The organism is Acinetobacter sp. AM (genome assembly GCF_003105055.1).
Classification (GTDB): domain Bacteria; phylum Pseudomonadota; class Gammaproteobacteria; order Pseudomonadales; family Moraxellaceae; genus Acinetobacter; species Acinetobacter tibetensis.
Genome location: NZ_QETG01000028.1, coordinates 1 through 47,779, shown reverse-complemented (window position 1 = coordinate 47,779; position 47,779 = coordinate 1). Strand labels below are relative to the sequence as shown.

37 protein-coding genes, 1 tRNA gene and 1 pseudogene are annotated in these 47,779 nt (G+C 39.5%); 32 read left to right on the top strand and 7 right to left on the bottom strand.

Annotation, left to right across the window (positions count from 1 at the left end; translation table 11 throughout):
• Positions 1 to 365: 365 nt before the first annotated feature.
• The 8 genes from DCO44_RS13915 (at position 366) to murI (ending at position 11,972) form a co-directional block, all read left to right on the top strand.
• Positions 366 to 2,570, top strand: coding sequence for a TonB-dependent siderophore receptor (locus DCO44_RS13915; RefSeq protein WP_116762894.1), 2,205 nt, complete (start codon positions 366 to 368; stop codon positions 2,568 to 2,570).
• Between the two features lie 336 nt (positions 2,571 to 2,906).
• Positions 2,907 to 3,662 (top strand): histidine utilization repressor, encoded by a 756-nt coding sequence (hutC, locus tag DCO44_RS13910; protein ID WP_116762892.1) that lies wholly within the window; start codon positions 2,907 to 2,909, stop codon positions 3,660 to 3,662.
• A 417-nt stretch (positions 3,663 to 4,079) separates the two neighbouring features.
• Positions 4,080 to 5,759, top strand: coding sequence for a urocanate hydratase (hutU, locus tag DCO44_RS13905; RefSeq protein WP_116762890.1), 1,680 nt, complete (start codon positions 4,080 to 4,082; stop codon positions 5,757 to 5,759).
• A gap of 87 nt (positions 5,760 to 5,846) precedes the next feature.
• Positions 5,847 to 7,385: a histidine ammonia-lyase gene (gene hutH / locus DCO44_RS13900; protein WP_003654215.1), complete on the top strand. Its 1,539-nt coding sequence runs from the start codon at positions 5,847 to 5,849 to the stop codon at positions 7,383 to 7,385.
• A gap of 64 nt (positions 7,386 to 7,449) precedes the next feature.
• Positions 7,450 to 8,862, top strand: a complete 1,413-nt coding sequence (locus DCO44_RS13895; RefSeq protein ID WP_116762888.1) for an amino acid permease — start codon at positions 7,450 to 7,452, stop codon at positions 8,860 to 8,862.
• Positions 8,863 to 8,913: 51 nt separating this feature from the next.
• Positions 8,914 to 10,119, top strand: coding sequence for an imidazolonepropionase (hutI, locus tag DCO44_RS13890; RefSeq protein WP_116762886.1), 1,206 nt, complete (start codon positions 8,914 to 8,916; stop codon positions 10,117 to 10,119).
• Positions 10,120 to 10,129: 10 nt separating this feature from the next.
• Positions 10,130 to 11,053 (top strand): formimidoylglutamase, encoded by a 924-nt coding sequence (gene hutG, locus DCO44_RS13885; protein WP_116762898.1) that lies wholly within the window; start codon positions 10,130 to 10,132, stop codon positions 11,051 to 11,053.
• Positions 11,054 to 11,171: 118 nt separating this feature from the next.
• Entirely contained in the window at positions 11,172 to 11,972 is an 801-nt protein-coding gene (gene murI / locus DCO44_RS13880; protein WP_116762884.1) for a glutamate racemase, read from the top strand.
• Here the strand turns inward: murI and DCO44_RS13875 are convergent.
• Positions 11,959 to 12,083: pseudogene (locus DCO44_RS13875) on the bottom strand (LysE family translocator); the annotation flags it as partial. The gene murI and the pseudogene DCO44_RS13875 overlap by 14 nt on opposite strands.
• A gap of 343 nt (positions 12,084 to 12,426) precedes the next feature.
• On the opposite strand from DCO44_RS13875, the gene DCO44_RS13870 reads away from it, so the two are divergent.
• The 15 genes from DCO44_RS13870 to DCO44_RS13800 all read left to right on the top strand — a co-directional run bounded on the left by DCO44_RS13870 (position 12,427) and on the right by DCO44_RS13800 (position 35,467).
• On the top strand, positions 12,427 to 13,824 hold the full coding sequence (locus DCO44_RS13870; protein ID WP_116762882.1) for a glutamine synthetase family protein: 1,398 nt from the start codon (positions 12,427 to 12,429) through the stop codon (positions 13,822 to 13,824).
• A 348-nt stretch (positions 13,825 to 14,172) separates the two neighbouring features.
• On the top strand, positions 14,173 to 14,574 hold the full coding sequence (locus DCO44_RS13865) for a DUF2946 domain-containing protein (protein ID WP_323581843.1): 402 nt from the start codon (positions 14,173 to 14,175) through the stop codon (positions 14,572 to 14,574).
• A 78-nt stretch (positions 14,575 to 14,652) separates the two neighbouring features.
• On the top strand, positions 14,653 to 16,845 hold the full coding sequence (locus tag DCO44_RS13860) for a TonB-dependent receptor (protein WP_116762878.1): 2,193 nt from the start codon (positions 14,653 to 14,655) through the stop codon (positions 16,843 to 16,845).
• The gene (locus DCO44_RS13855) at positions 16,846 to 17,301 is read left to right on the top strand and encodes a copper resistance protein NlpE N-terminal domain-containing protein (protein WP_116762876.1); all 456 of its coding nucleotides are present in this window, start codon (positions 16,846 to 16,848) and stop codon (positions 17,299 to 17,301) included.
• A 428-nt stretch (positions 17,302 to 17,729) separates the two neighbouring features.
• Positions 17,730 to 19,949: an OsmC domain/YcaO domain-containing protein gene (locus DCO44_RS13850; protein WP_116762874.1), complete on the top strand. Its 2,220-nt coding sequence runs from the start codon at positions 17,730 to 17,732 to the stop codon at positions 19,947 to 19,949.
• Between the two features lie 645 nt (positions 19,950 to 20,594).
• Positions 20,595 to 21,911: an NAD(P)/FAD-dependent oxidoreductase gene (locus DCO44_RS13845; protein WP_116762872.1), complete on the top strand. Its 1,317-nt coding sequence runs from the start codon at positions 20,595 to 20,597 to the stop codon at positions 21,909 to 21,911.
• A 649-nt stretch (positions 21,912 to 22,560) separates the two neighbouring features.
• On the top strand, positions 22,561 to 24,351 hold the full coding sequence (locus tag DCO44_RS13840; protein WP_116762870.1) for an IucA/IucC family protein: 1,791 nt from the start codon (positions 22,561 to 22,563) through the stop codon (positions 24,349 to 24,351).
• Positions 24,344 to 25,750, top strand: a complete 1,407-nt coding sequence (locus DCO44_RS13835) for a lysine N(6)-hydroxylase/L-ornithine N(5)-oxygenase family protein (protein WP_116762868.1) — start codon at positions 24,344 to 24,346, stop codon at positions 25,748 to 25,750. Before DCO44_RS13840 ends, DCO44_RS13835 begins: the two co-directional genes overlap by 8 nt.
• Before the next feature lie 14 nt (positions 25,751 to 25,764).
• Entirely contained in the window at positions 25,765 to 27,201 is a 1,437-nt protein-coding gene (locus DCO44_RS13830; RefSeq protein WP_116762866.1) for a DHA2 family efflux MFS transporter permease subunit, read from the top strand.
• Positions 27,202 to 27,224: 23 nt separating this feature from the next.
• On the top strand, positions 27,225 to 29,075 hold the full coding sequence (locus tag DCO44_RS13825; protein ID WP_116762864.1) for an IucA/IucC family protein: 1,851 nt from the start codon (positions 27,225 to 27,227) through the stop codon (positions 29,073 to 29,075).
• 2 nt (positions 29,076 to 29,077) lie between these two features.
• Positions 29,078 to 31,006, top strand: a complete 1,929-nt coding sequence (locus tag DCO44_RS13820) for an IucA/IucC family protein (protein ID WP_116762862.1) — start codon at positions 29,078 to 29,080, stop codon at positions 31,004 to 31,006.
• A 15-nt stretch (positions 31,007 to 31,021) separates the two neighbouring features.
• Positions 31,022 to 31,843 (top strand): (2Fe-2S)-binding protein, encoded by an 822-nt coding sequence (locus DCO44_RS13815; RefSeq protein WP_228157559.1) that lies wholly within the window; start codon positions 31,022 to 31,024, stop codon positions 31,841 to 31,843.
• Positions 31,828 to 32,445 carry an RraA family protein gene (locus tag DCO44_RS13810; protein ID WP_116762860.1) on the top strand — a complete coding sequence of 206 codons (618 nt, stop codon included), beginning with the start codon at positions 31,828 to 31,830 and terminating at the stop codon, positions 32,443 to 32,445. The genes DCO44_RS13815 and DCO44_RS13810 overlap by 16 nt, the downstream gene beginning before the upstream one ends.
• Positions 32,446 to 32,477: 32 nt before the next feature.
• Complete coding sequence (locus DCO44_RS13805; protein ID WP_116762858.1) at positions 32,478 to 33,068, top strand: GNAT family N-acetyltransferase; 591 nt, start codon at positions 32,478 to 32,480, stop codon at positions 33,066 to 33,068.
• Between the two features lie 209 nt (positions 33,069 to 33,277).
• Entirely contained in the window at positions 33,278 to 35,467 is a 2,190-nt protein-coding gene (locus tag DCO44_RS13800; RefSeq protein WP_116762856.1) for a TonB-dependent receptor, read from the top strand.
• A 191-nt stretch (positions 35,468 to 35,658) separates the two neighbouring features.
• Here DCO44_RS13800 and DCO44_RS13795 read toward each other — a convergent pair whose 3' ends face one another.
• Positions 35,659 to 36,729: an SDR family oxidoreductase gene (locus tag DCO44_RS13795; protein WP_116762854.1), complete on the bottom strand. Its 1,071-nt coding sequence runs from the start codon at positions 36,727 to 36,729 to the stop codon at positions 35,659 to 35,661.
• Between the two features lie 93 nt (positions 36,730 to 36,822).
• Here DCO44_RS13795 and DCO44_RS13790 point away from each other — a divergent pair, with 93 nt between their 5' ends.
• Positions 36,823 to 37,200 (top strand): MerR family transcriptional regulator, encoded by a 378-nt coding sequence (locus DCO44_RS13790; RefSeq protein WP_116762852.1) that lies wholly within the window; start codon positions 36,823 to 36,825, stop codon positions 37,198 to 37,200.
• A 252-nt stretch (positions 37,201 to 37,452) separates the two neighbouring features.
• On the opposite strand, the gene DCO44_RS13785 is transcribed toward DCO44_RS13790, so the two are convergent.
• Both DCO44_RS13785 and cysS read right to left on the bottom strand, forming a co-directional pair.
• Positions 37,453 to 37,528 (bottom strand) — tRNA-Gly (locus DCO44_RS13785).
• 64 nt (positions 37,529 to 37,592) lie between these two features.
• Complete coding sequence (gene cysS / locus DCO44_RS13780) at positions 37,593 to 39,014, bottom strand: cysteine--tRNA ligase (protein ID WP_116762850.1); 1,422 nt, start codon at positions 39,012 to 39,014, stop codon at positions 37,593 to 37,595.
• Positions 39,015 to 39,269: 255 nt separating this feature from the next.
• Here cysS and DCO44_RS13775 point away from each other — a divergent pair, with 255 nt between their 5' ends.
• From DCO44_RS13775 to DCO44_RS13740, 8 genes are all read left to right on the top strand, one after another.
• Positions 39,270 to 40,247, top strand: coding sequence for a KpsF/GutQ family sugar-phosphate isomerase (locus DCO44_RS13775; RefSeq protein ID WP_116762848.1), 978 nt, complete (start codon positions 39,270 to 39,272; stop codon positions 40,245 to 40,247).
• Between the two features lie 3 nt (positions 40,248 to 40,250).
• Positions 40,251 to 40,790 (top strand): KdsC family phosphatase, encoded by a 540-nt coding sequence (locus DCO44_RS13770; protein ID WP_044737935.1) that lies wholly within the window; start codon positions 40,251 to 40,253, stop codon positions 40,788 to 40,790.
• A 44-nt stretch (positions 40,791 to 40,834) separates the two neighbouring features.
• Complete coding sequence (lptC, locus tag DCO44_RS13765) at positions 40,835 to 41,389, top strand: LPS export ABC transporter periplasmic protein LptC (protein ID WP_116762846.1); 555 nt, start codon at positions 40,835 to 40,837, stop codon at positions 41,387 to 41,389.
• On the top strand, positions 41,373 to 41,939 hold the full coding sequence (lptA, locus tag DCO44_RS13760; protein WP_116762844.1) for a lipopolysaccharide transport periplasmic protein LptA: 567 nt from the start codon (positions 41,373 to 41,375) through the stop codon (positions 41,937 to 41,939). The genes lptC and lptA overlap by 17 nt, the downstream gene beginning before the upstream one ends.
• Positions 41,939 to 42,685: an LPS export ABC transporter ATP-binding protein gene (gene lptB, locus DCO44_RS13755; protein ID WP_116762842.1), complete on the top strand. Its 747-nt coding sequence runs from the start codon at positions 41,939 to 41,941 to the stop codon at positions 42,683 to 42,685. Before lptA ends, lptB begins: the two co-directional genes overlap by 1 nt.
• Before the next feature lie 134 nt (positions 42,686 to 42,819).
• A complete protein-coding gene (locus DCO44_RS13750; RefSeq protein ID WP_116762840.1) occupies positions 42,820 to 43,416 on the top strand; it encodes an IMPACT family protein in 597 nt (198 codons plus the stop codon).
• Entirely contained in the window at positions 43,409 to 44,026 is a 618-nt protein-coding gene (locus tag DCO44_RS13745; protein WP_116762838.1) for a DapH/DapD/GlmU-related protein, read from the top strand. The genes DCO44_RS13750 and DCO44_RS13745 overlap by 8 nt, the downstream gene beginning before the upstream one ends.
• Before the next feature lie 122 nt (positions 44,027 to 44,148).
• Positions 44,149 to 44,991: a universal stress protein gene (locus DCO44_RS13740; RefSeq protein ID WP_116762836.1), complete on the top strand. Its 843-nt coding sequence runs from the start codon at positions 44,149 to 44,151 to the stop codon at positions 44,989 to 44,991.
• A gap of 128 nt (positions 44,992 to 45,119) precedes the next feature.
• Here DCO44_RS13740 and DCO44_RS13735 read toward each other — a convergent pair whose 3' ends face one another.
• From DCO44_RS13735 to fdxA, 3 genes are all read right to left on the bottom strand, one after another.
• A complete protein-coding gene (locus DCO44_RS13735; RefSeq protein WP_116762834.1) occupies positions 45,120 to 45,785 on the bottom strand; it encodes an O-methyltransferase in 666 nt (221 codons plus the stop codon).
• Positions 45,786 to 45,912: 127 nt separating this feature from the next.
• Positions 45,913 to 46,629 carry a D-Ala-D-Ala carboxypeptidase family metallohydrolase gene (locus DCO44_RS13730; RefSeq protein ID WP_116762832.1) on the bottom strand — a complete coding sequence of 239 codons (717 nt, stop codon included), beginning with the start codon at positions 46,627 to 46,629 and terminating at the stop codon, positions 45,913 to 45,915.
• A gap of 136 nt (positions 46,630 to 46,765) precedes the next feature.
• Complete coding sequence (gene fdxA / locus DCO44_RS13725) at positions 46,766 to 47,089, bottom strand: ferredoxin FdxA (RefSeq protein ID WP_004938070.1); 324 nt, start codon at positions 47,087 to 47,089, stop codon at positions 46,766 to 46,768.
• Positions 47,090 to 47,779: the final 690 nt, after the last annotated feature.

The window sequence follows — 47,779 nt, the reverse complement described above, 5'->3', positions numbered from 1 at the left end:
CAATATATTTCATGCATAAATTATGCATGAAATATCAAAAAATGTCGGTGCAGAATTACAGCAAATGATTGTTCGGTTTATGAGTTATGCAAGTTGTCTAATATAAACAAAATAATAAGACTTATTTAGTGCTTTTTCACTTTATTCGCTCGAAAGCTTTGACATTTCTCCTGTATTCAAGTCTTTAAAATGCATCTTCAGATGAATAGTTTTAGGTTTTTATTCGCTCGAGTACTTCAATAAGATTATTTCGTATAAAACCAGAAATAAGTCTGAGAAAAGCATTGTTCTATACGTGAAAATTGTGAATACTCATGCCCGAAAATTCATGCTGTAAGATTATCTTTTGGGGTTAGGCAACGACTGTGAATACGTATCCATTTTCATTTTCTCATTTACAAAAAGCATTACTGGCGGTTGGTTCATTTTCATATCTAGGACTGAGTTCAGGAATGGCTTATGCAGCAGATGAAAATGAAACCGCACAACTTGCGACAATCACCGTGACGGCAGAACACGCGCAGGCTGCGTATTACCAACCTCAGGTGAATTTGACGGGGTTTACACAGCAAACACAGGCAGAAATTCCGGCTTCACTGACGACCATCACCGCGCAACTTATTGCAGATCAACATGCTAAAACACTGACTGATGTGGTGAAAAATGATGCAGCAGTCGGGGATGGCTACGCCCCGATTGGTTACTACTCAAATTTTATGATGCGTGGCTTTATGCTCAATGCGGGATCAAGCTATTTACTGAATGGTAATCTACTTCGTGGCCAACAAAATGTAGCCCTTGAAAATAAAGCACAAGTTGAGATTTTAAAGGGCATTAGCGCTATTCAAAGTGGTATGTCAACGCCTGGTGGTGTAATCAACTATGTCACGAAACGTCCTGAAAATGTCCGTTCTTTAACGATTGAAGGGGACAGTCATGGCGGTAATCGTGTCGCAACAGATCTAGGTGGCTTATTTGGCGAGAAGCAGCAGTTTGGCTATCGAATTAATCTTGCAAAAGAAGAAATCCACCCTTATGTGGATCATGCTGATGGTCAGCGTGTATTCGGTTCTTTGGCTTTGGACTGGAAAGTGTCAGATCGTTCAAAATTGGAATTCGATCTTGAGTCACAACGTCAGCGCCAACGTTCAGTACCGGGCTATCAGTTACTTGATGGCACAACTGTACCGACTGGGGTGGAATGGGATCGGTTACTTGGTTATCAAAGCTGGGGCAAACCTGTTACCAGTGAAAGTTTAAATGCTGGCTTAAAATATACTTACCAGTTCAATGACAATTGGACAGGGAATTTGGCCGCTTCACAAAGTCGTGTAGTGGTCGATGATTACTCGGCATTTCCATATGGCTGCTATAGTACTGTGTGTCAGTATACGGGGTTAGGTAATACCTTTGATCAAAATGGTAATTACGATATTTATGATTTTCGTAGTCCAAATGACAGTTACCTCACCAATCAGTTTAAAACGGGTCTAAACGGAAAGTTCCAGACAGGTACATGGCAACATAAGCTAAGTTTAGAATTATCACAGACCTATAAGCGTCATGCTCAGTATGATGCAGTCAATGTGCAAGTTGGTTCAGGAAATATTTATACTGATAGTGAAACCTATAGCCCTTCAAATGTTGCTTTGGGTAATCACTATAAATCGCTTGATAGTCAGCAGACAGCCTTAAACGTACTAGATCAGATTAAGTTGAATACAGCATGGTCTGTTCTACTGGGCGGTAAGTTGTTACATTTAGATGAAAATGCTTATGCCGCAGATGGAAGTAACATTCGAGAAACCAATTTAAATCGCTTCTTGCCACAATTCGCAGTCATGTATCAACCGTGGGAGCAAACGCATGTGTATGCCTCTTATGCCAAAGGCTTAAGTGACGGTGGACAGGCACCGTGGATGGCGTTTGGTAATCCTGATAAAGGCATCGAAGGCAATGCTTATGAAACTTTAGCGCCTGTGCATTCAACTCAATATGAACTGGGAATTAAGCAGCAGTGGCAGGCATTTTTATTCACCGCAGCCTTGTTCGATCTCAAACAGGACAATCAATATACGAACTTAGACAATGTGTATGTCACGGATGGTGAACAGCATAATCTGGGTCTGGAACTGGGTGTACAAGGGCGTTTAAGTCAGAACCTTGATATTTCATCGACCATGGCTTTTATTCATTCACGACTTAAAGGTATTGATGCGGCTGAATATACTGGGCATCAAACACAAAATGTGCCGAAATTACGTTTTGCGAGCCATATTTCATATGCAGTGCCACAAGTAGATGGGCTGAGAATGTTGGCAGGTATGCAATATAGTAGTGACAAATATGCCAACAAAGCAGGTACGGTCAAAGTTCCAAGTTTTACTGTGTTCGATATTGGTTCAGCTTATAACTTCCGCGCTTATGGTTATGACAATACGCTGCGTTTAAATATTGATAACGTGTTTAACAAGAAATATTGGCGTGATGCAGGGAGTTTCTTTGGGGATGATTACTTATTCTTAGGCGTACCACGTTCAGCTCAATTTTCATGGACAGTGAATTTCTAATTTTACATTTTAGATGTTGAAGAAGTTACTTGAGGGACATTTGTCAGATGATGAATGTCCCTTATTTATTTTAAAGTTGAAGCACACTTTTATAAACCTATTTACTTTTTTCAGTTCTATAAATTTCGAACAGCCATATTGAAACTTTGAAGTGAAGCTAGGCTCTTGATATTGGATTTCAGTAATAAAAGAATATTTTTAAAGTTAGCTTCATCAAATTCTGCTGACATGGAGTTGTTAGAGGACTTATAAATAACTTGACTATATCTGTATATACCTTTTGAGGGGTACAGGGTAAACTGCGAAGAATTAAGTTAATCTGTATCGAGTAATTACATGGCAATAAAAAAAGAGCCTAAACAAGACCTAAATTTGACCATTGATGCAGATAGTCCAATCCCGATTTACATGCGTGTTAAGCAATTAATTACCACTAAAATTAATCAAGGATTATGGTCGACCAATCAAAAAATTCCGTCTGAAAGTGAATTGGTCAACCAGTTGGGTTGTAGTCGCATGACCATTAATCGTGCACTACGGGAGCTAACGGCAGAAGGGGTATTGGTTCGAGTTCAAGGGGTTGGTTCTTTTGTCGCAGAGGGGCAAGGACAAACTTCGTTGTTTCAAATCAATAATATTGCTGATGAAATTCAAGCGCGAAAGCATGAGCATCGTGCCGAAGTCATTGTTCTGGAAAGTCTTCAGGCAAATGCATTACAAAGCCTGCAAATGGAGGTACAAGAAGGTCAGCTACTTTATCATTCGATTATTATTCATTATGAAAATGATATTCCTGTGCAAATTGAAGATAGATTGGTCAATTCATATTTGGTGCCGAATTATTTAAAACAAGATTTTTCTCAAATAACTCCGAATGCTTACTTAATGCAAAATTCACCAGTGACTGAGGGAGAGCATATTGTAAAAGCAGTTTTGGCATCTGCCCAAGAGTGTAAATGGCTCAAAATCAATAAGGCAGAACCTTGTTTATTTATTCAACGTAGAACATGGTCAAATAAAAACCTCATTTCTAGTGCGCGTTTGATTTATCCAGGCAATCGATATCATTTGGAAGGTAAGTTTAATCCGTAAAGCAACGGATGGATGAAAATACGTATTTAAAGTTGCTTATATCTCAGTACGCAGCTTTATCTAAACAAGATAAAAATTCCAACTTTCAGGAGTGACTCATTCAATTTTGAGTGCTCATCTAGCATAGCCTGCAACTTTTTTACTCTAGTTCGTTAATCATGCAAGATGATTAAACAGCGTAAAGCTATACAAGTTTTAAACTTTATGATTGAAATTTTAAGCATATTTTGGAAATGCATAAGTCATCTTATGCATTTTTTTTGTATTTAAATTAATGGGTTGATGGAAAATTAAAAAAATTATTGTATAAAAGAAAAAATCTATAGTATATATATGTATATACAAGTATGAACATGTGATTTTCCATAAGAAATTTCTTGTGGATATTAATTTTTTGAAAAGGAAAGGAGTCCGCCTGTGACAACAACAACGACAACAAAATTTCGTGATGTAGAAATTCGCGCACCTCGTGGTACAAAGCTCAATGCAAAAAGTTGGTTAACTGAAGCGCCATTACGTATGTTGATGAATAACCTTGATCCGGACGTTGCAGAAAACCCGAAAGAGTTGGTTGTATACGGTGGTATTGGCCGTGCAGCACGAAACTGGGAATGTTTCGACAAAATTGTAGATACTTTAAAAAATCTTGAAACTGATGAAACTTTATTAGTTCAATCAGGCAAACCAGTAGGTGTGTTTAAAACTCATAAAGATGCACCACGCGTTTTAATTGCAAACTCAAACCTTGTGCCGCACTGGGCAAACTGGGAACACTTTAACGAGCTAGATGCAAAAGCACTCGCAATGTACGGTCAAATGACAGCAGGTTCATGGATCTACATTGGTAGCCAAGGCATTGTACAAGGTACTTACGAAACTTTCGTTGAAGCAGGTCGCCAACATTACAATGGTGATTTAAACGGTCGTTGGGTTCTTACTGCTGGTTTAGGCGGTATGGGTGGTGCTCAGCCTTTAGCTGCAACACTTGCAGGTGCTTGTTCTTTAAATATCGAATGCCAACAAGCAAGTATCGATTTCCGTTTACGTACGCGTTATGTAGATGAACAAGCAACTGATTTAGATGATGCTTTAGCTCGTATTGACCGTTACACGAAAGAAGGCAAGGTTATTTCAATTGCACTTCATGGTAACGCTGCTGAAATTTTACCTGAGCTTGTGCGCCGTGGTGTACGTCCAGACATGGTAACCGACCAAACAAGTGCACACGATCCACTGAATGGCTATTTACCAGTAGGCTGGACTTGGGATGAATACCGTGAACGTGCGAAAACAGAACCAGAAGCTGTTGTAAAAGCTGCAAAACAGTCGATGGCGAAGCATGTACAAGCGATGCTAGATTTCCAAAAAATGGGTGTTCCAACATTTGACTATGGTAATAACATCCGTCAAATGGCGAAAGATGAAGGCGTAGCAAACGCTTTTGATTTCCCTGGCTTCGTACCTGCATATATCCGTCCATTGTTCTGTCGTGGTATTGGTCCATTCCGTTGGGCAGCGCTTTCTGGTGACCCAGAAGACATTTATAAAACAGATGCCAAAGTGAAAGAGTTAATTCCGGATGATGAACATTTACATCATTGGTTAGACATGGCACGTGAACGCATTAGCTTCCAAGGCTTACCAGCGCGTATTTGCTGGGTGGGTTTAGGCTTACGTGCAAAACTTGGCTTAGCTTTTAACGAAATGGTTCGTAGTGGTGAATTATCAGCACCAGTTGTGATTGGACGTGACCACTTAGACTCAGGCTCAGTTGCGAGTCCAAACCGTGAAACTGAAGCAATGCAAGATGGATCAGACGCAGTATCAGACTGGCCTTTATTAAATGCATTGTTAAATACAGCAGGCGGCGCAACTTGGGTGTCTCTACACCATGGTGGTGGTGTAGGTATGGGCTTCTCTCAACATTCAGGCGTTGTGATTGTGTGTGATGGTACAGATGACGCTGCTGCACGTATTGCTCGCGTACTGACCAATGACCCTGCAACAGGTGTTATGCGTCATGCCGATGCAGGTTATGAAATTGCGATTAACTGTGCGAAAGAGCAAGGCTTAAACTTGCCAATGATCACTCAATAAAAACACATGGAAAAACTAGCGGTGCTTTTTGCAATTGTGAAAAGCACCGTCTCAGCAGAATATAGTGCCAAAAATTAGGAAGCCAACATGGAATTATTGATCCAACCGGGAAAATTAACCTTAGCTGATTTACGTCAAGCTTACCTCAACCCGATTAAAGTTAAATTAGATGACAGTGCTTCAGCTGCAATCAACGCAAGCGTGGCTTGTGTAGAACAGATTGTAAATGAAGGACGTACAGCTTACGGCATTAACACAGGTTTTGGTTTACTTGCTTCAACCAAGATTGCTCCTGAAGATTTAGAACAATTACAGCGTTCATTGGTTCTTTCACATGCAGCAGGTGTAGGTGAGCCACTTGATGATGCAATGGTTCGTTTAATTATTCTATTGAAAGCAAATAGCTTGGCACGTGGTTTCTCAGGTATTCGCCGTAAAGTCATTGATGCGTTGTTGGCTTTAATTAATGCCGAAGTTTATCCGCACATTCCTCTTAAAGGCTCAGTAGGTGCTTCGGGTGACTTGGCACCACTTGCGCATATGTCATTGATTTTGTTGGGTGAAAGTAAGGCGCGTTATAAAGGTGAATGGATACCAGCAGTTGAAGCTTTAAAAATTGCAGGCTTAGAGCCAATTTCTTTAGCAGCTAAAGAAGGCTTGGCACTTCTAAACGGTACACAAGTTTCGACCGCTTATGCTTTACGTGGTTTGTTTGAAGCTGAAGATTTATTTGCTGCTGCAACTGTATGCGGTGGTTTAAGTGTTGAAGCAATGCTTGGTTCACGTTCACCGTTCGATGCACGTATTCATGAAGTACGTGGTCAACGTGGTCAAATTGATGTGGCTGCGGCTTATCGTGACCTCTTAACAGAATCAAGTGAAATTGCGCATTCACACGAAGACTGTAGCAAAGTTCAAGACCCGTATTCATTGCGTTGTCAGCCACAGGTGATGGGTGCATGTCTAACTCAAATCCGTCAGGCTGCTGAAGTTTTAGCAATTGAAGCAAACGCAGTGTCTGATAACCCACTTGTTTTTGCAGCAGAAGGTGATGTGATTTCTGGTGGTAACTTCCATGCAGAACCTGTAGCAATGGCGGCAGATAATCTGGCATTGGCAATTGCAGAAATTGGTTCACTTTCAGAACGTCGTATTTCCATGATGATGGACCGCCACATGTCACAGCTTCCACCGTTCTTGGTCGCAAATGGTGGCGTTAACTCAGGTTTCATGATTGCTCAAGTTACAGCAGCAGCGCTTGCGAGTGATAACAAAGCGCTTGCACATCCGGCGAGTGTTGATAGTTTACCGACTTCAGCGAATCAGGAAGACCATGTTTCAATGGCACCTAACGCAGGTAAACGACTTTGGCCAATGGCCGATAACGTTCGCGGCATTCTAGCTGTTGAATGGTTAGGCGCTTGTCAGGGTTTAGACTTCCGTGAAGGGTTAAAAAGCTCGCCTAAACTTGAACAAGCCCGTAAAATCTTGCGCGCTCAAGTGCCGTACTACAGTGAAGACCGTTTCTTTGCTCCTGATATTGAACAGGCAAGTGAATTACTTTCGAGTGGTTGTCTAAACGAGTTAATTATTCCAAACCTACTCCCTAGTTTATCTGAAGTGTGATTAATAAAACGGTCACATGGAGTGGCCGAATCTAACTAAATATCCTCAAGGATTGGAGATTATAATGTCACAAAACTCCACACTACAGCGGGGGTTGAACACCCGTCACATTCGTTTCTTGGCATTGGGCTCAGCAATTGGAACTGGGCTTTTCTATGGTTCGGCAACTGCCATTAAAATGGCTGGGCCTTCAGTATTACTAGCGTATATCGTTGCAGGGATTGCAATTTATATTGTTATGCGCGCACTGGGTGAAATGGCTGTCCATAACCCTGTATCTGGTTCATTTAGCCACTATGCATCACAGTACATTAGTCCACTGGCAGGTTTCACCACAGGTTGGACTTATGTTTTTGAAATGGTGATTGTTGCACTTGCCGATGTCACTGCTTTTGGTATTTATATGGGATTCTGGTATCCCGATGTACCACGGTGGATCTGGATTTTATCGTTAATTATGTTTTTAGGCGCTATTAACTTAATTCACGTTAAAGTTTTTGGTGAACTCGAATTCTGGTTATCCATTATCAAAGTTACTGCCATTGTTGCCATGATTCTAGGTGGTTTAGGGCTTATGTTCTATGGCTTCCAGGCTGATCATAGCAATTTCGTACCGGGTATTTCAAACCTATGGATTTATGACGGTTTTATGCCGCATGGTATTGCAGGTTTGGTGGCATGTTTATCTGTAGTTGTATTTGCCTTTGGTGGTATTGAGATTATTGGCATTACAGCGGGTGAGTCTCAAGATCCGAAAACGACTTTGCCAAAAGCAATTAATGCTGTTCCGGTTCGTATTTTACTTTTTTATGTGCTCACGATTTTTGTTCTGATGTCGATTTTCCCATGGAACCAAATTGGTAGCCAAGGTAGTCCATTTGTCCAGATTTTTGAAAATTTAGGCATTAAATCAGCAGCAAATATTTTAAATATTGTCGTGATTACAGCGGCTGTTTCAGCAATTAACAGTGATGTATTTGGCGCAGGCCGTATGCTTTATGGCATGGCAAACCGTGGTCAAGCACCTCGAGTTTTCCAAAAATTGTCACGTAATGGTGTGCCATGGATGACTGTTGTGGTGATGGCTGGTGTGCTATTGACGGGTGTGGTACTGAACTACCTTATTCCTGAAAATGTATTCATGATCATTGCATCAATTGCGACTTTTGCAACCGTCTGGGTTTGGCTCATGATTTTGCTTTCGCAAGTGGCAATGCGCCGTAAATTATCTATGGCTGAAATTAAAGCACTTGATTTCCCTGTATGGGGTTGGCCATATGCACCTGCGTTCGCAATTGGTTTTATGGTGTTCATTTTAGTCATGATGGGTTATTTCCCTGATTCGCGTCCTGCAATTTATGTAGGTATAACATGGCTTGTACTCTTAACTATTGCTTATCGCATATGGGTAAAACCAGACCAGAACTTGGGCAAGAAAAGTAATCCTATCCATCAAAATGTTGAGATAGAAAGCTAACAAATGAACTGCCCAATGGTTTAACTGTTAGGCAGTTTTGAGGAAAGGCTAATGAAAAAACTTTGGCAAAATTGCCACATTGCGACCATGCAAAATGGGCAATACTCCTACATTGAAGATGCTGCAATTGTCACAGAAGGGCATCTCATTCAGTGGATTGGAAAACAACAACAACTTCCTACCGACACATATTCCGAAACAGTTGATTTAAAAGGCGCTTGGGTTACCCCAGGGTTCATCGACTGTCATACGCATAGTGTATTTGGTGGCAACCGTAGTGTTGAGTTTGAAAAACGCTTGCAAGGTGTGAGCTATGCTGAAATTGCAGCAAGCGGTGGTGGCATTGCAAGTACAGTGCGTGCAACCCGAGAAGCCAGCGAAGAACAATTATTAAATTCAGCACTTAAACGTATTCGCTGTATGCAACAAGACGGTGTAACAACCATCGAGATCAAATCTGGCTATGGGCTCAATTACGAAAATGAGCGCAAAATGCTGCGTGTGATTCGTCAAATTGGTGAAGCTTTACCGATGACGGTAAAAAGCACCTGTTTAGCTGCACATGCTTTACCGTCAGAGTACAAAGACCAAAGCGATGCTTATATCGAGCATATCTGTACAGAAATGTTGCCTAAACTGCATGCTGAAGGTTTAGTCGATGCAGTTGATGCATTCTGTGAGCATTTAGCATTTTCACCTGCTCAGGTTGAACGTGTTTTTAAAACAGCACAGTCTTTAAATTTACCCGTTAAGCTTCACGCGGAACAGCTTTCATCGCTAGGTGGTTCAAGCTTGGCAGCACGTTATCATGCTTTGTCAGCCGACCATTTAGAGTACATGACCGAAGACGATGTCAAAGCAATGGCAGAGTCGGGTACGGTTGCTGTTCTGTTGCCGGGTGCTTTTTATTTGCTGCGTGAAACACAATATCCACCAGTTGAAAGTCTAATTAAACATGGTGTGCGTATTGCGCTATCGAGTGATTTAAACCCGGGTACATCTCCAGCACTTTCTTTACGTTTAATGCTCAATATGGGAAGCACGCTTTTCCGCTTAACTCCAGAGCAAGCATTGGCTGGTGTCACCATTCATGCTGCACAAGCACTCGGTTTAGAGCAAACGCACGGCAGTCTGGAGCAGGGTAAAGTCGCTGACTTTGTGGCTTGGGATATTGAGCATCCATCTGAAATTGTTTACTGGCTTGGTGGAGATTTACCTAAGCGAGTAATTCAGCATGGACAAGAAGTTATTTTTTAAACGGTGTCACATGAATCACACATTTAAATGGCAAGGTCGCCATGATGGCGAAGGTGAAGCACACCAACGTATTCACCATATTATGAATAAAACCCAACATGCCGAATTTGCGCTGATTGGTTTTAGCTCTGATGAAGGCGTGAAACGTAATAAAGGTCGAGTCGGTGCTGCCGATGCGCCAGATGCAATCCGTAACCAGCTTGCCAATTTACCTATTCATCGTCCAGTCAGTATTGTCGATTTGGGCACAGTGACCTGTGAATATGACAATTTAGAGCAAGCCCAAACAGAGTTGGCGGAGCAAGTCGCAACTAGCCTACAAAATGGTTTAAAGCCGATTGTATTGGGCGGTGGACATGAAGTTGCATTTGGTAGCTTTAGCGGTTTATTCCAATATGTACAAGCCCACGCGCCAGATAAAAAAATAGGCATTATTAACTTCGATGCCCATTTTGATTTGCGTGAAGCAGATCATGCCACCTCTGGTACACCTTTCTTACAGGCAGCTCGACTTTCAGAACAACATCAAAAACAGTTTAATTATTTATGTATTGGGGTCGCCAACCATGCCAATACTAAAGTTTTGTTTGATACAGCCGATGCTCTAAATTGCTCATATTTACGTGATCATGAGGTTAATATTTTTAACCTGAACAACGTACTTGCAGCGGTTGATGCTTTTATTGAAAAAGTAGACTGCTTGTACGTTACGATTGATTTAGATGTATTTGCTGCTGCGGTAGCACCTGGGGTGAGCGCACCTGCTGTAAAAGGAATTGATTTAGCCACTTTTGAAGCAATTTTTAAGCATATTCAAGAGACTGGAAAAATCAAACTTCTAGATATTGCCGAGTGCAATCCAAAATTTGATTTAGACAATAGAACAGCAAAACTGGCTGCTTATATTGTTTATCAATATTTGTTTAATCAATAAGTTAATGAATATATTTTTAAATCAGGTCTTCAGTTAAGGCCTGATTTAAAAGGGCACTAAAAATATAATATAATAATGAAAAATATAGTTTCTTTTAGAATTTTAAATTGGAAAAATAATGAATCAGAAGAATAGCCCGATTGGAATGATTGATTCTGGTTTAGGTGGACTGTCTCTCTTTAAGCATATTCGGCAGGCCCTTCCGAATGAAGATATTATCTATTTCGCTGACTCAAAATATGTCCCTTATGGAGACAAAGAAAGTGACTGGATTGTTTCAAGGACTACGCACTTAATTGCAAATCTAGTGGATCATGGCAAATGTAAAGCGATAGTGATTGCGTGTAACACCATGACGGCTGTAGCGATTGAAACAATCAGAGCGCAAATGAATGTGCCGCTTATTGCAATAGAACCAGCGGTAAAACCGGCAGTGACAATAACACAAAGCAAGCATATTGCTGTCTTGGCAACCGCAACTACGGTTAAGGGAAAAAATCTCAAGAATTTAATCGAAACTTACGCACAAAATATCAAAGTGTCTTTAGTGCCTTGTATTGGTCTGGCCGAAAAAATAGAAAATGGCAAAGCACACACGGCGGAAGTTAAAGACTATTTAAACAATATTTTAGCGCCGCTAGTCGAGCAAAAAGTTGATACGATTATTTTAGGTTGTACACACTATCCATTTGTATCAAATACTATTCAGGATATTGTGGGTCATGATATTCAAATTATTGAGCCTTCCGAAGCTGTAACAGCACAATTAATTCGGCAGCTCAATCAATACAATTTAAGCTCTGAACGTCCAAATGAGGGGAATCATATTATCTGGACCAGTTCAGACCCGTTGAAAGTCGCTGATGTTACTTTTTCGTTATTAGGTACGCATTTACCTGTAGAAACTACTGGATTTTAAAGCCAAGAAAAACGCCTAATCCTGTAAAAATGAGTCCACCCTTAATGGATATAGATTTTTTGATTTCGTAAATTTTTGACTGCTGTCATTGGCTAAAACACAAACAACATCAGTAGATTCGGCTGAGATTTTTACGATATTACAGACAATATTTCGTTATTAGGTGTGAACCTGTTATATGAAATGCTTTGTGTTTTATTCAATGTGAAACTCAAAAGCAGTCAATAAATTTAGTTTGATTTTAAAAAAAGCTCGAAATGATTTCGGGCTTTTTTTATTTAATGTCATGCAGTCATAAGCCTGAAATAAGCATCCTTAAACAAATAAAATAAAGGTTAAGTAAATTTTAATATTTTGTTTTATATGGTTATTTTAAAAATTTACGCAACATTTACGTTACTTCATGGCATGCCTCATTTATCTTGAGTTCATTCAAATGAATAGGGTTTAGATAATGAGTAGCTTACTCACGATACAAGATAAACAACACAGTTCAAGAATAAATATCCCCCTTGATCCTTCAACTTTGGATTTAGATGAAATATTGTTTTTAGATGAAGTAGAGAACTATTTCACTCGATATCCCAATACCAAGCACATTGATATTTGTCTGCATGACATTAATGGCCATATGCGCGGTAAACGTATCGATGTCAGCAGTCTTAGAAAACTGAGTAAAGGGTGTTATTTTCCGCTCTCAATTTATGCGATGAGCCTAGATGGGGAGGTGATAGAAGAAACTGGATTGGGAAAACAAATTGGTGAGCCAGATTATTTTTGTAAACCAGTATTAGGAAGTTTACAGCCTTGTCCGTTAGAGCCTGAATTGAATGCTCAATTATTATTAAGTATGAAAGAAGGGGACGCCGATTGCGAATATGAGCCACGAAATATTTTAAAGAACATATTGGCACAACTCGAAAAGCAGCATTTATATCCATGTATGGCTGCGGAATTAGAATTTTACCTATCCGATCTGAATGCAAATGCAAGGACTATGGTATCTAGCCAATGTTTTGATGTTCAGGCACCTAATAGCTATCAACAAGTTCTCGATGAAGTTGAATATATTGCTGCTTTGCAAGGCATAAACATTACGGGCATTGTGGCGGAATCATCTGCTGGGCAATATGAAATTAATATTCAGCATATGGATGATATTCTTAAATTATGCGACCAAATTATGCTTTTAAAGCGCACGATCAAACAAGTGGCTTTAAAAAATGGATTAAGGGCCAGTTTCTTAGCAAAACCTGATCTTCATAAAGCAGGGAGTGGTATGCACTTTCATATGAGCCTTTTAGATCGAGCTAAACGGAATGTGTTTCGTATGCAGCCAAATGAATCGGTATCTTCTGAATTATTAAAAGTGATTAGCGGGCTGATTCTACTTTTACCACCAAGCATGGCGATACTTGCACCCAATATCAATTCTTTTCGACGCTTCCAGAAAGGAAACCATGTGCCTTTAGAGGCAAACTGGGGACTGAATAACCGCAATGTCGCGATTCGGATTCCATGTTCAGATGCTGAAAATAGCCGATTAGAATATCGTGTGGCAGGCGCAGACTGTAATCCATATTTGACCACTGCCATGATGTTGATTGGCACATTACATGGTTTGACCCATCGTTTAGCGCTCCCTACAGCAACGAATCAAATGAGTGATCCTGCTGAACGTGTCTTTTTAGCTACAAATCAGTTGGATGCTTTAGCTTTGTTTAAAGAAAACCATATTTTACAGACGTATTTGGGTAAGCGTTTTATGGAACTTTGGTGTGCGGTCAAACGTGCAGAACATCAGCATGTGTATAGTCAAATTACCGCGATAGAACAAATGTGGAATATTTAAAACTGCAATATAGCCGCATCAATAAAGTCGAATCGTCTGATAGGGAATTGACTCGCATGATTCTCAACTGTCCCTGAAATATAATTTTCAAAATGTCGATGCAGAATTATGAATGCGTAAATATCGTGCATTCTCTAAGTATAAAAAACGATTGATATGGTGATAAAAGAACAAGGTATTCCAAAAATGAACTGAATAGCACTTTGATTCAATATTAGATATGGTTGATTAAGGAATAGTTTTTAACAGTATTTCGAATTTTAGGCAGGGTAATTGATTCAAGTATTACATCTATGTTAGTTTTCCGCGTTCATCATTTTAGACGGAATAGGGTTGAGAGCATCTTTCGTGCTCGCTTTAATAGCGATGTGGATACATGTTGCAGTTTTTTTGCAGCCCCTGTTACCTGAGAAGTTTCAAATTGCTCAGGTCTGTATCACTATTGCTGAATTAGCAGTTCAGACGAAAGAAACTCAGCAGACCAGTCATCATTCACATGCTGAATCTGTGCATGATCTGCAAAACATGCAGCACTCAGATTCTCAGCACAAACATTCTGTTGATCATCACTGTATTTTCTGTACGGTGTATGGGCATTTAGTGGCTCATTTGAATCTTGGTATCCAAGAAGTCTTTACGCGTATGCAAGTTCGCATGCTTGCATTCCAAAAAGCATTTAAGCATGTCTTTTTTGTTTTACAGCGACTATTTCTCACGCCTCAAGGGCGAGCCCCACCTTTATTTGCCTAAATTTCACAACATTTTAGTCAGAGAACTTTTCTAAGCATGGAAAGTTCTTAGGGAATTTTACGCATTAAAGGAATTGAAATGTCTCAATTCAAGTTAAATCCGTTCCTTAAAGGGAATGGCGTGATGGTTTCGTCACATGTTCAAACACAGATTAACCCTCGAATTTTTAAAGTTTTATGTAGTGTAATGCTCGGTGTGATATCTGGGTTGAATGCTCAAACCAGTCATGCAGCAGAAGTTGAAGCAAAAACAGAAGCAACCCAGTTGTCGACCATTACTTTAACGGCTGAAAAGCAGGATGAAAGACACACCTCATCTCAGGCGATGACCCAGTTTAATCATGACTTATTAGACGTTCCATTTACAAAGTCCCATGTTTCCAATGAGGATATTCAAAATCATCATGTTCAGCGGATCAGTGATGCCTTGTCATTGGTCAATGGTGTGGTTTATCAAGACAGTTATGGCGGTGGTTTTTGGGATAATTATTCTTTTCGAGGATTTAGCACAGACCCGAATATGGGCACCATCTACATGCGCAATGGTTTAAGTTCGGTGAGCGGTATTCATACACCTCGAGATATGGTGAATATCCAAGCGATTGATTTCCTAAAAGGCCCGATGGCAGCGATGTATGGGCAAGGCGCAATTGGTGGGATTATGAATATCACCACCAAACAGCCCGAATGGGAATCTATAAATAGCCTAAGTCTAAGTGGTAGTACCTTTGAAGAATATCGTGCTGCATTGGATACCACAGGTGCAATGAATCAGGATGTGGCTTATCGACTGGGATTGGCTTATGAAAATAATCAGAGCTTTCGAGATCAGGTGGATAATCAACATTATTATATTGCGCCGCAACTGGCTTGGAAGCTTTCAGCGCAAACCCAGTTGAATTTGGATACCGAGTTTGCTCAATCGAAAGGGGTATTCGACCGAGGTATTCCAATGGTTAATGGGCAATTGAAGCTGAACAAAAAAACATTTTTAGGCGAACCCAGCGACGGCGATATTGAAATTCAAGATCAAATGGTTCAACTGCGTTTGAATCATGCATTTAATGATGATTGGAACAACACGACAGCTCTTACTTATAGTCATGGTGAGCGAGCGGGTACGTCGACTGAAATTGCATCATTTAAGAAGGATGATCCTGCTATAGTAGAGCGTTTCCGTCGTTCACGCCAATTTGAAACAGACACTACTCAATTTCAGTCCATATTACGTGGTAAAGTAGACACAGGTACTATAAGTCATGAACTGGTTGCAAATTTCGAAGCAAGCCATTACACGATTGATCAACTTCAAAGAAGAAGTACTAAAGGTGATTTAAGTGAGATTAATATTTATGTTCCAGTATATGGTCAAAATATTCTGCCTTTAACTCGTGTTACTAAAGAAACTTTTGAGACTCAAAATATTATTGGAGTCAATTTACAAGATCAAATCTTCTTAAACGATCAATGGAATATTCTGGTTGGTGGTCGATACAATTATTTGGATCAAAAAATTGATGACTATACCGATCCAAAAACATCTAAATCAGCTCAACAAAATTTCACACCATTTACTCCGCGTGCAGGAATCAATTATCAGCCAACTGAGAAACTGTCTTTCTATACGAATTGGGGTAAAGCATTTGAATTGAATACAGGATTAAATAAAAACAATGACTTGTATGATCCTGAGAAAACTGAAAGTTGGGAAGTCGGTGCAAAATATCAATTTCGAGCAAAAAGCTGGTTGGGACTCACTTATTTTGATCTAGATAAACAGCATCTTTTAACCGAAGGGATTAGTGATAGTTACGTCGATAGTGGACGCGTGCAAAGCCACGGGGTTGAATTTGAATTACAACACCAGTTCACAGATCATCTGCGTTTAAATGCAAATTATACGTTTACGGATGCATCTATAGTTGAGAGTGAGGTTGAGGCAAAAGGGGCAAGATTAAAGAATATCCCGAAGCATACGGCAAATTTGAGTGCAAATTACCAATTCAACCTTGCAGGATATGAGGCAGGTTTGATTGGTCATGTGAATTATTATGGCAAGCGCAGCGCAAACTATATTGATAACGGTACGAGCTTACCTGATTTTACGGTTGTAAACGTGGGTGCGTATGCACAACTTCGTCCTGATTTACGCGTGCAATTGAATATCGATAACCTCTTCGATCAAGATTATTACGTTGCAAGCTATACCAATAATTGGGTTCAACCTGGTGAACCACTTAAGGCAACCGCTACCTTGAACTGGACATTCTAAATGAAAAAAACATTACTGTGTTCATTCGTTTTTGCCAGTGTATGTTTGGGCTGTAGCCAGTCAAAACAAGCTGAACATTCAACCAGTGAAACTGAAAAATCGATAAAAGTTGTAGATCCGCAATTGCAACTGTGGGTGGGGCAATACCGAGGCATTACGCCATGCGTGACTTGTCCTACATTCTGTGATGGCTGTGAAGGATCCACAATTGACCTGAAATTAAATCAGGATCAAAGCTTTGAATTGGTGCGGACAGCCAATAGCGGCAACAAGAAGTCTGAAACTTTTAATGGGAAGTTTGCATTTAATGATGATGGAAAGCTCCAGATTCAACTTCATGGTGTGAAAGAGCGCAACCTCATCGTATGGGGGCAAAATTATGTGGAAGTTATTGACCCTAATTCGGGTCGACCATTTGATGCATTTGAAGATTTTCAGTTAGAGAAATTGAGTTAGGCATATTGTCATCAAAATTGTGATGCCAAGCTTACATGGATCGAATTAACCGAAAGATAGACTTTTGATATTTCCTTGAAAATTCAGGGGAATATCACGATGTTTCATGAATACATGATTCATCTGCACAGTGAATGCTATACATATTGTTTGGACGTGTTTTTTGAAAAACCTAACAATTGAATATAGTGCATATTTAAAATGTACGGGCTTATGGGGAAAAATGCATAAATCTCAAGATAGCATTTCCACTTTGAGCCAGAAATCTGTAAAATCTACGCGCATTCGTTAAGCCGTTTTTTAATCAGCTCCAAGCCTTTGGCTGATTCTTTTTGCAAACCAATTTCTTCATTGCATTCTGCTTTTAATTCAATATTTTCGACGCTTATCTGTCTGGTGTAGGCATATAAGCATCATTAGGTGCCAACATGGAAATTAAAGTCAATTATCTCGATAATCTTCGACTCGAAGCTAAATTTGATGACTTTACTGTAATTGCTGACCAACCTATTCGCTACAAAGGCGATGGTTCAGCCCCAGGACCATTCGACTATTTCTTAGCCTCTTCAGCGATGTGTGCCGCTTACTTTGTTAAGGTCTATTGCCTTGCACGTAACATTCCAACCGATAACATCCGCTTATCACAAAATAATATTGTTGATCCTGAAGACCGTTATAAACAGATTTTTAAAATCCAAGTTGAGCTGCCAGCCGATATTTCAGAAAAAGACCGCCAAGGGATTTTACGTTCGATTGACCGCTGTACAGTAAAGAAAGTGATTCAAACAGGACCTGATTTTGTCATTGAAGAAGTTGAAAGTATTGATGCAGATGCACAAGCGCTTTTAATGCCGAATCTGGCGTCTGAGCACTTGACTCATATCACAGGCAAGGACTTACCTTTAGAGGAAACTATTGCCAATATGTCTGGGTTATTGGCAAACTTAGGCATGAAAATTGAAATTGCGTCTTGGCGCAATATTGTACCTAATGTGTGGTCGTTGCATATTCGTGATGCGCATTCTCCAATGTGTTTCTCTAATGGTAAAGGTGCAACTAAAGAAAGTGCTTTAGCTTCAGCCTTGGGCGAGTTTATTGAACGTCTGAACTGTAATTTGTTCTATAACGATCAATTCTGGGGTGAAGAAATTGCCAATGCCGAATTTGTACATTATCCAGATGAAAAATGGTTCCAACCTGGGCCAAATGGTGAATTACCACCAGAGATTCTGGATGAGTATTGCAAAGCAATTTATGATCCTGAAAATGAACTTTTAGGCACGCATTTATATGACACCAACTCGGGTAATGTTGAGCGTGGTATTTGTTCATTGCCTTATGTACGTCAGTCCGATGGTGAAGTGGTGTACTTCCCAACCAATTTGATTGAAAACTTATATTTAAGTAATGGTATGAGTGCAGGTAATACATTAGCCGAAGCACAAGTCCAGTGTTTATCTGAAATTTTTGAACGTGCGGTGAAGCGTGAAATCATTGAAGGTGAAATTGCACTCCCAGACGTACCAGCGGATGTACTGGCGCAATATCCAAGCATCATTGAAGGGATTAAAAGCTTAGAAGAGCAAGGTTTCCCTATTTTAGTGAAAGATGCATCATTGGGCGGAAAGTACCCAGTGATGTGTGTCACCTTAATGAATCCACGGACTGGTGGCGTATTTGCTTCGTTTGGTGCGCATCCAAATATGCAAGTGGCGATTGAACGTAGCTTAACGGAATTAATGCAAGGTCGTAGTTTTGAAGGACTAAATGATTTACCACGTCCAACCTTTAGTTCGCAGGCAGTCACAGAGCCGAACAACTTCGTAGAACACTTTATCGATTCGAGTGGCTTGGTGTCTTGGCGTTTCTTTAGTGCGAAATCGGATTATGATTTTGTCGATTGGGATTTTAGTGCTGAAGGACATGCGAAAAATATCGATGAAGCCAAAATCTTGTTTGATATCCTAAAAGATATGGGCAAAGAAGTTTATATGGCTGTTTATGAGCATTTAGGTGCTACAGCTTGCCGTATTTTAGTGCCTGGCTATTCAGAAGTGTATTTGGTTGAAGACTTAATTTGGGACAATACCAATAAGGCGTTGTGGTTCCGTGAAGACACGCTGAATTTACACCGTTTAGATGATGAGCAGCTTGAAGCCTTGGTTGAACGCTTAGAAGAAAGCGAGTTGGATGACTACACCGACATCAAAACCCTGATTGGCATTGAGTTTGATGACAATACGGTTTGGGGACAACTCACGATACTTGAACTCAAGCTGATGATTTATTTGGCTTTACAGCAATTTGAAGAAGCCAAAGATCTGGTTGAAACTTTCTTGCAATACAACACCAATACGGTTGAACGCGGTTTATTCTACCAATGTTTAAATGTCGTGTTAGAAGTTGAACTGGATGATGAAATGGAACTTGAAGATTATGAAGTCAATTTCCGTCGTATGTTTGGTGATGAACACATGGATGCAGCAGTGGGTTCAGTCGATGGTAGCGTTCGATTCTATGGTTTAACGCCAACCAGTATGAAACTTGAAGGGTTAGATCGTCATCAACGTTTACTTGATAGTTATCAGAAATTACATGCTGCACGTGCCAAATATTCGAATCTTGCCAAAGCTGAATTGTTGGTCTAATTGATTTAATTCAGTTGCAGTAAACCTAATAATTTTAGTCATACCTCTTGAAAAAGGGGTGTGACTTTTTCTTGCTATCATAATTAAAAACTGTCTTATTTAAGCACCAAGATTTATATATTAATGACTGACTTTTAAACGCAATATATAAAAAATTATTCAAAATTTGGGGCTATTTTGAGTTTTTAAAAACCATAATTTTCTAAGTGATTCATGTCGGAAGTCCTCCTTATGAGCAAAGCCAAATGGAGGGTAACTTTTTCTATGTGTCTTCAATATTGCTTTTTAGATCAAAAAAAGAACAATTGAAAGTTGAATTGTGTATTAAAAAATCAGAACTTTATCTCCTTTGTTTTTATAAAATTTATATGAGTTTTTGAAATTTAGTTAAAATATGTTTTTGAAAAATATATAAAAATAAATCTATTTAATTTTATTGTTGCTGATATTTAAAGTTTAATCTTGCCTCTAATCTCGTTAAATTTTTAACACTATTTATTAAATAAATGTTCACTATAATTTATTTGTATTTTATTATTTTGCGATACATTTTGATACAACTCTAAGCGCAACGGAACGCTAGAAAATTATTTGATGATTATGAATCAGACGTTTCCTAACCATCAAACAATTGGAGAAACAACAATGCAACTGGAAAACAAAAATTGTAAGACACGCATCGTAATTGTCGGTGGTGGAGCTGGCGGGCTTGAACTCGCTACGCGTTTGGGGAATCGTTTAGGCAAAAAAAATAAAGCCGAAATTATCTTGGTCGATGCAACTTTAACCCACATTTGGAAACCGCTTTTACATGAAGTGGCTTCAGGAACGTTGAATTCACATGATGATGAATTGAATTACTTTGCCCATGCCAATAAAAATCATTTTGAGTTCTTTTTGGGGAAAATGATCAATATTGATCGTACCGAAAAAAAGATTCAACTTGCAGAATTAAGTTCTCATCAAGGTGAGCAAATTGCACCATCTCGTTCTATTGCTTACGATATTTTAGTTGTTTCAGTAGGATCGACTTCAAACGACTTTAATACTGAGGGTGCAAAAGCACATTGTGTGTGTCTGGATTCACGTGCTCAGGCAGATTATTTGCAGAAAGAGTTTTTAAATCTATATCTCCAAGCTCAAGCCAATACCCTAATTGAAGATACGCAGCACAGCTTACTCAATATTGCGATCATTGGTGCGGGTGCGACAGGGGTTGAATTGGCAGCGGAATTGCATTTTGCAGCGCATCAATTTTGCAAATATGGTTTAGACAGTATTCAACCAGACAATGTGTGTATTACCTTAATTGAGGCGGCAGATCGAGTATTGCCAGCGCTGAATTCTAAAATATCAAGTTTGGCAGAAGCCGAATTAGTCAACATGGGTATTCAGGTCAGAACCAAAAGTCGAGTACAAAAAATTGATGAAACACACATTTATTTTGATGATGGAACTCAATTAGCTGCTGACTTAAAAGTTTGGTCTGCGGGAATTAAAGCCCCAGATTTTCTCAATAATATTGCCGAATTAGAAACCAATCGTATTAATCAACTCATTGTTAAATCGACCTTGCAAACGACACGAGATGATTCTATTTTTGCGATGGGGGATTGTGCGAGTTATACACCAGAAGGCAAGGAGCGTCCTTTAGCACCGCGTGCTCAAGTCGCCAATCAACAGGCAATTTTTTTGGAAAAAGCCTTGGTAGCTTATATCGCAGCTCAGCCACTTCCAGAATTTGTCTTTAAGGATAAAGGCTCACTCGTGTCTTTAAGTGACCGTAATAGTGTTGGACATGTCATGGGCAATATCAATATTGAAGGCTTTGTTGCTCGTTTAATGTATATGTCACTGTATCGATTTCATCAAATTGCATTGCACGGGCTATTTAAAACCAGCATTTTGATGTTAAAGGATGTGTTATCTAAGTCGGCTAGACCGCAATTAAAAATGCATTGATATTTCATAGAAAAATTTAGTCTATTGATATAAATCGGTATAAATAGCCAGCTCAAATTTGAGCTGATTGTTACTCAGTTATTGGGCTAATGATCAGGTTAAATTTGAGTTTTTTTACGCAAATTTACTCCCAATTAAAAAAATATTGTGCGTGGTTTAATTCAATAATTCCATGTTTTATATCGTCTAGGGACACATAAGAATTTCAAGTTTTGATCTCAACTGAATAGCCATCTATTAAAACCCTCACTCAAGCAGTGTCGTAAAATGCTAAGTGAATGTCGTCTTATGTGAAGTGGTGCAGCTCTATTCAAGGAGCGTATGCTGAAATAACAGTAAGTTAGTTATATACCTGTTATGAATGGCAGAGGTTCGTGAAATTGTTATATTGAAAGTCGTATGTATCGTAGAGGCAACGGGCTTAGCAAGTCTTGTTAAGTACAACAAAGCATTAAACTATTGCACAACATCTTCTATTGTCATTATTAAATTTTGTATTGAGAAACACATCTTATTGATGATATCTGGAATAGGATATACATCACTATAAATGATGGTGTAATTAATAGTAATTATCATTTACATTTTAAATTGATCAGTATATCTTATGCCTCACACTATTTTTACTTAATAGATAGAAGTGATAACGATGAAATCAATTACGGATAAGATCGCTTTACAACATTTAATTAATTCATATCTACAAGAAACAGGAAATGGACATTTGATTCCTGTGACCGAGCAATCACAACATTTACGTGAGCAGGGTCAGAGCAAGGTTTTGGTGTGTATTCCTTTGGATAGCATTGCTGGATATGTTTATGCACCGCTTGAATATATGAGTAAAGTGGGTCGGCATCGTTTGGCTGATTTACCATGGGTTGAGCAAGACAATCAAATTTTAAAAATTAGTGCTGTAAATTTGGCTGCCAATTTATTAGAAAATCTAACCCTAAAAGAAAATGAAAAGGCGTTAGATACCTCTTCTTTATTGGAGTGCTGGATTCAAAGCCGTCGGGCATTACAACAGTTTTTAACTCATCGAAAAGATCAAATGGATGAAGTCATTGCGCCGAAGCAAAACTTTGTTCAAAGTGAGCAAGCACTTGTCCTTGGACATAGTATGCATCCCTCACCAAAGAGCCGTCAGGGTTTTGTACAAGATGATTGGAAGCGTTATTCGCCAGAAACTCAGACCGCCTTCAAAATGCATTTTTTATATGTGCATCCAGATTATGTCATTCATGATAATGCGCATAATTTATCGATTCCAAGTCAATTAAAACAAGATTTAGCAGCATACTTTAATACTTATCATCATGAAAAAATGGCGCAGCATCCTGATTACGCGTTGCTGCCGTTGCATCCATGGCAGGCCAGATATTTAAAAGATAAAGATTGGTATCAACAGCTTTTACATGAAGGGAAATTAATTGATTTTGGTGCTTTGGGTTGGGATGTTAAGGCGACGACATCAGTGCGAACTTTATATAGTGAGCAAGCACCTTGGATGTTTAAGGCTTCAATGACTGTGGCTGTGACCAATTCGATTCGTGTGAATCTCTATAAAGAGTGCCATCGCGGTTTATTGAGCTACCAATTATGGAATGATGACTGTCTTTCAGATTTTAGACAGCGTAATCCACGATTACAAACCATCAGCGACCCCGCTTGGATTGCATTAAAAGTGAATGGTCAAGTTCTGGATGAAACCATTTGTATTCTACGGGAAAATCCGTTCAAGCAAAGTGATGATGTAACCTGTATTGCTTCGTTGTGCCAAGATCATCCGTTTGAATCTAAAAATCGTTTTAGTCAAATTTTTGCTGAAGTTTCAACGCAGACTGGACTGAGTCAAACAGATGTGGCTTTACAGTGGTTCGAGCGCTTTTTAGAAATTACAATTTTACCCCTTATGGAGTTGTATCACGAGTTTGGTATGGCATTTGAAGCTCATCAGCAAAATACACTGATTGAACTTGAAGATGGAATGCCAAAAAATGTTTGGTTTAGAGACAATCAAGGTTTTTATTATATTCAAGAGTTAGCCAACGAAATTTTGGCACGTTTTCCGACCTTGGCGACAGAGGGTCAGGCAGTTTGCCCACAGGCTTTAGTGGATGAGCGTTTCCGATATTACTTTATTGGAAATACCTTATTTGGTTTGATTAATGCAATTGGCATAACGGGGGTAGTTCAAGAACAGCAACTGATTGAAAAATTACAATCTTATTTAACTCAAGCGTATCAAAAATATCCTGAAAGCCAACTGCTCAAGACAGTTTTACATCAAAGTACATTCCCTTATAAGGGCAATTTGATGACGCGCTTGTATGAACTAGATGAACTACAAGCCGATATTTCTCAACAGTCGATTTATGTCAATTTAAAAAACCCACTGTATGTTGCGCAAACTGTAGTGGAGACTGAACATGCTTGATTTTATCGGTATTGGTTTAGGGCCATTTAATTTAAGTTTGGCTGCATTGCTCAATCAACATGCTTCACTCAAATATCAATTTGTGGATAAGCGGCATGAGTTTGACTGGCATGCAGGAATACAGTTGCCGAATGCGATGATGCAAGTTCCCTTCATGGCAGACTTGGTCAGTTTGGTCGAACCGACCAGCCCCTATAGTTTTCTGAATTATTTAAAAGCCCATCAGCGTTTATATAAGTTTTATTTTCGGGAAAATATGTATATTCCACGGCAAGAATATAATCACTATTGCCAGTGGGTGGTCAAACAATTACGTAATTTACAGTTTGCAAGCCGCGTAACAGACATCGCACCTATTTCAGGTGGTTTTCAGGTGATTACTGAGTATAAAGGTCGTCTGTCGGTTCAACAAACCCAAAAGTTGGTCTTAGGTACAGGCACTATACCTAAGTTACCGCAACCGCTACAGCGGGTGGCTGAGCAGACACAGCAGTGTATACATTCATCAAATTATATCGATCAGTGTAAGGATCATTTATCAGGAAATGTAGTCCTGATTGGTTCAGGTCAGTCTGCCGCTGAGATATTCATAGATTTATTTGATAAGCAAATACATCCTGAAACGGGTCAATCACGATTTCATTTATATTGGCTGACGCGTTCGGCTGGGTTTTTCCCGATGGAAAATACGCCACTCGGTTTGGAAAGTTTTAGCCCAGACTATATGTCGTATTTTTATCACTTGCCTAAAAAACTCAAAGATACTTTACCTGTGACACAGGCAAATTTATATAAAGGCATTAGTGCTAAAACCATTCGTGATATTTATGAGCGCTTATATCAGCGTAGCATTGGAGATGCAGAGATACATGTCACGATTGCAGGACATCATCAGCTTGAAAATGCTGAAATAATCAACGGAAAAAGTGTTCAACTGAAATTTTTCCAAACCCAGAAACAGCAAGTTTTAAACCTTCAAGCCAGCATGGTGATTGCGGCAACAGGTTATCAATATCCTTCGTTAGACTTTTTAACTAAGTTGAGTCGTGATATTCCCCTAGATGGACAACATCATTGGGAGATCAATGAACACCATCAACTGAACTATCAAGGTGAAGGCAAAATTTATATTCAGAATACTGATTTGCGACATCATGGCGTGGGTACACCTGACCTAGGATTAGGGGCTTTTCGTTCTGCAAAAATTGCCAATCAGATTTTGGGTGAGTCTTATTTTAATATCGAAGGGCGACAAAGTTTTCAGGATTTTCACTACCAAGAATCTGATCGTCCATTTGCGAAGAGTGCGATATCTAAAACCCATGCTCGTACGGATGTGATGTCATCGCAGATTTCAAGAAAAGCTGCGGATCACTACCCTGAATATTTGATGAAGTAGGGCTGGGAATAGGCATGGCTGAAATGTCAAAGTTAGATTCTCTCGCGACTTCTGATGCTTTGGTGTCGCAACGTTGCGTTATGCTCTCAGTGATGCTGGGTACAGGTACAGTAAGTATTAATAACAGTAGTTTTAATCCTGCTATTCCTCAACTGATGCAAGATTTCCAAATTGCTGAAGCAACAGTAAGTTGGGTCATGGTGATTTTCCTTTTGACCATGAGTCTAAGCTTGCTGCTGACTGGTTTTCTCAGTCAGCGTTGGGGCAAGCGTCGTGTGTATTTAGCCGCATTAAGTCTTTTTATGTTGAGCTCGATGTTCGGGGCTTTCGCTTCGCAATTTGAGACCGTGTTAACGGTTCGAGCCTTACAAGGATTTGCCAGTGGGCTGATGATTCCTTTGTCATTGGGAATTATTTTTTCAGTTACGCCGAAAGAACAGAGGGGTGCAGCAACGGGGCTATGGGGAGCAATGATTATGCTGACCTTAGCCTGCGGTCCAATGTTAGGTGCCTTGATGCTCGCTGTGTCCAGTTGGCATGCCTTATTTTTATTAAATGTACCATTGGCAATCATTGCTTTAATCATGGGGTGGTTTTATCTGCCTCGGCAACTCGCCATTCAAAATTTAAAATTTGACTGGCTTGGTTTCGGATTACTGTCAATTTTCATTATTTGCTTCGTGTTGGCCTTAAGTCTCATTCAACAATTGCAGGATGTCTATCAGCCCACGTTCTGGTGGTTATTGGGACTGAGTGGTTTTGCAGGGTTTGGATTTTTTTGGGCTAGCCGAAAAAAGCCAGATGCCATTATTACTTGGTCTTTATTTCAAAGTCGTGAGTTTAATTACAGTTTGATGTTATCGGTTGTGCATACCATCGGCTTATTTTTGAGCTTATTTTTGATTCCTTTACTCATTCAAAATAGTTTGCAGTTAAGTCCACTTTGGTCAGGGCTATTACTCATGAGTAGTGCCTTAACCACCAGCTTGTGTAGTAAACGTGCTGGTCGCTATTTAGATCAGCATGGGGCAAAACGGCTGTTAAGTGTGGGTATCGTGCTGACCGCAATATCCTTTGTCGGCTTAGGGTTGGCAGCTAATCACTCTATCGTTTTATTAATGCTCTGCATGGTGATGCATGGTTTGGGATTTGGCTTGTCTTATATGCCTGCGACCACAGCAGGACTGAATCACTTACCCAATCCAGAACTTGTGACACATGGTGCGGCTGTAAATAACTTATTGCGTAGGCTTTGCGCTGCAATTGCGGTTGTGATTGCTGCACTTTATTTGCAAATACAGACGCAAAATTTCTTAGAAAGTCCTGAATTAGCCATTGTACAAAGGCAAGTCATTCAAGAGCTATTTTTCTTCTGCGCCTGCATAACGCTCTTGGCCCTGCCTTTTGCATGGAAGTTTCCACATCAAAAACAGCAACACATACACATTTAAAATTTAATATGAAGGAATCGGTTATGGGTCATTTACATCCCACATTAACGAACAAAAACAATGCCTCTTATGTCGCAACTTTAGCTTGGCAACAATCCGATCAAACTGCAATGAAGAAAGTAGAACAACGTGTCATCAAACAATTGCTTCAGGCTTTAATTTTTGAAGAAGTGATTGATGCAAAATTTGAAAATGACGTATTTATCATCCAAGCATTCGATCAAAATCAAAAAGAAATTCAGTACCGTGCAGCAGGCAAGCACTATCTGAGCTTTTGTTTAGTCCGTTTGGATGAACAAGAGGTGATTCGTCAAGACCATGCAGGACAACAGTCAGCGGCACAACTAAATCAAGTGATTGAGGAAATTGTCCGTGCGATTCCAAATGCAGCTAAATTGGAAGATTTCATTTATGAATTAAAACGGACATTTATTCATGATGTGCAATCGCAACACTGTCAAAACCAATTTCAACTTCCTGCGACACAGTACAATTATGATGTTCTAGAAACATATTTAATGGATGGGCATCCTTATCACCCTTGTTACAAGTCACGTGTTGGTTTTAGCTTACAGGACAACCTGAAATATGGGGTGGAATACGCACAACCGATCCACTTGGTATGGCTAGCCATTCATCATTCCTTGCTTTCAGAAAATGCTTCAAAGTCTATTCATGCGGAACAGTTTTTACAGCAACAACTAACTGAGCAAGATCAAGCGCTGTTTGCTCAAACTTTGAGAGCTCAGGATTTAAATATCAGCCAATATACATGGCTACCCGTACATCCTTGGCAATGGGAAAATACGCTGGTTCATACATTCTTTGAAGAAATTGCGCAACAAAAAATTGTCTATTTAGGTCACGGAAGTGATGCGTACATTGCGCAACAGTCCTTAAGAACTTTGACCAATTTACAGCATCCAGAAAAGCCCTACATTAAACTTGCAATGAATTTAACCAATACTTCCAGTTCACGAATTTTGGCTGCGCATGCTGCAATGAATGGTCCGTTAATTACGGATTGGTTACAGCGTTTAATCGAAAATAGTGAACTGGCAAAGTCTTTAGATTTTGCAATTTTAAGAGAAGTGCATGCCACTGCGGTTGATTTTACAAAATTACCTACGTCACACGCCAAACAAGCCTATGGCACGATTGGGAGTTTGTGGCGTGAAAGTGTTCACGCTTATTTAAAGCCAGAAGAAGATGCTATTCCGCTTAATGGTGTTAGTCATGTTCAATGTGATGGGCAGTTGCTTATTCAACCGTGGCTAGAAAAATATGGTACGGAAGCGTGGCTTACACAATTCCTTTCTGTCGTGATTCAACCGATTTTATTTCTATTACATGCAGAAGGTATTGGTTCGGAATCGCATGGTCAAAACATTATTTTAGTGCATAAAAATGGTTGGCCTACGCGGATTATTTTAAAAGATTTTCACGATGGTGTTCGCTTTAGTCCAGAACATTTAACTCATCCTCATGAATATCCTCAATTACATGCCTTACCCGCAGAACATGCAAAAGCCAATCGCATGTCATTTATTTTGACTGATGATTTAAATGCCGTACGAGATTTTAGTTGTGCCTGTTTGTTTTTCGTTGCTCTCAGCGATATTGCGATGACATTACAGCAGAAAATCAATTTTCCTGAACAACAATTTTGGCAAATTGCGGCCAACATCATTCATCATTTCCAACAACAAAATCCTGAACATCAAAATAGATATGAAAAATTTGATGTATTTGCTGCACAGTTCTGCATTGAATCTTTAACCAAAAGACGTTTGTTTGGCGATGGCGAGGTACAGCTTCGTCTGGTGAACAATCCACTTTATCAGTTCCGCAAATCAACTGCTCAAGAGGGTTAAAGATGAATACGATGTTGTTTTCACCAACCGTAACGACCCAAATGATTTTGGTGGATTTGGTGAATAGTTTTTTGGTGGAAGGTTATATTCCAGAGCATGTCATTTTTACTAAGCCACAAGCATTGGCACTGTTAAAAGATCGTTTTGAGCAGAATTTCAATGCTTTGTTCGAGACGTATCTAGATCAAACCTCTTTCGCACTTTTATTTCACGCCGATTTTTCAGAATTTATAGTTCTTCCATTACAGCAGGCAATTCAACAGGATTGGGTTATTCAACCGCATATGCCTGCTTACCAAGTATGGATTCAGGCAGAGCAAAATTATCAATTACGCGCATTAAGTGCATTAGATTTTTTTGATGTGATGCAGCGTTTTGGCTACTTTTCTCACTGTGAAACTGCCAAGTTAGAGACATTTAGAGATGATCTGCAACTGAGCATGATGCAAAGTCAGCTCACTGCACAGCATCAGATTCGTACCGAAACATGGGGTTTAGATTGTCCTGCCAAATTGTTTATTCAACTTGAACAATATGCTGGACTCAGGGATCGTCCATATCATCCGTTGGCCAAATTAAAAGATGGTTTTTCGGCAGAGGAGTATCTGCAATTTAGCCCAGAGTTTTCCCAGCCTATTCCTTTGCGTTGGGTCGCAGTTAAAAAAGCAAAACTGGTCTATGGTCAGGCGGTAACGCAGATTGAAATCCAGCAACCCGCTAAAATTTTTTTAGATCATGAGCAATATGCTGCCTTAGAGCAGGAATTAAATCAAAAAGAAATCGGTGATGAGTTTTTGGTTTTACCGATGCATATTTGGCAGTTTAAGCATATTTTGTCGGAGAAATTTACTCAAGAATTGCTAGATGGCGTGATGATTCCATTGGAATTTCAATCTACCGAAATGTATGCGAGTTCTTCCTTAAGAAGCTTATTATCAGCCTCAAAACCACAGGACAGCCTAAAGCTGCCTTTGGCAGTGAAGTCTTTGGGTTCACTGCGTTTTTTGCCGATTGTGAAAATGATCAATGGGCAAAAAAACCAAAGGCTGTTGCAAGATGCAAAGAAACTGGACGAGGTTTTAAACACGCGTTTGTGGTTGTGTGATGAAAATCAGTGGTGGGCATATTTACCCCATCAGCTTGAAAATTTAACTCCAGATAATTTGACCTTATTTGATGAGCAGCCCATGCATTTAGCGGTACAACGGCGCCGTATTCCTGCTGAACTCTTACAACAGCCTTACCAAATTATTCCGATGGCCAGTTTAGGACAATGTTTAGCGGGAGAAATATATCCATTTGAGTTTATTTTAAAGGCGCAAAAACTTCAGTCGACCAAAGAAAATATCATGGCGACTTTCAAGATGTTGTGTCGAGATTTTTTTGACGTGAATTTAAGGCTCTTCCGTCTGGGATTAATGGGGGAAATTCATGGTCAGAATATTTGTATTGTTCTCAAACAGGGTCAGTTTGCTGGGTTGATGTTGCGTGATCATGACTCATTACGCATTTATTTACCTTGGCTACAACAACAAGGTTTGGAAGATCCGCAGTATTTAAGCCCACATGATTTCAGAATCACGCTTTATCATGATTCGATTGAAGATCTTATTTTGTACCTACAGACCTTAGGGATACAAGTTAATTTAGCCAGCATATTGGAGTCAGTTGCTGAATATTATCAGCTCAATACATTCGAGTTATGGCAGATTTTGGCTCAAGCGTTGCAGGAGGCTCTAAATACTGTGCCGTTCAGTGATGAAGCTCGTTCAGCCTTACAGCATATTTTATTTGAAAAAGAGCATTGGCCATATAAACAGCTTATTCGCCCTTTACTCGAGCAAGATAATCGAACTGGGAGCATGCCAAGTCGTATGGGGCAAACCTGTAATTTCGTCAAGAAGTTGCAGACTGCTGAAAAGAATGATTGAACAGGTCAGTATAGCGTGCGTTCCCATATCTCTGTCGTAAATGTTGTCTCAGAGCCTGAATTTGAATCATTGGGTCTTTCTCAAGCCAACCATGTTTTGGCTGAAAGGCTCAATATTCAAATCAATTTGCATATGCACGATGCATGTAGTTTTGCCGATCTATTAGATCCTGAGCAGTGTTTAATTGTACTGACTGAATTTTCAACACGTATACAGGCTGTTAACTTAACCTGTTCAGGTTCAATGTTTATGAAATATTGGGCAGTTCCGCTGTTATTTCCTTATTTATACGCATTGTTAACGGAACAGGTGAGTTTGCCTTGGGAGTTGTCTGCGCTTTCAGTGCAAATAGCAGCGACATGGTATTGGGACCGTCATTTAAATATTAAACCCACCTTTTTAAAAAAGGATACGTGGTGGACACAACAACACACCTATAAAGCAACCATGCTGAGGATTTTTGATGATTTAAGTCAAGTGTTTGAGGTCATGAGTAAAGTTGCCAAAGTGCAGAGGTTTTTGCTTTGGGAAAACACAGCGCTCAGAATTTTACAGTTCTATGATCTGATGCAGAAACAAAATTCATCTCAACAGACTTTGACAAAAATTTTGCAGCAACGCCAATTCTTATCAAATTTACCTGCCGAATATTTTGGCTTAAAACAAAATCCATTTCTTTTGTTAGAACAAAAACGAAAGTTAAACAGTGGAACTTACCTAAGGAAAAAGTGCTGTTTTTATTTTCAACTCCCTGAATCCAAACGTGAATATTGCAGCAGTTGCCCTCTAGCTAAAAAGAATCAAGAAAGAGATCAAAGCCCATGTCAGATCAATTAAATCATTTATTTACACAGTATGCCAATATTGCCAGTTCAACCATTGGACATGTTTTAGATACGGGTTATTTACCTAAAATTCATGCAGTTAATTCAGTTCAACATGTTGTAGGGCGGGTGCGAACGGTCACTTTAAACTCCATGAATGCCATGCTGCTACGCAAGGCACTGTTAGAAAGCGCAGCAGGTGACGTACTGGTGATTGATGCGCGGAAACTGGGTTACCGTGCATGTTGGGGAGAACAACGTCACCGTGCAGCGATTTACCATGAATTGGCCGCCATCATTGTTCTTGGTGCGGTCACTGATATTTGTGCTTTACGTGCCATGAAAGTTCCCGTATTTGCTCAAGCGGTGAGTTGTTTAACCACCCGAGCAGAAGGAGAAAGTCTGGTCGACTTTGATCAAGATATTCAATATTTTGATTCAATCATTTCAACAGGCGATTTGATCGTTGCTGATGCAGATGGCGTTTTCATTCTAAAGCCTGAAGTGGCCGCACTCCATTCAGAAAAATTCCAACAAATGGAACTTTTGGAACAACAAAAAAGAGAGCAGTTTTTTAGCCAGCATCCAACTGAACAGTATTATCACAGCATTTAAATATCGGTCTAAGACAAAAAGAAAGGATTTCCATGCAAACATTATCTTCAAGTCTTCCCCATTATTTTTCTTATGCAGAAAAAGGGATTTCCTATGCACTTCGCGCAGTGGTTTTACCTGACGATTTTCCATTGCTTTATAAATGGATGCATACACCTCATGTCATCCCGCAGTGGCAACTGAACAAACCCGAACTAGAGCTGGCTGTCTATTTTGAGAAGATGCTGATTGATGACCATCAACGTTTGTATATTATTCAAATTGAAGGGCAGGATGTGGGCTATTTAGAAATATACGAGGCTAAACGGGATCGGTTATCCTTATATTATCCTGCATTAGAGCATGATTTAGGATGGCATATCTTATTGGGCGAAGAAAGTGTGGTGGGAAAAGGGCATTTTAAAGCTGTAATGCGCATGATGAGTTATTTTATTTTTGAGCATTCTCCAGCAGAGAAAATTGTAGGGGAGCCTGATGAAAATGTGAAATCTTATGAATATGTCGCCCATGAGATTGCTTTTGAAGCCCAGAAAAAGATTCACATGTTAGAAAAAACAGCCATTTTATATCATTGTTTTAGAGACAAATTTTATGAACGGTGTGGAGCATTAGCTCGTTCATAGAAAAGATTGTGGGTATTTTAGAAATGTCTTCCATTCGGGAGACATTGTTTAGCTTATATTTTAAACGAAGCATAGTCCTACAACTCTATTGATAAATAGCCGATTAAAATCCATAAAAAAAATAAAAAATTGAAATAAAAGTTTTTACAATAGTAATAATAATGATTACTATTTGCACCAATATTAATACTTACTACTTGGAAATAAAAATGCGCTTGTCACACTTTAGTCTTTGCTTGCTTACAACAGCAATTTGCACCCAACTTTATGCGGATGATTCCGTTACGGCAGGTGTTGAAACACAAAATGCCGAAGCGAAGCTCCCAACGATTATCATGACAGCAACACGAACACCAAAAAGTATTGCGGAAATTGCGGGGACGGTCCAAACCATTTCAGCAGATGAAATTGCACAGCAGGCAGGTACAGGTCGTAAAGTTGCTGATATTTTAGCGCAACTTGTACCTTCGCTTGCGCCAAGCAGCGGAACAAGCAGTAACTATGGTCAAACCATGCGCGGACGTAATGTACTGGTGATGATTGATGGGGTGTCTCAAACAGGATCACGTGATGTCGCGCGTCAACTGAATAGTATTAGCCCGAATATGATTGATCATATTGAAGTCGTTTCGGGTGCGACCAGCATTTATGGTTCTGGAGCAACAGGCGGTATTATTAACATTATTACTAAACGAGCAGACAAATCTGAACCTGTTAGTTTTCAGACCAAATTGGGTGTGACCGCCGCCGATAATTTCCGTAGTGACAGTCTGGCTTATCAAGTTGGACAGACCGCTTCTTTTGCGAATGACAAAGTGGATGGCTTTTTAGGGGTGGATTATACCAACCGCGGTTCCCAGTTTGATGGTCGAGGAGATCGTATTTCATTAAGCCCGTGGCAGGGCAGCACGATGGATACCGATACCATTGATGTAAATGGACGACTGAATTTTAATTTGACTGATAGTCAAAGTTTAAGTTTTGGTGCGCAATATTATAAAGATGAACAAGATACTGAATATGGTCCTGATTATTCTTATCTACAGACAAATACCGAACCTTCATTAAAAGCGATTAAGGGTTGGAGCTTAGACAAGCAACCATTCACAGAACGCTATGCTTTTAATACGCAATATCAAAATCAAGCTTTCTTAGGGCAAATTCTAAATGTAGAAGCCTATTATCGAAATGAGAAATCGCGTTTTGTTCCTTATGGTTACTCGAAAGATGGCGTGAGTGTTAAACAAAGCCAGTCCAATGTGGACTATGCGGGGATTCGCTCTACCTTACAATCTGATTTGAAAGTGGCAGATCGTGAGTTAAAACTGACTTATGGTTTGGACTATGATTGGGAAAAAGATCATCAGTGGGCAGACTTTTATCTACCAAGCAACACAGGTTTGGTTTATACGCCAACAGGTGAAACACAAGGTTCAGGACCAGACACAGAAATTCAAAATATTGGGACTTTTTTACAAGGCGATTATTCGTTAACAGATCGCTTAAATGTTCAAGCAGGTGTGCGTTATCAATATGTTCAGGCGGATACTGACAGTTATTTAACAGCACGTAAGCCTTATACCTTAATGGCGGCAGATTCGACAGATTCAGATAAATTCCTGTTCAATTTAGGGACTGTTTACAAGTTGACAGATGCACAACAACTTTATGCCAATTTCTCTCAAGGCTATAGCTATCCAGATGTACAGCGCGTATTACGTGATGTCGCAGCATATACCTTAACAACTTCTGGCATTGAGCCAATTACGGTGAATAGCTATGAGCTTGGTTGGCGCTTAAATCAAGATTCAGGTCTAAATTTAGGTTTAACAGGGTTCTACAATACTTCGGATAAAGTCGTGCAATTTAACTCTGACCGATCTGTCAATGTAGTAGATACCGATCAACGCATTTATGGTGCAGAAGCCACTGTGAGTTATCCATTTATGGACAACTATAAAGTGGGGGGAACTTTGGGTTATACACGTGGTCAGTACAAAGATGCTGCGGATAATTGGCATGAGTTAAATGCTTTTGCAGTTTCACCAATCAAAGGCACTTTATTTGCAGAATGGAGCAATGCTGAAGGTTATGGTGTGCGCGCTCAAATGTTAGCCATTAAAGGGACAGACAAAGCTTATAAAGATGATCTGGCGTTAAAAGCTGCAGGAATCACGGATAGTAACAGTGCTGCAGAGATCAAGGGTTATACCACGATGGATGTGTTGGCGCACTTCCCAATGGCAAAAGGCCGAGTCGATTTTGGGGTTTATAACGTATGGGGTAAGCAATATAAAACCGTATTTGCTCAACAAGCTGCGGTGACGAATGCCAATTCACTTCTGGCAATTCCTGCAGAAGGACGAACGTTTGCCTTGAGTTATACCATTAATTATTAAGTTCCTGATTAATTATGTTCATGAAAGTATCCGTAATTAAGGTTATGGATAATTTCTAGAAAACTTAACTAAATTGATATTTAAATCAATGGTATATGGTTCGTGATTATTGGCGATATTCGCCCTCTTTTATAAATCCAAAAACGAGTTTTTGGTTTATTGGTACTTCATGTCAAACGATTACATTCATTTCAGTGAGTAACCCACTCCACAGTCTTTTGCATGGTTTCTTTCAGCTCAGTTGGAGGGATTTTCCATTGTTGATTTAGTCGATTGAATGCTCCCAGATCAAGCTGCTCAGTTCTGATAAAATTTAGCATTTCTGGGGACATATCTAGTTTGTTTGCTAACCATCGCCACTTTAAAAGCCATGTTAGAAAAGAGATAGAAATAAAATGGCGTGGAGGATTAATCTGTAACGACTGAGCAATGATTTGTACTAAAGTTTGAAGCGATATTTGCTGAGGATTCGCGACTAGAATTTCTTGTTTAAGTGTGTGAGGGTCTTTACTTGCATGTACCATAGCATTAACCAACATGGTGACTGATACCAAAGGTAGAGAATGTTGTGGGGTGCCAGGAAGGGCATTCATTTTTCTTTGTTGAAGCTGTTGAATGAGAGCAGTAATAGGTTGAGATGATGGAATTTCACCAGTTATTTCATCTCCAATCACGGTTGCTGGGTGGATGATTGTCCAGGGTATATTTAATAGGTCTGCTTGTTTAATCCAGTTAAAATGTCCTTCAATCTTTGAAGCTTCATAAGCGCCTAATGCCTCATAGATTTTTGGCCAGTCAGTTTTTTCGATATGTTCTCGGTATATGCCTGCTGCTTGTAAATGCTGATCTAGCGTCAACATAAAGCCTGATAAATGTACTGCACGTTCTAAATGGCAATGCTTGTTCACGCTATGAAGCAGATTGGTTAGTCCATCGACATTGACCGCTTGAGCCTGCTGCATAGACAGATGCCATTTGAATAATGCGCTAGCATTGTATAGATAATTCACCTCTTTCACCGTTTTCCAATCTTCAGGTGATAGCCCCAAATCGGGCTGAGTAATATCGCCCTGAACAAAACGTAGCTCTTGATGATTGATGTTTTGCTGTGTCAGCCAACGACGCAATTGAGGTTCCTGTTCATTGATATTGCGACATAAAGCAAACACTTTTGCATTATCTCGAAGTAGTTGTGCGACAAGGAACTTACCAATAAATCCGGTTGCACCGACCACAAGCGCAGTTTGAGATGACATAAGCATAAAATTAAACTCATTAATTGTTAGTGCTTAAGCTAAACTATGGAGTACAGACCACGGTCAAGAGCTTTTTAAAAAAATAAAAGGAAATTGCATATGCTAATCGGCGAGCTATCACAACAAGTTAATTTAAGTCGGGACACGATCCGTTTTTATGAAAAGATGGCATTGATTCAGCCTTTAGTACGCAATAATGGCTACAAGGATTATCCTGAACAGACACTGCAACAGTTAAAACTGATCCTGACCGCCAAAAACCTTGGATTTACACTTACGGAAATAAAGCAAATTATTGATATTATTGGTGAAAATGAGATTCCTGCCACGCAATTTAATACGATTTTACAAGAAAAGTTGGGCATGATTCAGGAGAAGATAATGCAATTGCAACATATGCAAAACATGCTTGAAAATTTGCTAGGGGGCGAACCTTGTCCGTTGAGAAAAGAATGCGAAGTCAATGGGATTGAATAGCGCTTAAAATGCTTAATTTGAAATGGTTATTTGATTTGGGCTTTATGCATTATAGTTTTCGTACTTTGTGATGTACTTAAATATGGCTTCCGATGAGTGTGAATAATAGCGTTGGTCGTATTTTGATGCTGAATTTTTAAATCAGCAATTATGTGATGTTATATTTTAAGTTTAAGAAATTTTTATAAAAATAAACTTATATAAAATCAATAAAAAAAGGCGCTTATCTTTTGATAAGCGCCTTTTAAATTTTGGAGCGGGAAACGAGACTCGAACTCGCGACCCCAACCTTGGCAAGGTTGTGCTCTACCAACTGAGCTATTCCCGCAATATGGGTGTGCATTATAGAGAGTTTAATTCGACTGTCAACTCTTTATAATGCAATTGCTGAATTAATCAGCACGACGCCATACAGTACCTTGACGTGTATCTTCCAAAACCACACCTTGATCTAATAGTGACTGACGAATGCCATCGGCTTTTGCGAAGTCCTTAGCTTTCTTTGCATCTTGACGTTGTTGAATGAGATCTTCAATGTCAGTTTCAGACAAGCCTAAAGCTTCTTGCCCAATATCAGATTTTAAAAAGTCTTCAACATCATGCTGTACCAGACCTAGAATATTGGTCAAATGGCGCAACGTTGAATAATAAACCGCTGCTTGTTCAGCATTTTCTTCTTTGACTGAACGATTCAGCTCTTTGTTAATTTCAAACAACACAGCAATTGCTTCGGCGGTATTAAAGTCATCACGCATTGCAGCATTAAAACGTTCAACTAGGTTGTCATCTAATTGTTCAACGATATTCGTGCCGTAGACTTGTTGATAGGCTTTGAATGAATGATAGAAGCGGCTTAATGTGGTTTTAGCTTCTTTTAATGCAACATCCGAGAAGTTCACAGGGCTGCGATAGTGTGAAGACACAATAAAGTAACGAATGACTTCAGGATGGAATTTATCCATTACATCACGGATGGTGAAGAAGTTGCCTAAAGACTTCGACATTTTTTCGCCATCAACGTTAATAAAGCCCACATGCATCCAATAATTCACATATTGTTCGCCTGTTGATGCTTCACTTTGTGCAATTTCATTTTCATGATGTGGGAACATGAGGTCTGAACCACCACCATGAATGTCAAAATGGTTGCCTAGGCAGCACGTCGACATTGCAGAACATTCAATATGCCAACCTGGACGGCCATTGCCCCAAGGCGAAGCCCAAGCAGGCTCATTTTCTTTGGCATGTTTCCAGAGTACGAAGTCGAAAGGATGTTTTTTCTCAACTTCCACATCAACACGGTCCGATGCACCTGCTTGCATATCTTCCAGTTTACGACCTGAAAGGCGACCATATTTGGCAAATTTTTCTACTTGAAAATAGACATCGCCATTATTTGCAGGGTAGGCAGTGCCTTTGTCGACCAAATTGCCAATCATGCTTTGCATTTGGTCAATATATTCTGTCGCGCGAGGTGCTTCATCTGGGTGTAAGCAGCCTAAATTTTCCGCGTCTTCATTCATGGCTTGAATAAAGCGATCGGTGAGTGCGGTAATACTTTCGCCATTTTCATTGGCGCGTTTAATAATTTTGTCATCAATATCGGTAATGTTCCGAACGTACTTGACGTTCCAGCCCTGACTGCGCAAAAAACGAATAATATAGTCGAATGCAACCATCACACGTGCGTGTCCGATATGACAGTAGTCGTACACGGTCATGCCGCAGACATACATATCGATATGACCTTCTTTACGTGGTACAAATTCTACTTTTTTACGTTGCTCTGAATTGTAAAGAACAAAAGGTTGCATAGGGCTTACATATTGCGATAACAAAAAGATTTCTCATCATAACGTAAGGTCCATGATTCACAAAGTTTTATACGTTATTTTTATAAGTAAGTGAAAAGTTATACATTTAGAAACGTTGCATTTGCATAGATATGATAAAATTGCGAAAATTATTTTTTACTTGAGACTGGGGTTGATCATTATTTAAATAATGATGAATTGCCCTGAAATCAACTCTTATCGAGTTTAAGGTTGCCAACGTTGAATTTACAAGCCATGCCGAATCCAATCGATTTTCAGAAAGCCGCATTAGAAACTTTGCGCATTGAAGAACAAGCTTTAGGTGTATTAGCAACGCAAATAGATGAGCGTTTTAGTTATGCCTGCGAAATTATCTTGCAGTGTAAAGGGCGCTTAGTGGTAACAGGCATGGGTAAATCAGGGCATATTGGTCGTAAAATGGCGGCTACATTTGCTTCTACAGGTACACCTTCATTCTTCATGCATCCTGGCGAAGCAGGACATGGCGATTTAGGCATGTTGGTTCGTGGTGATGTACTCATAGCAATTTCAAACTCAGGTAAGAGTGATGAAATTATGATGTTGATGCCGTTAATTAAGCACTTAGAAGTGCCTTTAATTACCATCAGTGCTGATGATACAGGCCCAATGCCACAAAATGCCGATGTCGCACTTACTTTAGGCAATATTCAAGAGGCTTGCCCATTAGGTCTTGCCCCAACCTCAAGTACCACTGCGACATTGGCTCTGGGTGATGCATTGGCGGTGGCTTTATTAGATGCACGTGGTTTTACTGCGGATGATTTTGCACGTTCGCACCCCGCTGGAGCTTTAGGTAAGCGCCTGTTATTACATGTAAAACACCTAATGCATACGGGTACAGACCTGCCGAAAGTTGCACCTGAAACCCCAATGAATAAAGTGTTATACGAAATTTCAAATAAGCGTTTGGGTTTAACCACGGTTGTAGATAGCGAAGATCGTTTATTGGGAATTTTCACCGATGGTGATTTACGCCGTTTAATTGATAAGCAGCAAGGTTTTGATGTGAACTTACCAGTTTCAGAAGTGATGATTCAAAACCCAGCAACCATTTCTCAAGAAGCACGTGCAGTAAAGGCTTTAGAAAAATTACGTGACAAAAAAATCAATCAATTTGTAGTTGTTGATGATGCCAATAAAGTCATTGGTGTGATTAGCATGCATGACTTAATTCAAGCAGGGGTAAATTAATCCATGGCATCTTATGTTTTATTAGAACAAGCACGTCATATTCAAGCGCTCGTATTAGATGTCGATGGTATTTTAAGTGATGGTTTTGTGACTTTAACCAATTCAGGGGATGAAATTAAATCCTTTGATATTCGTGATGGTTTAGGCATGAAGTTGGTACAAAAGTCTGGTATGAAAGTGATTATTATTACTGGTCGTAAAAGTAATATTGTAGAAAAGCGTATGTCAGATTTAGGTGTCGACTTAGTTTTTCAAGGGCGTGAAGATAAAGGTGTGGCTTTGCGTGAAGCATGTGCTCAACTCAACCTTTCACCAGATGATTGTTTATATATGGGTGATGACTGGCCTGATCTTTCAGCTTTTGCTATTGCAGGGATGAAAGTAACGGTACCGAATGGTCATGTTGAAGTTCGTCGTCGCGCTGATTTAGTCACACAAGCGATGGGTGGTCGTGGTGCAGTACGTGAAGTTTGCGACATGCTGCTGATGGCAAAAGGGACTTACCAAGAGCTACTTGAAAAATTTATTACAATCCCGCATTAATGTTTATATACGTACATAATTGTTTTTAGTGAAGAACCACACTTATGGATACCAAAGTTTTATATATCACGGCGATTGCAATTGCTGCTGTAAGTGGTGGTTATTACTATTACAGTGGTAAAGGGAATAAATTAGAAACTGCATCTGCGCGAAGTATGACGTATTCCGCAGAAAAAATTAATTTAACCCAAACCGATGATGCTGGGAATTTATATATTCGTGCTCAAATTGATCGACTTGAGCAGGATATGCAAAAACAAACCACTAAACTCGAGAACTTGAATGCTTCAATGTATAAAGATGGCGCTGTAAATGCGACTTTTTTTGCTAAGCAAGCCAACGGTTATGAAGACAATAAAAAAGTTGTTTTGTCTCAACAGGTTGTTGCTACCAAGTTTTTAGATCAAGGGCAGGGGAAAATGCAGTTTTTAACTGATGAGCTGACGGCATTCCCGCAAACCCGTGTAATAGAAACAAACCATCAAGTGACTGTACAATCGCCACAAGCAGAGTTTGTCAGTCAGGGATTGAAAGCCAATTTAAATGATGGTCAATACGAATTTTTTAATATTCGAGGAAAGTATGAACCAAAATCTTAAGTTTCAAGCTTATAAAGCTTTCCTTAAAAAAGCAGTTGTACTCAGTATAGGGATTGTTGCGGCATCTAGTGCTTTTGCAATTCCTTCAGATCGCAATCAGCCAATTTCTTTGGTGGCAGACCGTGCGACTTTTAACGAAAAAACTGGGGTAACGACTTACTCTGGCAATGTGATTATTGAACAAGGCACCATGCGTTTACAAGCAAACTCAATTGTTGCCAATCTGAATCAGAAAAAAGAGATCAGTACAATCACAGCAACAGGTGGGCCTGCACGTTTTCAGCAGCAATTAGATGCCAATAAAGGCTTAGCAAAAGGTCAAGCGCAGAAAATTATTTATAATGCTGGTACAGGTATTATTACCATGTCTGGTGGTGCGTTATTAGAGCAAGATGGTGCGAGTATTCGTGGTAACACATTAAAATACAGCATGAATAAGGGTGATATTGAAGCGACAGGAACACCAAATAGCACAGGTTCATCGTCTGGTCGTGTACAAATTGTGATTCCGCCTTCAAGTACTAAATCCTTCCCAGGAGCACGTGATTAATGGATCAGGTTGAGACTGCGACACAAACCCTTTGTATTAAGCACCTTGCGAAGAACTATAGTAAACGTTGGGTCGTAAAAGACGTTTCCTTTAGTATGCAAAGTGGACAAATTGTAGGTTTACTGGGTCCGAATGGCGCGGGTAAAACAACCAGTTTCTATATGGTGGTTGGATTGGTGCGTATGGATAAAGGCGAGATCCATCTGGATGATTTAGATATGTCCGACCTTGCCATGCATGAACGTGCGCGTAAAGGAATTGGTTATTTACCGCAAGAAGCCTCTATTTTTAGAAAATTGACGATTTCTGAAAATATTATGGCAATTTTAGAAACCCGCAAAGATCTAAATAAGCAACAACGACAACAACGTTTAACCGATTTATTGGCGGATTTTAAAATTACCCATATTAAAGACTCATTAGGCATGAGTGTTTCGGGTGGTGAGCGCCGTCGTGCTGAAATCGCCCGTGCCTTAGCTGCAGATCCTAAATTTATGCTGTTAGATGAGCCATTTGCAGGGGTCGATCCAATTTCTGTAAATGACATTAAAGACATTATTCGTACACTCAAAGATCGTGGCATTGGGGTGTTAATTACGGATCATAACGTGCGTGACACATTGGCGATTTGTGAGCGTGCTTATATTGTCAGTGAAGGGTCAGTTATTGCGGAAGGGACACCGCAAGAAATTCTAGAAAATGAAACAGTTCGTCAGGTGTATTTAGGCGAAGATTTTACCGTCTAAAATACAAGAGATAGATGTATTTCAAAACTAACCTCCATATTCTTTCTAGTTATGGGGGTTTTTTATTACCCTTGGTTTAAGTTGCTTATTGAAACACGTTACAATTATTCTATTCCTGTTAGTTATTTTTGAATATGCCATTCACTATCGCAGCCCAAGTCAGTTATGAAGAAGAAATAAAGAAAAGTCGTTTTCAAGCTATTGCAGTTCCAGTGGAAAATGAGGCTGCGGTAAAAAGTTTTCTCGAAGAAAACAAAGATATCACCACGACCCATCAATGTTGGGCATGGAAAATTGGGCATCAGGTTCGGTTTAATGATGATGGTGAGCCCTCTGGCACGGCTGGGCGCCCTATATTGGCAACCATAGAAGGCAATGAGCTGACGAATGTGCTGGTGCTCGTGAACCGTTGGTATGGCGGGGTAAAATTGGGTACAGGCGGTTTGGTGCGTGCCTATGGTGGCAGTGCAGGGCAATGTCTACTTTTGGCAGAGAAAATTGAATTAATTGAAAAGAAAATGGCACATTTTAGTTGTCAGTTTTCGGAGTGGTCGATCTTTCAATATGAAATGCAACAGCAGGGAATTGACTTTCAAGAGCAATACACAGCAGATGGTGTTGTTGTCGAATTACAGTTGCAAGTCCATCAAATTCCAGAATTAGCTGATAAGATTCGTGATGTTACACGTGGTCGTGAACAACTGAAGTTAGTGGAAGAGCAGCATGACTGAAAAAGATCCTTTACTTAAATATCGTGAACAGCATAAACACCGACTGAATTACATGCCTTGGCTTTACTGGACTTTAAAGCCGAAACATCGTGCATGGGCGGAACAATGGCAAAATGAATATCAACAATATTTAAGAGAAATGGAAACGGTTGAGATTGGCAAGAACTGTTTTATTTCGCCATTGGCCCATATTTTTGCAGAGCGTGGACGTACCATCAAAATTGGAGACAATTGCTTTATTGCAGCGGATTGTACTTTGCATGGACCACTCGACATTGGCAATGAAGTCGCAATCAATCACCATTGTATTTTGGATGGCGGTCGTGTCGGAATTAAATTGCATGATCAAGTGCGTATAGCCGCCTATAGCCATCTTTATGCATTTGATCATGGGATGCAGCTCGATCAAGCGATTTATCAGCAACCTGTGCGCTCACAAGGAATTGAAGTTGGGCGTGATGTCTGGTTGGGTGCACATGTGGGCGTCAAGGATGGAGTAAAAATAGGAGATCATGCTATTGTTGGGATGCAGAGTATGGTCACCAAAGATGTGGGTGAAAAAGAAATTGTGGCAGGTAACCCAGCCCGTTTCATTCGTTACCGTGAATAGAATAATTGTATATTTTTCATCACTCTCGGTTACACAAAAGATGCCAACTCATCACTAGATGTGCTAAGTTTAGAGACAACAACTAGACCTATAGTCCCCAGAGACTAATTGAGAGGCGAACAATGAAACGGGTAATAGCGTGTATAGATTCTTCTCCCTGCATCAATGCTGTCGCAGAAGCAGCGGCTTGGATTGCAAAGCAAACACAACGCGAACTCGTGTTATTACAAGTGCTAGATTACTATCCCGCCAGTTACCATTTAGGTGAAATTAGCGGGGTAATCGGTTTTGAAAGTAATGCAATGTTACTGAAAGAGCTAGCAGAACTTGAACAAAAACAAAGTCAATTAGCACTAGATTATAGCAATAACCTACTCAATCACATTTCTGAAATGGTCAAAGATAAATATGGTTTAGATGCGACCCATATTCAGGAAAAAGGTGACTTTCTAGAACAAAGTTTTCATGTACTTAAAGAAGATGATATTGCGGTGATTGGTCGGGTGGGTGAGCGCTCTGCTGAGCGTAACAAACCGATAGGTGGCAATGTTGAAAACTTTATTCGTGGTGTCAACAGTACTGTACTGACGGTTGGTGAAAAATTTGTTCCACCTACACGGTTTATTTTTGCTTATGAATATTCACCGACTTGTATCAAGATGATGCACCGAATTGCTCAGAGTGATTTACTGCGCCTATTACAATGTCATTTGCTGTATGTGGGAGATCATCCCGAAATTTTGAATGAGCCTTCACAGTACCTGCGTGATGCAGGTTTAGATGTCGTGGTGGAATACCGTTATGGTGATGTTTCAGAAAACATCTTGGAATATCAGCGAGAACATGATATTAAATTAGTGGTCATGGGGGCATTTAGCCACAGTAAAATTCACCAGTTCTTTTTGGGAAGCATTACCACCACCATATTTAGAAATTCAACAGTTCCACTCTTGGTTGCGAAATAAAGAACTTAGAGTGGATTACACCGATTTATAGTTATCCGCATTATATGTGGATAACTATATGGACAATGTTTATAAATGATTGTATTTTAAAATAAAAATGCAATAGAGTGTTTTTTGTGCTTTGTTCGCTATTTTACAATCGCAATTGCAAAACCATCATGCCCTTTGCTGCCGACCGTCTGTAGCGCTGTACAAGACAATAATCTTGGGTGGTTTTGCAAGCGTGCAAAAGTTTCCCGAATACCTTCAATGCTCGGTTTGTGATTGTCAGGATTCACGATATCACCAGCACGAATCACATTATCTAACACAATAATTGTACCTGAGTGAGACAAGTCTAAGCTGAGTTCTAAGTATTCAGGATAGCTTTGTTTGTCGGCATCAATAAAAATAAAGTCAAAAGGTTCAAAATCAGCGGGCAGGGCTTTAAGTACGTCTGCTGCACGTCCGACTTTTAGTTCAATGGTTTGTGGTAAATTGGCGCGGTCAATATTTTCTTGACCCAGTGCGGCATGCGTATCACGTCCTTCAATGGTAAGAATATAGCCATCTTCAGGCAATGCACGGGCCAACCACATGGTGCTGTATGCAGCAAAAGTGCCGAGTTCAAGGACACGTTTACATTGATTCATTTGAATGAGCATTTGTAACAGCATGCCTTGATTCGGAGCGACAGCTAGATGATCAGGAAAACCTTTTTGAGCCGTGTTTTCAAGTGTTTGTAACAGAATTGGGTCTTCAGGAATTAAATGTGTATCGATAAAATTATCAATCTCTGACCACATTTCTTGCATAATCTTGGCGCCTAAATATCGAATCAGTGCATTTTAAACATTTCTAGACAGAGTTCAATTCTCTCTGAATATTAATCACTGAAAATAAAAAAACAGAGGTACGTAGACCTCTGTAATGGGATTGGGGTTAGTAATTACACATGGATGAGTAACGACTTAAATCTGGACCCCAAGTACGGTAGCCTTGAGTATCAATATGAATTTGTCCCGAAGCATACAAGCCTAAGCCCATATTGAGACTTTGACCGTATTGTTCCCAGAACTGGCACAGTTTAAATTTGGTATTTTCAATAAAAGCGTAATCTTCTGGTTGTGGATATTCAGGGCCAATACGGAAGTCGATGGCTGAATTAAACAAGTGGCGCGAAGAGCTTGCACCACCCGCACATTGGTTGAGCGTTAAGTCGCGATAAACGGACGTGACTTCAAAGTCGGTTAATACTTTGGATGCTACAAGATATTTAAAAACTTTTAATGTCGGCACCTGATTGGCCCATAATTCACGTGTCGGAATCATGTATTGAGAGCGTCCACATTTTTGCCAGTCGCGGGCAGTACGTAATAACTCAAAAGTTGGAATAATATTACCAACGCTATTTTTTTCTAGGAAAACTTCATATTCACGTACGCGTCGCAAGTTATCACTGGCAGCGACCCAACTGTTGTAGGTATACGGAATAATTTTAGGAGGAATTGGGCGTTCAATAATTACACGTTCTTTCGGAATAAAAATACGTTTTCCATGAGGTGTGCCTTGCCCAGATTTATAAGGAGATGAACTACATCCGATCATAACCAAAGGGATTATACTCAAACTGAGCACACCCTTGAAAAAATGCTTCATGTATGAAAATCAAATGCTTAGAAATATAGCTGCTTATTTTAATCGAAAAGGGTTATGTAAATTTGGAAATTTTGCAATCAAATGTGTGTTTTTGGTATAAAAAAAGATCAGCAACTGCTGATCTTTTTTTAATGGCTTATTTTTCAAGATATTGTAACTTGTCTGCTTTACCATTCCATTCTTCACGGTCAGCAGGTTGGTCACCAATTTGAGTAATGTTTGGCCATTTTTGCGCAAGCTCTGCATTTAGTTCGATAAATACTTCTTGACCCTCTGGCAGTTCATCCTCAGAGAAAATTGCATTTGCAGGGCATTCTGGTTCGCATAATGCACAGTCAATACATTCGTCTGGGTTAATCACCAAGAAGTTAGGACCTTCGTAGAAACAGTCAACAGGGCAAACTTCTACACAGTCTTGATATTTACATTTAATACAGTTTTCAGTGACAACAAAGGTCATGGCGACAGCTACCTAAAAATATGGTTTTAATTACTCATGCAGTATTTTAGGCAAAAATGGGGATAACTAACAATTGCTTTTATTGATATTTGTTATTTAAATGCGTGACATAAGGCTATATTGATGAAATTTATTAACTTTTAACCCTATTTTTACACCCAATTTATAGAAAAAATAGAGTATTAAGAAATTATAGAAAACAAAGACTTAAAATAGAGTTTTGCAAGTGTAACTGACGTTACATCTGCAAATGCAAGTGTAATTCCAATATCAACATCATTCCATGAAATTTCGTGCTTAGATGCATAAACTTCAGGCATTTTTCTGTGGTATGACCCGTAAGTTGCTGTGCAGACTTGCCAGCTTTCTTGTATATGAATATCGAAAGCACTTGAACTTCATGGAAAGTAGGAATTTATTGGCTCTTCAAATCTGGGTCAGTATTCGAGTTTTTGACAGTAGTTAGAAACTGGTGTGATAAATTTTGGCTATCCATTTGGGTTCAATGTTGCTTCTTAATTTTTAAAGGTTGTCCTTCACTTTGTGGTGCTTAGTGAATCATGAGCCGACTTAAAATATGATGTTTGTATTAGACAACTTGCATAACTCATAAACCGAACAATCATTTGCTGTAATTCTGCACCGACATTTTTTGATATTTCATGCATAATTTATGCATGAAATATATTG

Coding starts and splice junctions, on each gene's coding strand:
- hutC (WP_116762892.1), top strand. CDS start 2,907: ATGGCAATAAAAAAAGAGCCTAAACAAGACCTAAATTTGACCATTGAT.
- hutH (WP_003654215.1), top strand. CDS start 5,847: ATGGAATTATTGATCCAACCGGGAAAATTAACCTTAGCTGATTTACGT.
- DCO44_RS13895 (WP_116762888.1), top strand. CDS start 7,450: ATGTCACAAAACTCCACACTACAGCGGGGGTTGAACACCCGTCACATT.
- hutI (WP_116762886.1), top strand. CDS start 8,914: ATGAAAAAACTTTGGCAAAATTGCCACATTGCGACCATGCAAAATGGG.
- hutG (WP_116762898.1), top strand. CDS start 10,130: ATGAATCACACATTTAAATGGCAAGGTCGCCATGATGGCGAAGGTGAA.
- murI (WP_116762884.1), top strand. CDS start 11,172: ATGAATCAGAAGAATAGCCCGATTGGAATGATTGATTCTGGTTTAGGT.
- DCO44_RS13870 (WP_116762882.1), top strand. CDS start 12,427: ATGAGTAGCTTACTCACGATACAAGATAAACAACACAGTTCAAGAATA.
- DCO44_RS13860 (WP_116762878.1), top strand. CDS start 14,653: ATGTCTCAATTCAAGTTAAATCCGTTCCTTAAAGGGAATGGCGTGATG.
- DCO44_RS13855 (WP_116762876.1), top strand. CDS start 16,846: ATGAAAAAAACATTACTGTGTTCATTCGTTTTTGCCAGTGTATGTTTG.
- DCO44_RS13850 (WP_116762874.1), top strand. CDS start 17,730: ATGGAAATTAAAGTCAATTATCTCGATAATCTTCGACTCGAAGCTAAA.
- DCO44_RS13845 (WP_116762872.1), top strand. CDS start 20,595: ATGCAACTGGAAAACAAAAATTGTAAGACACGCATCGTAATTGTCGGT.
- DCO44_RS13840 (WP_116762870.1), top strand. CDS start 22,561: ATGAAATCAATTACGGATAAGATCGCTTTACAACATTTAATTAATTCA.
- DCO44_RS13835 (WP_116762868.1), top strand. CDS start 24,344: ATGCTTGATTTTATCGGTATTGGTTTAGGGCCATTTAATTTAAGTTTG.
- DCO44_RS13830 (WP_116762866.1), top strand. CDS start 25,765: ATGGCTGAAATGTCAAAGTTAGATTCTCTCGCGACTTCTGATGCTTTG.
- DCO44_RS13825 (WP_116762864.1), top strand. CDS start 27,225: ATGGGTCATTTACATCCCACATTAACGAACAAAAACAATGCCTCTTAT.
- DCO44_RS13820 (WP_116762862.1), top strand. CDS start 29,078: ATGAATACGATGTTGTTTTCACCAACCGTAACGACCCAAATGATTTTG.
- DCO44_RS13810 (WP_116762860.1), top strand. CDS start 31,828: ATGTCAGATCAATTAAATCATTTATTTACACAGTATGCCAATATTGCC.
- DCO44_RS13805 (WP_116762858.1), top strand. CDS start 32,478: ATGCAAACATTATCTTCAAGTCTTCCCCATTATTTTTCTTATGCAGAA.
- DCO44_RS13800 (WP_116762856.1), top strand. CDS start 33,278: ATGCGCTTGTCACACTTTAGTCTTTGCTTGCTTACAACAGCAATTTGC.
- DCO44_RS13795 (WP_116762854.1), bottom strand. CDS start 36,729: ATGCTTATGTCATCTCAAACTGCGCTTGTGGTCGGTGCAACCGGATTT.
- DCO44_RS13790 (WP_116762852.1), top strand. CDS start 36,823: ATGCTAATCGGCGAGCTATCACAACAAGTTAATTTAAGTCGGGACACG.
- cysS (WP_116762850.1), bottom strand. CDS start 39,014: ATGCAACCTTTTGTTCTTTACAATTCAGAGCAACGTAAAAAAGTAGAA.
- DCO44_RS13775 (WP_116762848.1), top strand. CDS start 39,270: ATGCCGAATCCAATCGATTTTCAGAAAGCCGCATTAGAAACTTTGCGC.
- DCO44_RS13770 (WP_044737935.1), top strand. CDS start 40,251: ATGGCATCTTATGTTTTATTAGAACAAGCACGTCATATTCAAGCGCTC.
- lptC (WP_116762846.1), top strand. CDS start 40,835: ATGGATACCAAAGTTTTATATATCACGGCGATTGCAATTGCTGCTGTA.
- lptA (WP_116762844.1), top strand. CDS start 41,373: ATGAACCAAAATCTTAAGTTTCAAGCTTATAAAGCTTTCCTTAAAAAA.
- lptB (WP_116762842.1), top strand. CDS start 41,939: ATGGATCAGGTTGAGACTGCGACACAAACCCTTTGTATTAAGCACCTT.
- DCO44_RS13750 (WP_116762840.1), top strand. CDS start 42,820: ATGCCATTCACTATCGCAGCCCAAGTCAGTTATGAAGAAGAAATAAAG.
- DCO44_RS13745 (WP_116762838.1), top strand. CDS start 43,409: ATGACTGAAAAAGATCCTTTACTTAAATATCGTGAACAGCATAAACAC.
- DCO44_RS13740 (WP_116762836.1), top strand. CDS start 44,149: ATGAAACGGGTAATAGCGTGTATAGATTCTTCTCCCTGCATCAATGCT.
- DCO44_RS13735 (WP_116762834.1), bottom strand. CDS start 45,785: ATGCAAGAAATGTGGTCAGAGATTGATAATTTTATCGATACACATTTA.
- DCO44_RS13730 (WP_116762832.1), bottom strand. CDS start 46,629: ATGAAGCATTTTTTCAAGGGTGTGCTCAGTTTGAGTATAATCCCTTTG.
- fdxA (WP_004938070.1), bottom strand. CDS start 47,089: ATGACCTTTGTTGTCACTGAAAACTGTATTAAATGTAAATATCAAGAC.